The 57,671-nt window shown below is 36.6% G+C and carries 30 protein-coding genes and 1 CRISPR repeat array (2 of these 31 only partly in view); of the genes, 15 read left to right on the forward strand and 15 right to left on the reverse strand.

The annotated features are described in order from the left end of the window. Positions 1-420, reverse strand: partial view of a type IX secretion system protein PorD gene (gene porD / locus ACY2LT_RS08905; protein ID WP_491815232.1) — the beginning only. The gene continues 474 nt to the left of window position 1, outside the view; 420 of the gene's 894 nt are visible here — the first part of the coding sequence; the start codon lies at positions 418-420; its stop codon lies off the left edge, out of view. A 244-nt stretch (positions 421-664) separates the two neighbouring features. On the opposite strand from porD, the gene ACY2LT_RS08910 reads away from it, so the two are divergent. Further along, the gene (locus ACY2LT_RS08910; protein ID WP_491815233.1) at positions 665-1,039 is read left to right on the forward strand and encodes a hypothetical protein; all 375 of its coding nucleotides are present in this window, start codon (positions 665-667) and stop codon (positions 1,037-1,039) included. 33 nt (positions 1,040-1,072) lie between these two features. Then, the gene (locus ACY2LT_RS08915) at positions 1,073-3,061 is read left to right on the forward strand and encodes a hypothetical protein (RefSeq protein ID WP_491815234.1); all 1,989 of its coding nucleotides are present in this window, start codon (positions 1,073-1,075) and stop codon (positions 3,059-3,061) included. A gap of 22 nt (positions 3,062-3,083) precedes the next feature. Here ACY2LT_RS08915 and ACY2LT_RS08920 read toward each other — a convergent pair whose 3' ends face one another. From ACY2LT_RS08920 to ACY2LT_RS08930, 3 genes are all read right to left on the reverse strand, one after another. Continuing rightward, positions 3,084-3,665, reverse strand: coding sequence for a transposase (locus ACY2LT_RS08920; protein WP_491815235.1), 582 nt, complete (start codon positions 3,663-3,665; stop codon positions 3,084-3,086). A 313-nt stretch (positions 3,666-3,978) separates the two neighbouring features. After that, positions 3,979-7,464 carry an Eco57I restriction-modification methylase domain-containing protein gene (locus tag ACY2LT_RS08925; RefSeq protein ID WP_491815237.1) on the reverse strand — a complete coding sequence of 1,162 codons (3,486 nt, stop codon included), beginning with the start codon at positions 7,462-7,464 and terminating at the stop codon, positions 3,979-3,981. Between the two features lie 3 nt (positions 7,465-7,467). Beyond that, positions 7,468-10,845 carry a helicase-related protein gene (locus tag ACY2LT_RS08930; protein WP_491815238.1) on the reverse strand — a complete coding sequence of 1,126 codons (3,378 nt, stop codon included), beginning with the start codon at positions 10,843-10,845 and terminating at the stop codon, positions 7,468-7,470. Positions 10,846-11,100: 255 nt separating this feature from the next. Between ACY2LT_RS08930 and cas9 the strand changes: the two genes are divergently transcribed. The 4 genes from cas9 to ACY2LT_RS08950 all read left to right on the forward strand — a co-directional run bounded on the left by cas9 (position 11,101) and on the right by ACY2LT_RS08950 (position 20,577). Continuing rightward, positions 11,101-14,526, forward strand: a complete 3,426-nt coding sequence (gene cas9, locus ACY2LT_RS08935; RefSeq protein WP_491815239.1) for a type II CRISPR RNA-guided endonuclease Cas9 — start codon at positions 11,101-11,103, stop codon at positions 14,524-14,526. A gap of 60 nt (positions 14,527-14,586) precedes the next feature. After that, positions 14,587-15,480, forward strand: a complete 894-nt coding sequence (gene cas1, locus ACY2LT_RS08940) for a type II CRISPR-associated endonuclease Cas1 (protein WP_491815240.1) — start codon at positions 14,587-14,589, stop codon at positions 15,478-15,480. 2 nt (positions 15,481-15,482) lie between these two features. After that, complete coding sequence (cas2, locus tag ACY2LT_RS08945) at positions 15,483-15,827, forward strand: CRISPR-associated endonuclease Cas2 (RefSeq protein ID WP_491815241.1); 345 nt, start codon at positions 15,483-15,485, stop codon at positions 15,825-15,827. Positions 15,828-15,868: 41 nt separating this feature from the next. Beyond that, positions 15,869-18,216: a CRISPR direct-repeat array (repeat unit 36 nt; unit sequence CCTATCAAACTTACGAAAATTTTGCCAATCTACAAC). A gap of 297 nt (positions 18,217-18,513) precedes the next feature. Next, the gene (locus tag ACY2LT_RS08950; RefSeq protein WP_491815243.1) at positions 18,514-20,577 is read left to right on the forward strand and encodes an OPT family oligopeptide transporter; all 2,064 of its coding nucleotides are present in this window, start codon (positions 18,514-18,516) and stop codon (positions 20,575-20,577) included. Between the two features lie 286 nt (positions 20,578-20,863). Here the strand turns inward: ACY2LT_RS08950 and ACY2LT_RS08955 are convergent, their stop codons facing one another. The 5 genes from ACY2LT_RS08955 to ACY2LT_RS08975 form a co-directional block, all read right to left on the reverse strand. After that, positions 20,864-21,541 carry a FlgD immunoglobulin-like domain containing protein gene (locus ACY2LT_RS08955; protein WP_491815244.1) on the reverse strand — a complete coding sequence of 226 codons (678 nt, stop codon included), beginning with the start codon at positions 21,539-21,541 and terminating at the stop codon, positions 20,864-20,866. Positions 21,542-21,608: 67 nt separating this feature from the next. After that, positions 21,609-22,208: a pseudouridine synthase gene (locus ACY2LT_RS08960; protein ID WP_491815245.1), complete on the reverse strand. Its 600-nt coding sequence runs from the start codon at positions 22,206-22,208 to the stop codon at positions 21,609-21,611. Beyond that, positions 22,193-22,810: a uracil phosphoribosyltransferase gene (upp, locus tag ACY2LT_RS08965; protein ID WP_491815246.1), complete on the reverse strand. Its 618-nt coding sequence runs from the start codon at positions 22,808-22,810 to the stop codon at positions 22,193-22,195. Before upp ends, ACY2LT_RS08960 begins: the two co-directional genes overlap by 16 nt. 2 nt (positions 22,811-22,812) lie before the next feature. After that, positions 22,813-23,313 (reverse strand): chemotaxis protein CheW, encoded by a 501-nt coding sequence (locus ACY2LT_RS08970; RefSeq protein ID WP_491815248.1) that lies wholly within the window; start codon positions 23,311-23,313, stop codon positions 22,813-22,815. A 14-nt stretch (positions 23,314-23,327) separates the two neighbouring features. Then, a complete protein-coding gene (locus tag ACY2LT_RS08975) occupies positions 23,328-25,787 on the reverse strand; it encodes a cache domain-containing protein (RefSeq protein ID WP_491815249.1) in 2,460 nt (819 codons plus the stop codon). Between the two features lie 97 nt (positions 25,788-25,884). On the opposite strand from ACY2LT_RS08975, the gene ACY2LT_RS08980 reads away from it, so the two are divergent. The 4 genes from ACY2LT_RS08980 to ACY2LT_RS08995 all read left to right on the forward strand — a co-directional run bounded on the left by ACY2LT_RS08980 (position 25,885) and on the right by ACY2LT_RS08995 (position 43,195). Further along, on the forward strand, positions 25,885-26,328 hold the full coding sequence (locus ACY2LT_RS08980; protein ID WP_491815250.1) for a DUF1810 domain-containing protein: 444 nt from the start codon (positions 25,885-25,887) through the stop codon (positions 26,326-26,328). 25 nt (positions 26,329-26,353) lie between these two features. Then, positions 26,354-29,605: a S41 family peptidase gene (locus ACY2LT_RS08985; protein WP_491815251.1), complete on the forward strand. Its 3,252-nt coding sequence runs from the start codon at positions 26,354-26,356 to the stop codon at positions 29,603-29,605. Between the two features lie 279 nt (positions 29,606-29,884). Continuing rightward, positions 29,885-41,458 (forward strand): right-handed parallel beta-helix repeat-containing protein, encoded by an 11,574-nt coding sequence (locus ACY2LT_RS08990; protein WP_491815252.1) that lies wholly within the window; start codon positions 29,885-29,887, stop codon positions 41,456-41,458. A 225-nt stretch (positions 41,459-41,683) separates the two neighbouring features. Further along, positions 41,684-43,195, forward strand: a complete 1,512-nt coding sequence (locus tag ACY2LT_RS08995) for a butyryl-CoA:acetate CoA transferase (protein WP_491815254.1) — start codon at positions 41,684-41,686, stop codon at positions 43,193-43,195. Between the two features lie 77 nt (positions 43,196-43,272). Here the strand turns inward: ACY2LT_RS08995 and ACY2LT_RS09000 are convergent, their stop codons facing one another. Both ACY2LT_RS09000 and ACY2LT_RS09005 read right to left on the reverse strand, forming a co-directional pair. Then, on the reverse strand, positions 43,273-46,080 hold the full coding sequence (locus tag ACY2LT_RS09000) for a M16 family metallopeptidase (RefSeq protein WP_491815255.1): 2,808 nt from the start codon (positions 46,078-46,080) through the stop codon (positions 43,273-43,275). Positions 46,081-46,146: 66 nt separating this feature from the next. Further along, positions 46,147-47,238, reverse strand: a complete 1,092-nt coding sequence (locus ACY2LT_RS09005; protein ID WP_491815257.1) for a 4-phosphoerythronate dehydrogenase — start codon at positions 47,236-47,238, stop codon at positions 46,147-46,149. A gap of 100 nt (positions 47,239-47,338) precedes the next feature. Here ACY2LT_RS09005 and ACY2LT_RS09010 point away from each other — a divergent pair, with 100 nt between their 5' ends. Continuing rightward, positions 47,339-48,217: a 3-hydroxybutyryl-CoA dehydrogenase gene (locus tag ACY2LT_RS09010; protein ID WP_491815258.1), complete on the forward strand. Its 879-nt coding sequence runs from the start codon at positions 47,339-47,341 to the stop codon at positions 48,215-48,217. A gap of 136 nt (positions 48,218-48,353) precedes the next feature. Here ACY2LT_RS09010 and ACY2LT_RS09015 read toward each other — a convergent pair whose 3' ends face one another. From ACY2LT_RS09015 to ACY2LT_RS09030, 4 genes are all read right to left on the reverse strand, one after another. Next, on the reverse strand, positions 48,354-48,884 hold the full coding sequence (locus tag ACY2LT_RS09015) for a hypothetical protein (protein ID WP_491815259.1): 531 nt from the start codon (positions 48,882-48,884) through the stop codon (positions 48,354-48,356). Positions 48,885-48,955: 71 nt separating this feature from the next. Beyond that, entirely contained in the window at positions 48,956-49,627 is a 672-nt protein-coding gene (gene deoC, locus ACY2LT_RS09020) for a deoxyribose-phosphate aldolase (RefSeq protein WP_491815260.1), read from the reverse strand. Positions 49,628-49,631: 4 nt separating this feature from the next. Next, positions 49,632-50,525, reverse strand: a complete 894-nt coding sequence (locus tag ACY2LT_RS09025; RefSeq protein WP_491815261.1) for a 4-hydroxy-3-methylbut-2-enyl diphosphate reductase — start codon at positions 50,523-50,525, stop codon at positions 49,632-49,634. Then, on the reverse strand, positions 50,522-51,760 hold the full coding sequence (locus tag ACY2LT_RS09030; protein WP_491815262.1) for a C1 family peptidase: 1,239 nt from the start codon (positions 51,758-51,760) through the stop codon (positions 50,522-50,524). The genes ACY2LT_RS09025 and ACY2LT_RS09030 overlap by 4 nt, the downstream gene beginning before the upstream one ends. A 145-nt stretch (positions 51,761-51,905) precedes the next feature. Between ACY2LT_RS09030 and ACY2LT_RS09035 the strand changes: the two genes are divergently transcribed. From ACY2LT_RS09035 to ACY2LT_RS09050, 4 genes are all read left to right on the forward strand, one after another. Then, positions 51,906-52,625, forward strand: coding sequence for a segregation and condensation protein A (locus ACY2LT_RS09035; protein ID WP_491815263.1), 720 nt, complete (start codon positions 51,906-51,908; stop codon positions 52,623-52,625). 18 nt (positions 52,626-52,643) lie between these two features. Beyond that, positions 52,644-53,408 carry an SMC-Scp complex subunit ScpB gene (gene scpB, locus ACY2LT_RS09040; protein WP_491815264.1) on the forward strand — a complete coding sequence of 255 codons (765 nt, stop codon included), beginning with the start codon at positions 52,644-52,646 and terminating at the stop codon, positions 53,406-53,408. Continuing rightward, positions 53,408-54,505 carry a WG repeat-containing protein gene (locus tag ACY2LT_RS09045; RefSeq protein WP_491815265.1) on the forward strand — a complete coding sequence of 366 codons (1,098 nt, stop codon included), beginning with the start codon at positions 53,408-53,410 and terminating at the stop codon, positions 54,503-54,505. Before scpB ends, ACY2LT_RS09045 begins: the two co-directional genes overlap by 1 nt. Positions 54,506-54,826: 321 nt before the next feature. Beyond that, on the forward strand, positions 54,827-57,671 hold the start of the coding sequence (locus ACY2LT_RS09050; RefSeq protein ID WP_491815266.1) for a T9SS type A sorting domain-containing protein. It continues 6,113 nt past the right edge of the window; 2,845 of the gene's 8,958 nt are visible here — the first part of the coding sequence; its start codon is at positions 54,827-54,829; its stop codon lies beyond the right edge, outside the window.

The raw sequence follows: 57,671 nt of genomic DNA on the forward strand, positions 1-57,671 counted from the left end.
AAAATCAATAATGCTTGTTATTTCATCAAATCTATTGATATTGAAGGTTAAATTTGCTCCCTGCGAATACGAAAATGCCCATTTGTTTTCGAGCAATCTCACAGCAACGGAAGTTGCTTCGGCATCGTCCAGCAGTGGTCGCCGGGACACAATATACATCCGCGCTGAAAATCTGTTTCTATTGCCACCCGATAATACTATGTTTATATCCACTGGAATGCGTTCGCCTTCCCATTCAATATTTACGAACTGTTGATTGTTAATATAATTCTGCAAGTCATTTTCGAGAGATGAAACAAATATTCGTTTATCTGGATCTATTTGCTCCATATTGACGCTTACTGTTGCCCTTATCTCCTGCGAAATCAGGTTGTTAAATAAAAAAAATGGGAGTATAAAAGTTAAAAGTAATTTTTTCATTGCATCACCGTTATTACTTATATAATTAACGAAATATAACTAATTATGTTAATCTATGCAAATTATTATGAAACAAGAAATAATAGCAAAATCAAAATATTTTGTTTATTTATTAGTGTTTAATTAATAATCTGAAAAATGTATGTTTTTTCTAAAAATATTTTGTTTGAATTGTTTATTTCTGCGATATTTGTATGTTTATGAAATTTGATAATAATTATTGTTGTAATATATAGGTTTTTTTATGTTAAATGTAAATCAATTAATTAAGTTTTTTATCATTTCATTGCAGAATGAGAATAAGCAACATTTCTTCGCTTATTTCCCGGAAATTTCTTTAATTGCACCTATCAGTCTGAGCAAAGAAGACGATGATTTTGACGAAGACGAAGATGACGATGACGACGAAGAAGACCAAGATTACTACGAAGATAATGAATACGAAGGTGATGAATTCGATTTTGGCGATGATGATGACGATGAAGACTTTGATGATGAAGAGTTCGACTTTGACGACGAAGAATTCGATTTCGACGAAGAAGATTTAGAATTCGACGAAGACGACCTTGATTTCGACGAAGAAGACGATTTATTCGAGGACGACGAAGATTTAGCATAAGTTTCTGTTACATATATTTGCTTTTTAGTTGAAATGAAGAACTTTCAGGTTCTTCATTTCTCGTTTATGAGCAAAAATAGCTTTATATTGAATGTCCTCTTACTATTTTCAAATTGTCTGTATTCTCAGAATATAGATGATTTCGAATTGGAAAGATACCTTATTCAATTTTCCTCAGAAGAAGAACTAACCGATGTTATTGAAACTCTCGAATATTATTTCGCAAATCCTATCAAGCTCTACAAAGCCCGCCCGGACGCCCTGACTGTTCTGCCAAACATTAATTATTATGTTTCTTCTACAATAATTGAACGGTTCAACAATAATCCGGGTTCGTCCTATTGGTCGCTTTTCGATGGTTTAGAGCTTTCCGACATCCAGCAAAAAATAATAATTAAAGCAACCGATAGGGACACAATATCGCACCGTCTGTTTTCTTCCGACTACAAAGTTCGTAGCATCGAGCGTTTCGAAACTGTACGGGGATTGAAAGAGAAAAAATACCTTGGCGATAAATACGACATTTATCAGAGATTTCAGGCAAATTACTCCCAATTCCAAATTCAAGCTATCGGAAATAAAAATTTAGGTGAGATTTATCTTTATGATTTTTTTTCTGTCGGTTCAAAATATCAGACTGATAATTTAAAAATATTAGTTGGGGATTTCGCTGCTGCTTTCGGCTGCGGGAATACGCTCTGGCAAACATATTCTCTGGGCAAAGGTGGCGATGCGGTTCGTTCGGCTGCACCCTATCGAAACTCGATAAATCTAAACACATCATCAATGAGAACAAACTTTATGCGTGGAGCCGCCATCGAATACAAATTCAATCACCTGTGGCATATCTTTACTCTAACCGCTTTCGTCTCGAATGCTAAACGACCCGCAAATATTGATACAGCAAAAAATGTTGCTACCTCTATTTACACTGCAAATTATTTCCGCACCAAAACAGAAATCAACAAAAAAGATGCCCTTGGTGAAAAATCCGTTGCAGTTAATTTTGCATATCATTACAAAAAAATCACACTTGGCGCTACCTGTTTCTCGTTAAAATACGATTATCCTCTAAAAAGCTCTTCCAGCCGTGCCTTCGAAGGCTCGAGTTCAACTATTATTTCCGTATATTCGCTTTATTCCGCTCCAAATATTAGCTTGGGCGGTGAATATTCTCTCTATTCAGAAGAATTTCCAGCGGTGAAGCTATATTCTTTATTCAAACTCAATAATGTTGATTTTGCAGTTCATTATAGAAACTACCATTCAAATTACCGAAGCTTTTGGGGATACAACTTTGGCGAAAGCTCTATCCCTGCAAACGAAGAAGGGCTTTATACAGCCTTTTATGCAAAAATAAGCAAAAATCTTAGAACCGAAGGATATTTGGATTTATATCGCACTCATTGTCGCACCTATTCCGTCGAAAAGCCAATCAAAGGCTTTGATTATTCTATCAAACATCTATATGATAATAAATTGCTCGGTTCATTCTTTCTATTGATAAGAGCCGAAGCTAAAACTGATGGCTTTAAACCCAAAGGAGCCCAAAACCAGGTAATTTACACTCTTCGCCGTAATCAGGTTCGTTTTGAATTCGAACGAAGAATTATAAAAAATTTAACATTCAAAACCCGATTTGATGCGACTGATATTGACTTTGAACACAAAAAGCCTAATGAAAATGGTTATGCCTCTTATTTGCAAATAAGTTACGATGTGCTGAAAAATCTCTCAATTACAGGCAGAGTTTCTGTTTTTAATACTGATAGTTATTCATCTGCAATCTGGCATTATGAATATAGAATGCCAACTTCTGTTTACACAAACCCGCTATATGATGAAGGCAGTCGAGTGTTGCTTCGGATTAATTATTCACCATTGAAATATATCAATCTGCATTTTGCTTATACGAGATTAGAAAAACCGAAACTCGAAAATTTAGGCAGTTCATACGATTTAATCAAGGGCAACAAAGACAATCGGCTTTATCTGCAAATAAACATTAGCTACGCGGAATAATTGTGTTTAGTAATATTCCGGACTACGAGTGAATATAATATTCGTCGTGTTCCCAGTTTAATGGGTTATTTTGTATGTAATTTCGTATTTCGGATAGCGATTTTTCGTTTCGGATTATATGTTCGTAATAATTGCGTTGCCAGATTGGTGGGATTGTGGCGGGTCGCAGGATGTTGATTTGTTTGGTGCAGGCAGATTTGAAACCACGAACGATTGAACCGAGATTTTTTGATTGACGTCCAAATTGATTTGTAGAGACACAATTTGTTGTAGAGACGCAATTTGTAGAGGCACAATGCATTGTGCCTCTACGGGTGTTAATTTCATTTTCATTGATAATGATGATCGAATGAAAATGATTGGGCATAATAATATATTCATCTAAAATTAAATTCATATCGGGTCGTATCATTGGTGTTTTTAACCATTCTTCCTCCACAATTTTTCCGAATTTATTCAATTGCATTTTGCCGTTTGTGATTTCGCCGAAATAATGTATTTTGTTGTGTGTGCATATTGTAATGAAATATGCACCGGGTTGCGAATAATCGTAATTTGGGAGCCGTATCGATTCAATTCGATATTTGTTTTGGTATTTGGTCATTATTCATTTCCAATTTTGTGTATTTTCATTTTTTTGTTGAAACGCAATTTGTTGAAACGTATTTTGTAGAGGTACGATTATTTTTGTTTTGTTGGTTTTGTAGAGACGCAATGCATTGCGTCTCTACGGGGTTCACAATCCCCCGGGGTTTGTAATATGTTTTTGGTGTTGTAGAGGCACAATGCATTGTGCCTCTACGAAATATATTATTTTTTTTGGGTTTGTAGAGACATAGCATCCTGTGTCTCTACATTAGGATACATTTTTTTGGGGTTTTGTAGAGACGCAATGCATTGCGTCTCTACGGGGGTGGTTATTTGTTTTTTTCTATTATGGCTATTTCTTCGTCGGTTAAATTGTATAATTTATAAACGAGGTGGTCGATTTCGTGCTCTAAGGCGGTGGTGTCCTCGTTGCGTTCCTTTTTGGCAAGTATTTTTTCTACTAATTCTATGAATGGCTGCTGCTGTTCGAGGGGAATTTTGGGAATTGGGAGCAATTGAACTGCTTCTTTTGTTAAACTCATACCTTTTTTACCTAAATTAGGTGCAATATTTCTCACCATACATTGAATTATATTTGAATTTAAAATAGCATTTAAATATTTGATTGTATATACTTCACCAACTATCATAAAACAAGTTTTTTGTAAATAAATTCCCTTCTCAACAAAAACTAAATTTAAGTTTTGATCTGTTTCAGCCCATGCTATCTTCTCCTTTTCAAATTCTTCGAGATAGGCACAGTTTCTTAAATTAGTCCAGTGGTCTCCTTTATCTTGCCGTTTAATCAATTCTTTTTCATATTGCTTTAAATGATTGTAAATTGCGGGGTAATCATTTACTACATCAATTCTTTTTATTCCTTTATCCTTTATTCCATTATGGGAATTAATCAACCACAAGTCGGCAAATTCTGCTTTATAACGTTTAATGTCCCTTCCGCGAAGAATTGGCTTTATAATCTCGGCGCTGCGGGGGTCTTGGGCAATTAATTCGTCCTTTTTCTTCCCGTTAATAACAAATGCTTCATTTAAACCGGTCAAAACACCACGATAAATATTAATATCCCAATCTTTAAGGGGTGTGCCGATAGCTTCAATCTTTTCTTTAATTTTGGTTTCGATATCGGAGGAAATAATCCAAGCCGATTTATTCATACGAGGCATTAATTGTTTATGTTGTTCAAAATAATCGGCAATGGAGGTATCGGAATTGAAATCGCTGCCAACGGTGCAGGCATAGAATTGATGTGTATTTTGTAGAGGCACAATGCATTGTGCCTCTGCAGGGGATATATTGTTTTGGGTTGTAGATACGCAATGCATTGCGTCTCTACGTGGGGTATTTTTGTTTGGGGTTGGGTTTTGTGGAGACACAGCGTGCTGTGTCTCTACGTGGGATTTTTTTGTAATTAAAATATTTGTGTCCACAGTGGCGGATTCGAAAACTTTGTAGCCACCGAAATCGATTAATTGGATAGGTGCTGTATTTGTTGCCAAAAATTTACGTAATGCTTCGCCATAACCTGCGCGCATCCATTTATTGGAAGTGATGAAAGATAAAATTCCATTAACTTTTAACAAATTAATGCTGCGCTCGATGAAAAGGGTATAAATATCACCAGTTCGGGCAAAAGTTACATAATTATGATTTTGGTATAATTTAGCCAGACGCCCACCATCTTTTTGCAATTGAATATACGGCGGATTGCCAATAACGATGTCGAAGCCATCACGGACGCCGAACATAAATTCGGGGTCGAACCAGTCGGTAGGTTTGCTTTCGAATGGGTTCCATTGTGTGAGTTTTAAACCTTCCAATTTTAAATCAGGCTTAATCTTTCTACCGCTTATCAAAAGATCTTTTAATTTATTCATTAATTCAAAATATCTCTCTTTCAATTCAATTTTTTTATTTTGGTCAGCATCGAAAAATACGTCTTTTAAATTAAATAATTCATCGACAATACTCTTGAAATCTTTTTCAACGGTGTCAGAATAAAATCCAGATTTTGAATAAATAAAATTAAGACCAACCAGGCTATCTGCGGCGATAAATTTAAAATCGAGATTAGGCAGTGGAAGTATGTTGCGATTGGGCTTGCTGTCGTCAATTTTTTCATCAACGATGAGAGTAAGGAAGCATCTAAGGCGTGCGATTTCTATGGCAATTTCCTGGATATCGACACCGTAGATAGTTCTTCTAATGATACCGAGCTTGCGAGAGTAATCGATTAAATCTTTTTCGCCTTGTAGTTTGTTTTCTAAAGTTTTTCTGAAAGTAGCATCATTTATATTTTTCAATAGATGAACGAGCCATTTTTTTCCATTAGGATCAATTTTTTCCAGAATAATATGCATTTTATGAACAAAACTCATAGTAAAAGCACCCGAACCACAAGCGGGGTCGAGCACTTTGAGATCGAGCAAAGCAGAAAAAATAGTATCAGAAGCCGAAGGAATATCAGCGAAGGGATTTTCTGTTGAAAACGGGTTAAAGAGATCTTTAAGTTTTTCGTCAAGTATTTGTTGGTCAATATTAGGATTGCCTGCAAGCTTGTCTTTGAGATATCCAGTAAGGCTTTGCTCAACCATAAAATCGACAATTTCGCGTGGAGTGTAGAAGCTACCAGTTGCTTTTCGTGCGGTTTCGCCTGTTTCGGGGTTAATTTCGGCAAGCAAATTTTCGAAAATCATACCCAGCATTTCGGGGTCAATGCTTAATTCCACATCATAAGGCGAAGACTCGTCGATAGTAAAATTATATCGCTCGAACAATTCTAGTATTTTCAAAAGCCATTTATCAGGCACAACAAGTGTGTTAATGTATTCAGAATTTTGGGTAATTTCGTTGATTTTGTAATAATCTTTATCTTGTGGTTCGAACAGTCCACCATTCAGGTATGGGACAATATTAAACGGCTCAGTTTTGAACTTTTCTTTTCTTTCAGAATTTTCAGTATTAAGAACTTCAAAAAACAGTGGCTCTAATACATTATGGTAATAATTTTGAGTTTCATTAACTTTTTTTGAAGACAGAATATCGTTACTAATCAATGGTATATTGTTAGAAGATTTTTTATTTTTCAGGAACCAGCAAAAGAGCAAACGACCAATAAGCCTAACAGTAAAATCTTTGATTTCGGTTTCGTTTTCACCTGGATACTTGATTATTTTTTTAAAATGATCTTTTTTGCCTTTGTTGGCTCTCTCACCACCAACTAATTTAGTAAAGAGCAAAGCAATCTCATCATAAAATTCTTTTGTAACTTTGGCAAGCGAGAAAGCTTCTTTGATGGAGTCGAAGTCGTCGAAATTGGCTTTAATGATTTGTTGTTTGAATGTGTTATTAGGTTTGCCAATTTCGACAAAGTAGGTGTAGCGGCGGAAGCTGCTAAATTCAGTTTTAATTTTGTTGTTTTCGATTTTGTATTCCGTAAACACAAGCGAGAAGCGGAAATTGCCAGAATTGTCGTAGAAAACAAAGAAGCCACCTTGATAGATAATCTCATTTTTCAAAATATTGCGAGCTAATTCGAATTGCTTGCGTTTGCTGGAGCGCTCCGATAGCGTTTTTTTTACTTTGATAGCGAACACGCATAATTTGGGGCGGGTTTGCTGGTCGTGGATAATTGAACCAAGGTGAAAAGGTGTGTGGAAATAGTCATTATCGAGTTTATCGATAGAATACTCTTCTTCGATAACTGAAAAATAATCGGATTTTGAGTGAAAAAATGAAATTAAATTATCGACAGAAAAATTCTGAATTAAATTCTGAATTATATCATCAATATTCATACTCTAATCCTTTTTGTTCATAATAGAGATAACAATTTCTTTTTCTGTATTATCATCATCTTGCGACTTTAATTTAGAGAAATAATCGTTACCCAGTCTATTTCGAAGTTCAGTAAGTTCCTGAATTAATTTTTCAATGTTTTCGATGTTAATTTTTGCAATATACGAAATAGTGTAGGAAGAAAGTGAACCAATATTATCGAAATCGTCGAGCAAATCCTGAACAAATAAATATAAATCATTGGGTAAAGCGGTAAAAGATCTTAATATATGAATGAGTTTATTTCGGGCTTGTTTTCCATCCTTAGACAGGATATTGGCGAGAGGTATTTTTTTATGGAAATTAATTGCTTTTTCGTATTTATCCCAGAAGTTAGAATCAACTTTTAGAGGTTTGACATCGGGAGTGGAGCGGATTTTGTCGAGCAGTTCTTCGAAGAGCATTTCTTTCAATTGTAATTCATTATTGTTGTCGTCTAAATCGAAGTGTTGCACAAAAAGTCGGTTGCGGCGATAGACGACAGTTAAGTCGTTATTATTGGAAGCTTTAACGACTTTGGAGCGGTTTGGCAGAGAATAGATGCGATCAAGGATATCGGGATAAAGCGATTTGAATTTTTCGAATTCGTTATAGACTTTGGTGTAGAGGCTTTCCTCGACAGCATCTTCGGGGTTTTGGTTCAAAATTTCGAAAAGTCGTGATGGGGACGGTTCTTCTTCGGGGTCGAAAATCTTAACATCTTCGCCTAAGATATTGTGAATCATAAACATTTTAGTTGCAGCAACAGTTTTGGCATCGGCATGGTCTTTGCCTTTTTCGGTAGGGAAGAAGTTGAAAATCTCGAGTTCGTCGAAAACTTTTTTCCCGATACGATTGATACGTCCAACTCTTTGAATAACACGGACGGGGTTCCATGGGATGTCGTAGTTTACAACAATACCGGCGCGGTTAAGGTTGTAGCCTTCGGATAGCTTATCGGTGGTAATTATTAGGTCGTAATCGTTATTCTGCACTTTGTAGGAAGCGTCGAAATTGGTAATGATTTCGTTTTTCAAGGTAGCACTAATATTACCAGCTACAAATAGAGTGCGATTAAAAAGTTCGGGATTGAGTTTTCCCAATTTATCTTTCAAAAAGTAAACAGTATCGGCAAATTCGGTAAAGACAAGGATTTTGCGGTTTGGATTTTCTTTGAATTTTGTTGTAATAAATTTATTGAGAGCAAAGCTTTTGGGGTCGTTGTCGATTAGGTGCAGATTGTTGAAGTCTTTTAATATCATTTCAATCAGCAGAATATCTTTTTTGATGTCTTGAATAAATTTTCCCTTCATTTTGAAACTATCATCCAAATAGTAAACTCTGTGGCGTTTATCATCATACTTCTGTTCATATTCCATAATAAGTTTTTTGATTTCATAATCGATTTGCTCAGGGGATTTATCTTCGTTTTCGTCGTCGAGCAAATCTAAAATTTTCTGTATAGTATTGATATCGAACAAGTAAGTATTTGTTTTTTCGATAAGCTCAAGAATTTTTTTGAAAAGCCCCGAAATTGCATAAAGCGATTTACTGAAAGCACCAAAAGAGCTCTCTAAGCGGCGCACCAACAAGCGACGGATTAAGGCGTACAAGTTGGTTTGAGTAACTTCATCTTGGGTGAGAGCCTCTTGGTTGTCGCTATCATAGTCATCGATATTTTTAAAAATTCCTTGTTGATAGAAGATTGGTCTATAAACTGCACCGGTGAAATTGCCACCTTCGTCTGGGTCTTTGAAATGATTAAGAACATCGTTGTAAAATTTATCTTGGTCGTTATCTAATTCGAAGAAAGCAGCTTCGGGATCTTTGAGTTTGGATAGAGTTTGAATTTCTTTTTGGTAAACGGGGTGGGTTTGCAAATCTTTTCTATTACGGCGAATAGTAACTGGTTCGATAATTTCTCTAACTTGATTAGCTAATCTTTTAATTCTTGCATTAATTTCTTTATCATCAACATCTGTTCTTTGAAACAGAATTTTTAAGTAAGTTTCAGCTCTGTTTCTTTTTTCAGAATCTTTATGATCTCTGTATTTTTTAATATAATGTAATTTTCTAAACTCTGCGTCAATTTTATTGAAAACAAATTCTAAATCATCTTCGAGAGTAAGAGTGGACCTTCGGGTATTAACGAAAAGTTTGAGAATAGCAAGTAAATCGTGCGGTTTGTTGTTAAAAGGAGTAGCAGTAAGAGCAATTACTTTTTTACCATTACAAATTCGTTTCAGTTGTTCATAACTTTGAGTATTTTGATTGCGAAAGCGATGGACTTCGTCGATAATAACGCATTCAATAGTATCATCGCCTTCGATTGCATTAATCACAGTATCCAATTTGCCGGTTGAAAATACGCTCCAGTCGTGCAGGCTGAAATCTTTCAGATAACCGCGCCACCCTGTAGTAGCAGCTTCATCACCTATTAAACCGGGAGGACACAAAACAATCCCTCTACGACCAGTTAGCCGGGCAATTACAGAAGCAACAACAGATTTTCCTAAACCTACTACGTCGGCAATCAAGACACCATTATGAGCATTCAGTATTGGTATAGCTTGTTTGATAGCATCTAACTGATACCTAAAAGGTTTGTAGTTCTTATCAATAAATATTTTTTCAATTTCTAATTTAGCATCGCCGAATTGATAGCTATCCAAATAGCTTTTTAGAATATAAGCATATGCTTCGAAAGGAGTAACCTCCCTTAGGTGTGTTCGTTTTTCCAGAGTATGAATAAATTTTTGTTTTCGTTCTTCCGATTCTGTAATTGGGAGTGCTTCTTGCCATCGTTCTTCGAAATACCTGCTTGCTTCTTCGTAGCCATAGTCTTTAATTTCAACATTAAATTCCTCTTGACCAACCAGCCCGGAACGCGTTAGATTACTGCTTCCGGTAATGAATGTATTACGGGCTGCAATTTGGGATTTGTCTAAATCAAAGAGATAGATTTTCGAATGGTTTGGCTTTTTGGTTTTTCGAATGATAAGTCTATTATGCTTAATCAGTTCTATTAACAGTTTAGCATTATCATAAACGAATTGTTTATCCGACATTGGATGACGGAAATAAGCAACAAATCCTTCAAGAAAGTTATCTAACTGTTTATTATAATTATCTTTGTAATTCTGCTCTACTTCTACAACCAATTTATCTAAAAGTTTAATGTCCAAGCCTATAAGTAATTTGAATATGATTTGATTATTGTTTCGAAGTGCATTATACAGCGGGAGGAAGCCATCGAAATAGCAAAATCCGACAAGCGCTCGAATTTGCTGAGAAACAGATAGAATTTTTTCCAGTCGTTCAGCTAACGACTTTTCATTTTCATTAGTAATGAAATTTGACATAGGGAAAACACGGTTGTTTTTGATAACAAAATAATCTCAAAAATAGAATTTTTTGGTAAATAATGAAAAACAATATTTAAATATAAAGAAATAAAAAACCTTCCCGCAGGAAGGTTAAGCTTACAAAAGCTACGGCATAAAGCCTTGTTGTAGAAAGGCAACACAAAAATAAAAAATATTTTTAAAAAACAAAAATATTTTATTATTTTCTGTTAAATAATTTAATCATACAAAAATAATTCACAGAGGTGTCTAATGTCGTTTATTCTTTCTTTAGATTTAGGTGCCAATAGTATTGGTTGGGCTCTTTTTGATGATGAGGAAAATAAGTACTTGAAAACGGGTGTCAGGATATTTCAGGACATCAATACTGATAATGATAACACTCAGGGAAACACTAATCAGGACAGAAGGGAGCAGCGCCAAAGACGCAGATTAATATTTCGTAAGAAATACAAAAAACTCTTGTTATATAAAAAACTTAAGAAAATTGGTCTTATTAATTCAGATATTCAAAATTATAGTGAATTTATTCAATCAATCTTTTATTTAAATCCATATCAATTAAGATACGAAGCTTTAACTCGTAAGCTAACAGAGCAAGAACTTTGCAGAGTATTATTTCATATCGCACAAAGGCGAGGCTTTTTAAGTAATCGAAAATCATCTCGTGAGAAAATTGGTGAAGTTAAGCAGCAAATAAAAGAATTAGAAGAAAAAATACAAAACAAAACACTTGGTCAATTTCTTTTCGAACTATATCCTCTCGAATATCAGCCTTATGAGTATAAAGAGAGAATCAGACAAAGATATACATCGAGATATATGTATTACGATGAATTAATAAAAATTTGGGAGTTTCAATCTAAATTCTACCCTGAAATTTTAAACGAAGACAATAAAAAGGCAATTTGTGATTTTAAAAAAGGCATTATTTTTTACCAAAGACCATTAAAATCTCAAAAAAATCTTGTTGGAAAATGTATATTTGAAAAAAATAAAACAAGATGTCCAAAATCAAGATACGAATATCAGGAATTTGCTTTTTATCAGTTTATTAACAATATTGAAATTCTAGATCATAATGGAGAAATACGTCAACTAAACAAATCAGAAATTGGTAATATTCTTGAAGGCATTATAGCAACAAAAAAAACTTCTAAAAATTTTACAATAGAGTATTTACAAAAAAAACATAAACTAAATATCATATCTCAGCATAGTAAAAATCTTGAGCAGGAATTACCACCAATTTCATTTGTACATTTCGTCCATAATTTGTTTCCGCAATCTTACATAGAGAAGCATTTTGCAAATGATTTTTATGGTAAAATTGAAGATCTTTGGGAACTTCTGAATTTTATTAATGATACAGATTTCCTTGTTGAAAAGATGAAATTAGATAAACATTTTCCGGAAGATCCGCAGTTAGGCTTTATTTATGACCAAAAAAGAATAGAATTAATCGATAACTATTATCATACAGATGGTTACGGAAGTTTAAGTTTAAAAGCAATAAAAAATATATTGCCATTTTTAAAAATGGGGTTCAAATATCATATCGCAACTATTCTTGGTGGCATTAAAAAAGCTTTCGGAAATGAATATGAAAAATTATCAAATGAGCAAAAAAGCTATATTATAAGCAAAGTTCAAGAAATTTATTGCGCACAACAAACATCAACAAGTAAACCAGATTTGGTGAAAGATTTTTTAAGTAAAGAATTCAATCTTTCAGATGATGCTCTAAATAAGATTTACATTCATAGTCAGGTTGATGGTGAACACGAAATCTTAGATATGTTGCCTAAATTCAATTTAAACATAAGAAATCCGAAAGTAACCCGGGCTATTGATGAAACCAGAAAAATCATCAATGAATTACTTGATAGGGACTATAAAATTGACAAGATTGTCGTTGAAATAGCCACAGAATTGAAGAAATCATCTGAAGATTTGAAGAAATTTAAAAATGAGCAGTTTAAAAATAGAAAAGCAAATATCGCTGCTTACGAATATTTAACAAATGTGTTGAAAATTGTTAATCCAACCCGAGAGATGATCCAGAAATTCAGACTCTATACAGAAATGCTAAATGTATCAGAACGAGATAAATCAAGTTATTACAAACCTATGTGTCCATACACAGGAAAAGAGATTACTATAGATAATCTTTTCGAGGACGGTAAATTTGATGTTGATCATATTATTCCATTCTCAAGAAGTTTTAATGATAGTCTTGGAAACAAAGTATTATGCGATGCACATTTTAATCGTCATATAAAAGGTAATCAAACTCCTTACGAATATTTCCAAAAAAAAGATCCAACGGAATGGAAATTTATCAAACAACGTGCTGAAAAAATATTGCCAAAAGAAAAATATAAAAGATTTATTGCAGAAACCGTGCCTGATGAAGAAGATTTTGCAAGTAATAAACTTAACGATACAAGATATATTGCCAAAGTTGCTGTGGACTATTTAAAACAAATAGGTGCCAAGGTTCAGGTTGTCTCGGGTAGTGTTACCGGAATTGTGAGAAGATACTGGGGATTGAATTCCATTTTAAATGAACTTAACAAACATATAAATATTGAGAAAGAAAATATGCTCGATTATGATATAAAAAACAGGATTGATCACAGACATCACGCAATAGACGCAATGGTATTATGCTTAATTAGCCCGAAGATTATCAAAGACATTTCTACCTTAAAAACAAGAAAACTATATGAGACCGGAATTAAAACACTTCCTTATCCCTGGCAAAGTTTCAAAAACGATGTAGAAAATATTATTTCTGAATTAATTGTTTCGCACAAGAGACGCAATCCGGTTGCTTCCATTGCTTCAAAATATATACTTGTGAAAGGAAAGAAAATTAAGATCAAAACTTTTGCACCACGTGGTCCTCTTCATAATGAAACATTTTATGGTTTAAGAACAAACCCCGATACAAAAAAAGAAGTATTTGTTCATAGGGTCTCTTTGAGTAATTTAGATAATGAAAATAAAATAAACAAGATTATGGACAATAATGTTAGAGAAATTGTCTTGAAACACTTTAAGAATAAAGCTTCAAATAAAAATGTCTTTTTTACATTGGATGAAAACAAAAGGTCTGTGCCACTTGTATATCTTCCAAATAAAATCGGCAATCCGGTACCAATTAAAAAAGTCAGAGTTTTCGAAGAAAAGAAGAATATCAGACAAATTGGTGATTACAACAAGTGGGTGGAACCATCTAATAATCACCACGCAGAAATATATCAAAAACCTAATGGCAAGATTTATCAAAAATTAGTAACCTTGTGGGAAGCTGTTGAGAGAGTCAAAAATAAACAGCCTGTTTACAAAGATATTAATAATAACGACAAATTAATCGCTACTATTGAAAGAAATGAAATTTTCGCTCTCGGGCTACCTAATAATTTAGATTTAGCCAAATTTAAAGAAATAAAACATATAAATAAATATTTATATCGTGTACAAAAGGTTTCATTTATTAGTAATCTTGAAATACCACGCTATACATTTAGAAATATACTTGCTGCTACCTTGAAATATAAAGAACAAGAAATTGAGATAGATAGTTTTAAAAAATTAAAAGATATAAATCTTTATAAAATTATTGTAAATAATTTAGGTGAAATAGTAAATGTAATTGAAGTGTTAAAATAGTAAAACAAATAAATAGAGTGGCACATTATTTGATTAATTATCGAATAATGTGCTTTTTTTATGCTTAAAAAAACATTATTTATAGAAACCCCCAGCCATTTGCAAATAGAAAATGAGTTAATCAAACTAACAAATAAGATAACTCAGGAATCCAATACTTTTGTTCCAGATGAATTAGGTTATATTATATTAGAAAACTATCAAATAACTGCATCAATACAATTTTTTCAGATTGCTGCAACGAACAATATACTGATAATCGTATGCGACAAAACGCATAATCCTGTATCATATACAATTCCATTGTATTATAATACTACACAAACACAAACATTAAACAATCAAATAAAACTTAAAACAGAACATAAGAGAATGATTTGGAAACAAATAATTATTTCAAAAATTCAAAACCAAGCCAATCTGTTAAAAAAAATGAATAAAGATTACTTAAAATTAATGAAGCTATTGGAGAAGGCAACGTTGGATAATATCGAAACTTGCGAATCGACAGCTTCAAGATTCTATTGGAAAGAATTATTTGAAATAAAAAAATTCAAAAGAGATTCGGAAGGCGAACCGCCAAATAATTTATTAAATTATGGATATTCTATTTTGAGAGCAGCAACAGCTCGTGCACTGATTGGTTCCGGACTAATGCCCCAAATTAGTTTGCATCATCACAATAAATATGATCCATTACCATTAGCTGATGATGTGATGGAACCATACAGACCATTTGTAGATCAAATAGTTGTGGAACTAGTAAAAAAAGATGATTATATGTTTTTGCATAAGGGAAATAAGCAAGAATTATTAAAAATTTTGGCTTGCGATACAATCATTAACGAGGTTAGAAGACCACTTATGATAGCTTTGACATATACAACATCTTCGCTCGCCAACATAATCAATAATAAGAACAAAAAAATCTCGGTTCCCATAATGGACGTATAAATATGAGATTTCAAAGAATAAGTAGTTATAGAGTTATGATGATTATGGTTCTATTTGATCTGCCAACATTAACAAAAACAGAAAGGAAGAAAGCAAACAGATTCAGGATAAACTTAAAAAAACTAGGCTATAGAATGATGCAACTATCTGTTTACATTAAGAGTTGCTACGGGATCGAAGATATGGAAAGTGAAATAAAAAAAGTGGAAAGAATTTTGGAGGATACTGGTGAAGTGTGCGTTTTAACGATAACCGAGAAACAATATAATAATATGAAATATTACTTTCAGAAGCATTTAGGAAATGTCAAAATAAAAAGCGAAACAGAACAATTAATACTGTTTTAAAAATCGTAAGTTTCAGATAGGTATGCACTTAGAAGTGCATACCTATCAAACTTACGAAAATTTTGCCAATCTACAACCCCTTCCCTGTTCCAACCAGCGGAACAAACCCTATCAAACTTACGAAAATTTTGCCAATCTACAACATAATATGCCTATCTTTGCATCAATAAAATCCTATCAAACTTACGAAAATTTTGCCAATCTACAACGCACCATATCGATACAATACTTCATCGCTTCCTATCAAACTTACGAAAATTTTGCCAATCTACAACTGCAATTGCTCGTCTCCATTTGCGTATTTCCTATCAAACTTACGAAAATTTTGCCAATCTACAACATCGCAGTCGTCGTGCCGTCGCCTCGGTCACCTATCAAACTTACGAAAATTTTGCCAATCTACAACATGGTAGGACTTTATAACGAGGTCTCCGGCCCTATCAAACTTACGAAAATTTTGCCAATCTACAACCGGCATCCCCAGCTGCAATTGGATTATTCGCCTATCAAACTTACGAAAATTTTGCCAATCTACAACATCCGTAATTGCGGATGAAATACGCTTTTGCCTATCAAACTTACGAAAATTTTGCCAATCTACAACGGAAAGGGCTGGATAGGGATGGAGGGAAATCCTATCAAACTTACGAAAATTTTGCCAATCTACAACTAGACTTCCATACCTAAAAACGTTCCTAAACCTATCAAACTTACGAAAATTTTGCCAATCTACAACGAAGCCGTCTTTGGTTTTGATATTGTTACTCCTATCAAACTTACGAAAATTTTGCCAATCTACAACGGTTGTTTTTAGCATTTGCTAGCTCTTTTTCCTATCAAACTTACGAAAATTTTGCCAATCTACAACGGAATTCGTTGTTCATAGTCGCAACTCTATCCTATCAAACTTACGAAAATTTTGCCAATCTACAACATGTCTTCAAATAATTCTATGTCTTCAATTCCTATCAAACTTACGAAAATTTTGCCAATCTACAACACAAATTATATTCGTATTCGACAGCAATATCCTATCAAACTTACGAAAATTTTGCCAATCTACAACTTTGGGTTTAAACCTTTGGAGATTAACTGGCCTATCAAACTTACGAAAATTTTGCCAATCTACAACGAAAGGTTGGTGCAGCCGAATTTGACAAGACCTATCAAACTTACGAAAATTTTGCCAATCTACAACCCGTCTGGCGAACAAATAAATAAATAAACACCTATCAAACTTACGAAAATTTTGCCAATCTACAACTATTTATTGCATTCCAAAAAACAATAAGCACCTATCAAACTTACGAAAATTTTGCCAATCTACAACGGGTGATGTGCGTTAAAGTCGAATAATTCACCTATCAAACTTACGAAAATTTTGCCAATCTACAACGAGTAAATGAGCAATTGATAAAAATTTTTACCTATCAAACTTACGAAAATTTTGCCAATCTACAACGATGTAAACGTGTGGCGACTTGTCTGGAGTCCTATCAAACTTACGAAAATTTTGCCAATCTACAACCAGTGCCAGCTTCGGCACGGTTGAGCGAGTACCTATCAAACTTACGAAAATTTTGCCAATCTACAACATATGACGGAATTGTTGTGTATTCAGCAAACCTATCAAACTTACGAAAATTTTGCCAATCTACAACAGACCATATTGGGATACCTCGCTGTGTTCGCCTATCAAACTTACGAAAATTTTGCCAATCTACAACGCTAACAACTTAGCTTTTGCTCTTTCTTTACCTATCAAACTTACGAAAATTTTGCCAATCTACAACGCAACGACGTCGTTTGCTAAAATGCCGAAACCTATCAAACTTACGAAAATTTTGCCAATCTACAACTTAAAATATTCGCTAAACTTTTTATTTAATTCCTATCAAACTTACGAAAATTTTGCCAATCTACAACCATTGAGTGGTCCAGAGAATTCTAAAAAGTCCTATCAAACTTACGAAAATTTTGCCAATCTACAACGTCTTCACGGTTTTCGCCGACAGATTGCCGCCTATCAAACTTACGAAAATTTTGCCAATCTACAACTGCCATTCAGATGTAAAAAAAGAGCACATACCTATCAAACTTACGAAAATTTTGCCAATCTACAACGGAAAAACAGTGCTAATTTAGATTTAGTTACCTATCAAACTTACGAAAATTTTGCCAATCTACAACTTCTCTAACTGCGTTCCATTTGCTACTTTTCCTATCAAACTTACGAAAATTTTGCCAATCTACAACTAGAGGAGGTCTATAACAAAATTGGCAATTCCTATCAAACTTACGAAAATTTTGCCAATCTACAACGTATCGCAGCGATTGCCGCAGCATTGCTTGCCCTATCAAACTTACGAAATTTTTGCCAATCTACAACAGATTTCGGATTTCTATTCAAAATAGAAAATAACTTCCGCAGTCTCCTCGCCTTCGGAAGTTTCCCATTCCAAATGGACTCCACCTATGAGGTGGAGCCCATTTTAATATTCATCCGATGACTCCAAGTCATCCGATGAATTTTCACCCAAACCTTCCGAAGGTTTTAAACCTTCGGAAGGTTCTTTGTAATTTTATTCTATTTAACAAAATATTTGTATTGTAATTTATTTTTCCTTTTATATCTTTGTATTTTATGGGAAATTGTATTTACTTTATTAACAAATCGGAGACTTAAATGGCAGAAGAAAAGAAATTTGTACCCTTTGTTCCTTCCGATAGCAATATGGCAGAGATGACAGTCCGCGCACTTATCCTTGGCTTGATTATGGCTGTTATTCTTGGAGCGGCGAATGCTTATCTCGGTCTAAAAGCAGGTATGACTATCGCTGCTACTTATCCGGCTGCTGTCATCGGAATGGCATTGCTGAAAGCAATGCGTGGCTCGATTTTAGAAGAAAACTTTGCCAGAACGGTTGGTTCTATTGGTGAGTCTGTCGCTGCTGGTGCTATTTTTACTCTCCCTGCATTCTTTATTGCTGGCATCTGGAAGCCGTTTTTTACTACTTCAAATTATATTACAGCTTCGCTTATTTTAGTTTTCGGCGGTATCCTGGGTATTATGTTCGTTGCCCTGCTCCGCCGTGTAATGGTCGAAGACAAAGAATTGCCTTATCCTGAGTCTGTTGCCGCTGCAGAAATCCATAAATCTGGACAAAATGCCGGCGGAAACAGTAAGTTCCTCTTCGGCGCTATGGGACTTGGTGGATTAATTAAACTTTTAGGCGAATTTAAAGTGTTCCCGACTATTTGGGAAAAATTCGTTTCATTCAGCAAACAAACTGTTACCGGAACAAATTTTACTGGTCAGGGTGGGCTTTTGCTCAGTAGCCCCGGTGTTTCTCCTGCCTATATGGGCGTGGGATATATTATCGGTCCTAAACTTGCTGCTTTGAACTTTAGTGGTGGGCTTATGGCTTGGGGATTGCTTACCCCAATTATTTACTACTTCATTGCTCCTTATCTGGACTTGCAGCAATGGGCTGTGCTTCTTACTCAAACTCGCGGTTGGGATTTATCTGTTGCCACTGAAAGAGTAAATAATCCAATGTTCCAGATGACTGAAGTATGGAAATACATAGTTCGCCCAATCGCTATCGGTGGAATGCTTGTTGGTGCTGGCTATACTCTGTTCCGTATGAGAAAAAGCCTTTCTGCTGGTATTGCTCGCTCAGTTTCTGATGTTAAGAAAGCAGCCACTGGCGGTTCAGTTTCAACTGACAGAATAGACAGAGACATTCCGTTCAACTGGATTATGGTTGGCATCGCTATTGTTGCTATCGCTACTTTTTCGATTACTTTCTTTATTTTCAATACGTCTGTTTTGGTCGCAATTGTTTCTGCCACTTTGCTTATTATTTTAGCTTTCTTCTTTGCTGCCGTTTCAGGATACCTTGTCGGTATTATGGGGTCGAGCAATAACCCGATTTCCGGGCTCACTCTTACCGCTCTTGTGCTTACTGCTGTTATCTTGGTTGCTCTCGGTGTTACAGCTGATACCGGCGGTGTTGCAGCTGTCCTTGGTGTTGCTGCAATAGTTTGCGTTTCTGCTGCAGTTGCTGGAGAAATGTTGCAAGATTTGAAAGCTGGACATATTCTTGGTGGTACTCCTTGGAAAATGCAGCTTGGCGATATTGTCGGCGTTCTCCTTTCGGGTGTTGTTATGTTTATGGTGCTTTCCTTCCTTAATGATGGTGATATTGCCAAAGGTCTGAAGGAAGGTTACGAAGGTGGTTTCGGTAGTAAATCACTTGCTGCTCCTCAGGCAAGCCTTATGGCAATTCTCTCGAAAGGTATTGTCGGCGGACAAATGGCTTGGCCTCTGATTATCGTCGGTATGCTTATGGGATTTGCCTTTATCTTTATGCAAGTTCGTAGCCCTATGCTCGTTGCTGTTGGTATGTATCTGCCGCTCGAAACAACTTTCGCTATTTTCGTCGGCGGTTTGATTAAAGGTATTGTCGAAATGATTAATGAAAAACGTGGATATAACGACTATCAAAAAGCACGAGTTGAAAATGTCGGAGTTCTCCTCGCATCCGGACTGATTGCTGGCGAAGCTCTGATGGGACTTGTTTTTGCAGGATTCGCTGTGTTTGATATATTTGCTCCTGCTATCTTCCCGGGCTCTTCATTTATTATTAGCTTGCTTGTAATTATCTTCGTCGCTTACGTTCTTGTTGGAATTCCTGTTCGTAAAGCTGGCGACCCTAACGAACCTGCATCACCATCCGGCATGTAATACGATTTACATACCAATATATCAGAGAGGCTGCCCCAAAAAGCAGCCTCTTTTGTTGATTTTATCATAATATTAAATTGATACCGAACGCTAATATTTCAAGCAATTATTTATAAGTTCTATTAAAAAATAATGGAGTTAATTATTTTTTCGTTCTTAATAGTATTGCTTTATCTACATTTAGAAACTATTCAGTTTAAAAAATAAATATGTATTACAAATATTTTTTTGTATTGTATGAAATATCAAAAAGTGAATTATCTAAGCAATTTTATAAAATCACAATTTACTTTAATACTATTCTCTTTCTTACATACTTTTCCTGTCCTATTCGAACTTCGGCAATATAGTCGCCGGGTGGCATCATTCGGCCGTTTTCATCTCGTCCGTTCCAAGAAATTGTGTAATTGCCGGGTGATTGCACACCTTTGAACAAAGTTGCAACCGCAATCGCTTGTATTGAGTAAATCACAATTTCAACATCGGCAGTAATGGCTAATGTGTATTTTATCGTTGGTGATACATCTTCTACTATTCCCAAAAACTTCCCGATTGTTTCAAAATCAATTTTTGCTCCATATGGCGAATATGTCCGTACCATCGGAACATACATTGAGTTCATTATATTAATTTCACGCAAAGTCTTTTCGACTTCGCTCGGAATATAAGCTTCTTCCGGCATTTGCTCCAAAGACCTGAGTGCTGAAACCCACGGATTTTTGCTGTGTTCGCTTACCAAATACCGCCAGAGTGGTTCCGATAGCTCCAAATCAAGTCTTGCCCGCAACGAAAAAGGCAACTGCATATCCAATGCCTTCTTAAAAGCACTGTCTTGCTCAGGCAGATACACCCTTCGGGCACTCCCCGGCAATGCCGCATCTGTTGTGTCTGTATAAAAGGCAAATATACTGCTATTCTCAAAGCAAATTATTAGCAAAGTTAGAAATATTAATTTTTTCAGCATTAGTATTTATATATTTAAGCAATACAAAATTTAAATTACTTCTTTTTTTTATATTATTAAAATTTTATTAAAGATTAAGCAATTTTATTATTGTATCTTTGTTAATCCGTCTTATCTCTCCAGAATTAAATCCATCAATGTTTAATTTTTCAATCGAATAACGCACTAATCGCAATGTTGGATAGCCAATTTTGGCAGTCATCTTCCTTACCTGACGGTTTTTCCCTTCCATAAGCGTTATCGAAAGCCACGTTGTTGGAATGTTCTTCCTAAACCTGATCGGTGGAATTCTTTCCGGCAAATTCGGTTCTTTTTCTAAAACCTCAACGACCGCTGGCAACGTTCTATATATTTTCCCATCTATATTAATTTCAACTCCATTCGACAATTGTTCTAAATCAGTGCCTGATGGTATGCCCTCAACTTGAACGTAATATGTTCTCCTATGCCTAAACTTCGGGTTCAGAAGCTTTCTGTTTAGGGATTTATCATTCGTGATTATCAGCAATCCTTCGCTATCGTAATCTAACCGACCTACCGGATAGCAATCTTTTGGAAAATTAAAAAGCGACAGGCTTGCACGTCCGTCGCTCGAGGTAAATTGTGTAAGAACCTGATAAGGCTTATAAAAAATGAAATATTTATGTTCAGCTACACTCCGCACCATCTATCGCCAGCATCTCCAAGACCAGGTAAAATATACTTCTTATCGTTTAGCTCTCTGTCAAGTGCAGCTGTGATTATTTTTATATTCGGATAATTTGTTAGTATATTCTCCACGCCTTCAGGGGCTGCAATTATACTACACACAGTGAAATTGCCGGCTCCTTCCAACTGCAACCGGTTTATTGCCGAAACAACTGAACTGCCCGTTGCTATCATCATTTCAAGTATTATAAATCTTGTTTGCTCAACAAAATTTGGTGCAGAAAAATAATACTCGTTTATTGAAAAATCTTTTTCGTTTCGTGATAGTCCAACAAATGAAATCTTTGCAGAAGGCATAATAAAAGTAAATGCTTCCAGCAACGCAAGTCCAGCCCGAAGCACCGGCACCAACACTATATCACTGATTATTTCTTTGCCTTGATATTTCTCGAGCGGTGTCTCAACATTTTTTTCAACTAATGGCAAGTCAGAAAATGCCTCTAATGCTAAAAAATGAGCAATTACATTTGCTGAATGCCTGAAATCTGCATTTCCCGTGTTTTTATTTCTCAACACTGTTAAATTATGCTCAACTACCGGATGTTTTATTAGTTGTATCATAGCTATTCTTTGCTTTCCTGTTCTTCAACTTCTTCATTCATTAAGACTTTTTCTAAATCAAGTAATATCAATAATCTACCATCTAATTTAGCAATAGAACTGATAAAATCTGAACTAATCCCACTCACCATCGGTGGTGGTGGTTCAGTAATGCTATTGCTGATTCTTAATACTTCGCTTACGCTATCGACAATGAATCCAACTACTTTCCCTTCTTCTTCGATTACAACTATTCTTGTTTCCTTTGTATATGGGGCTTCTACTAAATTCAACCTACGTCGCATATCAATAATTGGAATAACCTTACCTCTTAAATTAATCACACCAATTACATAATCCGGGGTGTTTGGAACACGCGTAATATCTACCATTCTAATGATTTCTTGAACCCGGATAATATCGATTCCAAATTCTTCATTGGCAATTCGAAAACTTACCACCTGAATTAATTCTTCAGATACTTCATTCGATTGCAAGTTAATATTTTGTATTTCATCACTCATTACAACACCTTTTATTAATATGTAACATTTTTCGGAATAGTGAAACTTATAGTTGTCCCTTCGTTCATCTTGCTTTCTATGAACAGCCTGCCGCCCATTTTCTCAATATATTCTTTGCACAGCAATAATCCTAATGCGCTTCCTTTCTCGCCTTTTGTACCGGCTGTTGACGAAGATACCCCATTGCTCATTATTTTCGCTATTGTTTCCTCTTGCATCCCAACACCTTGATCCTGTACCGAAAGAATGTAACAACTTTCCTGCATTTCGCAATCTTTTAGCGATACTTTTATCTGACTGCCTTCATACGAAAACTTAATCGCATTCATCAGCAAGTTCCTGATTATTGTCTGTATTACAAACTCATCGAAGTATCCTTTTGCATCAGGATTTACTTCGTTGATAATCTTAATTCCTTTATTATCGGCATTTGGCTTTACAATATTAATACATTTATCCACAAAAAAGAAAATATTATTCTGATCAGGTGAATAGTCGAAACCTTTTCTTTGTAAATTTGCCCAATTCAATAAATTTTCAAGTAGTTCGAAAGTCTGATTTGTTGCTGAACGTGCCAATTGAACTTGCTTTTTCAACATCTCCACTGTTCCCGCCTCATCAATTTCCTTGCTTTGCAGGATTTGATGTATAGTATCTAATAGCAATCTCACACCCGCTATTGGATTTCGCAAATCGTGTGCAAGAATAGAAATAAACTTGTCTTTTGCAGCATTTGATTTTAGTAATTCTTCTTCGGAACGAATAAGCTTTTCGTTCAGTTCAGCAAGCTTTTGCGATTCCTCCGCCATCTGTTCGTTCAGTGATTTTAATTCATAGTTGGCATCTTCTAAATATTTCAGTGCCTTATTCAATTCTTCAGTCCGTTCTTCTACTTTTTTCTCTAAGTTTTCATTTAATTCAATAAGTTCTTTTTGGTATTTCTTTTCATTTGTAATATCCACGATGAATAATACAAATTGCGGATTTCCCTCTTCACTAAACAATTTTGCCTGAACAAATGCAATCACTACATTACCTTCGCTCGACACAAATTCCCACTCAAACGAAGAAACCTTTTTATTTTCTGCTGCGGTTTTTAGATGCTTGGTGAAAACCTCAAATAAGCCTTCCCCGCTATTATCCTTGATATTGAAGAAACTCCTGATATTTTTATTAATAAGTTGCTCCTTTTCGAGATAAAAAATATTCGAACAAGCAAGGTTACATTCAGTAATGATACAATTTTCTAATATCAAAACTCCAACCGGGCTTGTCTCAAATAAATCAGTGTATTTCTTCTTTTGGCTTATTATCTCATTCTTTTGATGCTCAATTTCTTTCAAATATCTGTTTATCTCATCTACAAGGAAACGAATTTCGTCTTCTGTATTGATAATGATTTCTTTTGCAACTCCCTTGCCCAAATTATCTTGAATTTGACTGACTACACTAACAATTGGATTCGATAACCTTTTGCTAAAAATGTTTGATAGAATAAAGCCAATAATAATAATTAATATTGCTGTTAAATATGCAGAAATTCTCATTATCTCTATGTTCTCATAAGCATCTTTTGAATATCCGGATGCCACTACAATCCAGTTGAATATAGGCACTCTCTCGAAAAAAGCAATCTTCAGGTAGGGCTTCTCTTCGTTCGGATTTTTCCACCTGTATTCAACTAATCCACTTGGGTGACTGATCATATACTTTACAAATCCGTTTTCTTTGTCAGTTTCAGAAAAAATATCATAATATTTCGGCATAAATGGATGAATAAGTGCTTTCCCGGTCGAATCCAAAATATACACATAACCGGTTTTTATCACTTTAAGCGACAACACCATCTCACGAAAATCATCAATATTCAATAAATCATTAAATTCTTCTCTGTAACTTGATATTGATATTATCCAATCCAAAGGTTCAAAGTAAACCATATATAATGCTTTTGGTCTTTCCGTCTTTTCTCCGGGGTTCTTCCACTCATATTCTAAATAGCCTTCTTTTTCGTCCATTTGCTTGCGGACAAATTCATATTCAGATACATTCTTGCCAACCAGTTCCTTGTATGGGTGCATTTGCAATACACCTTTTGAGTTCAGCACGTATGGGTAGCCAGATATTCCAATCTTCTGAGTTAATAAATAATTATATACTTTGTTGTTAAATTCTGAAAAAGAAATACTGCCACTTTTGTATAAATTGTAATAATGCGATATAATTTCTTTGTTTTTATCAGCAATAGACTTTAGATGATTTTTTATCGCAACAGTAGCAGAGTTGTAAATCATTCCGGTAATGATTTTTGTTGTGTTACTAAGCTCTCTTGTATTTTTCTCCTTTGCAGATGGAATTGCAATCAGATTTACAATAAGTATTATTACTGCAGCTACTGGCAATGTTGCAATTAAATAACTAAATAGTAGTCTTTTATATATTGGTTTTTTGATATGTTTTATTGTTTTCTGCATTCGATTTAATGCTGTTTTCTTAATATTAATTTTGATGTATTTATAAGATAATTATTTTATTCCGATAATAAAAATTTACAAAAAATTATCAAAAAATATGAACAAGTATGACTTAAACAGATTTATCCAAGCTCAGGCAACTTCCTACGAAATCGCTCTTTCCGAAATAAAATCGGGCAAGAAACAATCTCACTGGATGTGGTTTGTTTTCCCTCAAATGCGCGGACTTGGAGAAAGCCAAATGTCCTATTACTACGGAATAGAAAGCATTGACGAAGCAAAAGCCTATTTGGAACATAATATATTGGGCACAAGATTAATCGAAATATCCGGAGAACTTCTCAATCTTAATACAAACGATCCGGTGGCAATTTTTGGTTCCATTGATGCAATGAAGCTGCGCTCTTCGATGACACTTTTCTCGTTTGTCGAAGGTGCTCCGAGTGTTTTCAAACAAGTTCTCGAAAAATTCTTTGCTGGCAAAGTTTGTATGAAGACCGTTGAGTTGATTAATTTGCAAAAACATAATATCCACAAATAATTGTTCAATTTTTTGGTAGTAAATTATGAAAAAACTGCTGCTGTCGCTGTTCCTAATCTCTATATTTCAGTATTTTGCATTTTCCCAGACTGAAAGCAAGCTTCTTCGTTATCCTAATACCTCCAAAAATGAGGTCGTATTCTGCTATGCTGGGAATATCTGGATTGCCCCAATAACAGGTGGGGTAGCTCGAAAACTTACAAGTTCTCCGGGACTTGAGCTTTATCCGCGTTTTTCGCCTGACGGCAGGCAAATCGCCTTTGTCGGTGAATATGATGGAAATCCTGATATTTATGTTATGCCTTCAACTGGTGGCGAACCACGCCGCGTTACTTATTCCCTTGATATGCCTGATATTGCAGAACGTCAGGGTCCAGCCAAAATCATTATGCAATGGACAAACGATAGCAAGCATATCCTTTACCGTAGCCGTGAGAAAAGCTGGAATGTACTTACCGGACAGCTTTTCCTTGCTCCTGTTGATGGTGGCTTGCCTACTGAATTACCGCTCGCCAGAGCTGGTTTTGCAAGCTTTGCTCCCGATGGGGAACGCATTGCTATGAACCGAATATTCCGCGAATATCGCACCTGGAAACGTTATCGCGGTGGTCAGGCAGACGACATCTGGATATACAACTTCAAAACAAAATCCCTCGAAAATATTTCGAACAATCCTGCGCAAGACATTATTCCTATGTGGGTTGGCAATAAAATCTATTACCTTTCGGACCGTGATAAAGTGATGAACTTGTTCTGTTACGATTTAAACACTAAGCAAACAAAAAAAATCACAAATTTCACAGAATATGATGTTAAATTCCCTTCTCTCGGTGCTGACCATATCGCTTTCGAAAATGGGGGAGATATTTATATTTTAAAAACTGAAAACGACTATTTGCAAAAGCTAAATATTTACGTCTATGACGATAATAACGACTTCCGCCCGAGTTCTGTGGATGTCCGTAAATATATTACTAATTCTTCAATTTCTCCTGATGGCAAATCTGCTCTGTTCGTTGCTCGCGGCGATATATTCGTCGTTCCCGCTAAAAACGGTTATCCTAAAAATCTTACCAATTCCAACGGAATTCACGAACGCAACGCTAAATGGTCTCCTGATGGTCGCTGGATTGCTTTCATCAGCGACGAAAGTGGCGAAGACGAAATCTATATTATGCATCCCGATGGCTCGGACAAAACTCGCCTTACAACCGATGGCACTTCTTACCGCTGGGAACTCGAATGGTCGCCCGATAGCAAAAAAATTCTCAACTCAGATAAATTAATGCGATTATTTTATGTTGATATAGAAACAAAGAAAGTTACTCAAATTACTAAATCAAAAATCTGGGAAATTCGCGATTTTAGTTGGTCGCCCGATAGCCGTTGGGTTGTCTATACAGACTTAGTTAATAACTCTACTCCTGTCGTAAATTTGTTTTCTCTTGATCAAGGAAAATCTTATCAAATCACAACTGAATTTTTCGAATCAAATGGTGCTGTGTTCTCGCCTGACGGAAAATATTTATATTTTGTCTCCAAAAGAACATTCAATCCTACAACCGGTTCATTTGAATACAACTTTGTCTATAACAATCTTGAAAAAATTTATGGTATTGCGTTGAGTGCTAATACTCCAAATCCATTAATTAAATTCGAAGATTACGTCAAAGCAAATGAAGATACTACTGCAAAGCCTAAAAAATCAACCAAAAAATCTAAAAATGTTAGCGAAGATGATAACTCTATTTCTATAGATTTGAACGGTATTTCTAACAGAATTTTCGAATTTCCTGTGCCTGCTGCTTCGTATTCGTCTATTTTTGCAGATAAAAATTGTTTGTATTATGTCAGATTCAACAATTCGCAGTCCGGACTTTACAAATTCGATTTAGAAAAATGCGAAGAAGCAAAAATCGGAGATTTTACACAATTCGATATATCAAAGGATTTTAAATCGATTTTGATAAAAAGCAAAGATGATTATTATATTGAAAAATTGAAAGAGAATCTTATTCCAAAAGATGGAAAACTCGATTTGTCCGATTTGAAAATCTTTATTGACAGAAAAAAAGAATGGAAACAAATCTATGACGAAACCTGGCGTCAGATGCGAGACTTCTTCTATGCTCCTAATATGCACGGAGTAGACTGGACTGCCATAAGGAAAAAATATGAGCTTCTTCTTCCTTATGTTTCTCATCGAGCCGATTTAACTTATTTGCTCGGCGAAATGATTGGCGAACTCAATGCCGGGCACGCTTATGTCGGCGGTGGCGATGCCCCGAAAGTCGAATCTATTGGTATTGGATATTTAGGAGCCGATTTTGAATTCGACGAAAAATCTGGTTTATACAAAATTAAAAAGATTTTAGAAGGTCAAAACTGGGATGAAAATCGTCGCTCTCCTCTCACCGAACCCGGAATTAACATTAAAGAAGGCGATTATTTGCTTGAAATTGACGGTATTCGCTTGTCAAGAGACATTACTCCGCATTGTGTATTAGTTGGCAAAGATAATAAATTTGTTACTATTCGCTACAATTTCCGTCCTGCAATCGAGAATTCTCAAACAGCAGTCGTCAAAACCCTTTCTCGCGAAACATCTCTTCGCTACTATAATTGGGTCGAACGAAACCGCCGATTTGTCGATAGTGCCACCGGTGGTCGTGTCGGTTATGTGCATATCCCCGATATGATGCCTGATAACGGACTGAATGAATTCGTCAAATACTTCTATCCGCAAGTTCGCAAGGAAGCCTTAATCATTGATGACCGTTTCAATGGAGGTGGTAATGTTTCCTCGCTTATTATTGAACGCCTTCGCCGAATTCTTGCTGTTGCACGCAACGCCAGAAATCAAGAAATGGTCTTCACCACACCAAGTGCAGTTATGACTGGTCCTATGGTTATGCTTATTAACGAACAATCTATGAGCGATGGCGACTTGTTCCCTTACCAATTCAAACTAATGGGTTTGGGAAAACTCATTGGTAAACGCACTTGGGGCGGAGTAATTGGCATTCGCGGTAGCCTGCCTTTCCTCGATGGTGGCTATCTCAACAAACCCGAATTTGCAAATTTCGGACGTGATGGTTCCTGGATTTTGGAAGGTGTGGGAATGGAACCCGATATTGAAATCGACAACAATCCGGGTCTTGAGTTCGAGGGCATCGATGCACAGCTGCTAAAAGCAATCGAAATTATTTTAGATGAAATAAAAACTAATACCAAACCAAAAATTCCCGGCGTTCCGGACTATCCAATAAAGAATTAATAGGTTAGTCGTAACTATATTCTGTATATTTATTAATTGTTTCCAGACTAAAAAGTCCCTAAAATAAATGAAATTAACACGCTCACTTTTGTGAGCGTGTTCTTTTTGGTAATGCTAAATATTTGAATTATCAAAAAATAGAAAAAAAGGTTTTATAATTTCAAAATATTTTTTAATTTAATTAATGAAATGAACTTAATTGAGAAAAAACAGTATATAAAAAGTTCATTTCGTAATTACGACAATGGTTAAGTTTTTATAAATTTTATAGGGGATGACATGATTAAATCCTTCACGCGATTTATTCTAATCGCTATTCTTTTTGTTGTTGCGCACTCCCTCAGTGCTCAGGTTATTGTCCGTTCCACCCAAGACACAGCAACTTATGCTTCATTAAAATTAGCCTTTGATGCTATCAACTCCGGAGCCTTCACTGGTAGTATCGAGGTGCTGATTGATGATAATCTGGTAGAAACGGATCCACCGGTGCTTAAAGCTTCTGGCGTAGGTAGTGCAAATTACACATCTGTTGTAATTTTCCCTACGAGCGAATATACCATTTCTGGCAATCTTGGCAACTACAAAGCTGTGATTATTTTAGAAGATGCTGATAACGTTACAATTGATGGACGTGTAAACCGTACAGGCAATTCTAATGGGTTAACTATTCAAAACACAGCTGCAGCAACTGCAGCCGGTATTTGGATTGCTCGGGCAAGCTCCGGCAACGGTGCCAACAATGTTACCATCAGAAATGTAAATGTAATCGGTACTTCTGCCTCTACAAGTACCATTTTTGGTATTGTTGGTGGTGCTTATTCTACTTCTTCCTTTACCGGTGGCGGAACTAATAATGGTGTAAAAATTCTTAATTGTAATGTATATAGGGCTTATTATGCTATACGTCTTTATGCCACTTCTTCACCTCGAGCAACAGGTGTAGAAATCAGAAATAACAATATCGGCAACAACGGCGCCCCCGGCGATGGTTGCTACTACGGTTACTACACCTACTATACTGATGGCTTAATAATGGACAACAATAAATTGTCAATCAATTCAAGTAGTGCTTGTTACTCATATTATATTTATTATAGCGATAATGGCACAATTACTAATAACACGGTTGAAAATACTTCAACAGGCTCTACTTTATATGGTTTCTATATGCCATATGCAACAAACAATTATTTTGAAAACAACTCAGTCAAAAATTCAAACTGTACTGCACTTTATGGTGTCTATCTTACTTCTACATCTACCGGTAATACTTTTAATAACTGCGAAATTTCTAATATCTCTGGCTCCTCCACAATGTATTGTATGTACGTCCTAAGTTCGAGTGCAAACAACACATTCAACAACATTTCAGTTAAAAATATCACTAACAGTTCTACTTCCACTCTTGCAGCAGTTTATAATTCTTCTGGCTCAAACAATGACTACAATGGATTGAAAATCAGCAACTTACAAGGTAACGGAAACAACTATGGTATTTATCTTGCAAGTGCAGCCAACTCAACAGTTCGTAATTGTGAAATTACTAATATTTCTACTGGTTCAACAAGTACCACCACATCAGCCTATGGTATTTACGTTTCTTCCTCTTGCAACCAATCGAAATTCTATAACAACTCCATTTCAGGTATTTTCGATGCTGTAAATAAAACTTCACTCCAGTATATACCATCTGGTATTATGCTATTTGGCAGTATTGGTCATCAAGTTTATAATAACTCAATTAATCTTTACGGTACCAAAACAGTTAGCGGAACCACACAAGGATTTTCTGCCGGTATTGCGTTAAATACCTCCGTTACAGGTTGCGATATTCGTAATAACTCAATCGTTAATACTCAGGAAAATTCTGTTGCTTCTGCTAAATCGTTTGCTATATATTTCGGTGCGGATGCTGCTTTCAACTCTGCAACAATTAATTACAACAACTACTTGGTTTCAGGTGCAAACGCTGTTTTGGCAGGTATTGGAACCAACGATTTTGTTGACTTAGCTGCACTCAAAAACAGAGATACACTCAAAAATATTAATTCTATCAGCGTAAATCCTCTATACAACTCTAATTCTAATCTTCGTCCTTATTATAATTCACCTCTTGTTGGTGCAGGCACCCCTATTGGTATTGTTACAACAGACCTCGATGGTGCTACTCGTTCGGCAACTGCTCCAACTCTCGGTGCTTTCGAGAACGAAGGCGATTTTATTGCTCCTGAAATCGTTTTCCAACCAATTCAAAATACTACAAGTACTACAAACATTACACTTTTGGTTGGTATTTCAGACAATACTGCTGTCGATACTGTCAATAAGCCTCGTCTCTATTTCCGCAAAAAGACAAATCTTAATACTTTCATCGACAATACCAATCAGACAAACGGATGGAAATACGTAGAGCCGATTTCTATTTCCGGTAATTCTTTTACTTTCGAAATAGACTACTCAAAGATTTATGGTGGGGTTTATCAAGGAACAGCTATTGAGTATTTCGTCATTGCTCAGGACATCAACAATCCTAAAAATGTAGCAGTTAGCGATGGTAGATTTACTGTTGCTCCAACATCTGTCAATTTAACCATTGCTAATTTCCCGGTTTCTGTTACTTCAAACTATGTAATCGCTGCTCCACTTTCCGGTGTTATTCAAGTCGGGCAAGGGCAAACATACACATCTCTTACTAAGCCCGGTGGTGTATTCGAACTACTTCAGCTCAGTGTTTTGACAGGCGATTTAGATATACAAATAACATCCGATTTGGAAGAAACCGGCCAAATTCCTCTCGAAGCTGTTACTTCCCAAGGTGGAAGCTACTTTATCAGAATTTATCCTACTGGTAATTATACTATCAGTGGCACAGGATTAGCAATTATTCCTATCGAAGATGCAGACAGAGTTATCATCGACGGTCGCATTAATGCTACTGGCAACACTCCCGCTCTGACTATCGTTAATAACGGTGGCGGTGCTGCAATATGGTTCTACCGAGGCGATAAATTTAACTCCAACGGTGCAAGAAATAATACTGTTCGCTACTGCAATATCGTTGGTGGCAATCCTTCAACTGCGGGACATTTTGGCATCGCTATCAGTGGCAAAGCTTCTTTGACTGTTGCTGCTGCTGGCAATAACGACATTACTATTGAATACAACAATATTTATAGAGCCTACTTCGGTATTCGGGCTTATGGTGCTTCGGATGGCTATCTTACGGGTCTGAAAATTCGAAATAATAATTTCGGGAAAGACCTTACCGAAGGATTAGGGCACTATTACGCTATTTATGCTTACTATTGTGAAGCCCCGGAAATTACTGATAACGTTATTAAATCTGCTACCTCATCTGTTCATTACGGGATGTATGTTTATTATTGCAATAATGCTCTTATTCAGGGCAATAGTATTCAATCTACTTCCACCTCTACTTTTTATGGATATTATGTGGGTTACAACAACAACTCAATAGTTAACGATAACGAATTAATTAATACTACTTCAACTACACTCTACGGCAACTATTTATACTACTGTAATAACACAACTTCGAGCAATAATCTTATCCAGAATAATATTTCTTCCTCAGCTCAATACATTGTTTATTGTTATTATGGTTCAGCAAACACTATTTCAAACAATAAGATTTTAGACAACCAAGGCGGTTCTTCCGTTGGTTATGGTATTTATGTTTATTACCATTCGAATGGAATTGTTAGAAGCAATCAAATCAAAAATCTCTCATCTGGCTCAACTACTATCGGTATTTACCTATACAATTCCTCCTCCAACGTTACTAACGCACTTGTCGAGAAAAATATCATACAAGGTGTTTCTTCCTCTGGTGCATCTTCATATACCGCAGGAATTGCTTCTTACTATGGTCATCAATCAAAAATTTACAATAATTCTATCAGCGGTATTTCCAAATCAGTCGCAACTACAAATGCTCTCTATATACCCGCCGGTATTCAAATTATTTATGGCACAAACATAGATATTTACCATAATACCGTCCATATTTCAGGTGATTTTGCTTCAAATGTTTCTGGTGATTTGAATTCCTCTGCTTTCTTAGTTAACTATTCCAGTGTTAATAATTTAAATATTCGTAACAACACTTTCACAAATGTTGCTACTGGAACTCAAAATTCAATGCACTATGCTGTGCTTATCTCATATTCTACAAGCCTGAACGGCTCTACTTTTAATTATAACAATTATTACACAACTGGTGCTAATTCCCTAATCGGAAAAATTGGTGCAAACGACATCTATACATTAGCTAACTGGCAAACAGCTACCGGGCAGGACGCTAATTCAGTTAGCTTGATGCCGGCGTTCAATAGCGATTTAGATCCAATTCCATTTACAAACTCTCTTATGGGGCTTGGCACTCCGATTGCCGCTGTTACAACAGATTTGTACGATAATGCCAGATCCACTACTGCTCCTGCTATTGGTGCTTTTGAAGTATTTGGTGATTACGTTGCTCCGACTATTCAGCTTTCATTGCTCGGACATACAACAACTACTGCAAACAGAACAACAACTGCTACCATCCAGGACTTAAGTGGTATTGCGACTGGTGCCGATGCTCCCCGCATCTATTTCAAGAAAAAGACTAATGCTAATACTTATGTTGATAATACTCCTGCTACTAACGGTTGGAAATACACTGTTGCAACAGGCACTGCTCCGAATTATACCTTTACTATTAATACTGCTCTTCTTTTTGGTGGAGCTTCTATCGGTGATGAAATTGAATATTTCGTCGTTGCTCAGGATAATTCAGCAGCCCACAAAGTCGCAATTTCTCACGGTGAATTCACTACCGAACCTTCAAGTGTTCAACTTGTTGCCGCAAACTTCCCAATAAAACGATTGAATATATCCTATAAAATTAAACCTCAAATCGCGGGCATAATAGAAGTTGGTTCAGGCAAACAATTCGAAAACCTAACTGGTTCTAACGGTGCTTTTGCCTATATCAACGATAGAGTTCTTTCTGGCAATCTGCATATTAAGCTTACTTCTGACCTCACTGAACCCGGAACTATTCGTTTGCAGGATATTCCATCAGATGCTACTACTCCTTATACAATATACATATATCCAACAACTGAAATTGAAATTTCCGGTCCTGCTCAAAACGCTCTCATTACATTCGAAGATGTCGATAATGTCGTGTTCGACGGTAGGATAAATATGACTGGTTCTTCCAATGCTATCACACTCGAAAATACTGAAAGTTCTCAATCAGTTATCTGGGTCAAAAAAGGAACTACTCCAACAAGCAATGGTGCTAATAACGTAACATTACGCAATCTTAATATTATCGGTCCATCGGCCACTTCTACTTCGTATGGCATTGTTGTTGGCGGCGGAACCTCTTTGACTTCTGCAGGTGCTTGCAGAAATGTTCAGATTCTATACAATGACATTTATAGATGTTACTATGGTGTTCGTGTTTATGGTTCCTCATCTGATAAATCTGTCGCGACTAAAATAAAGTTTAATAGCTTCGGAAACAATTCTACTCCTGGCGATGGACATTATTATACAATTTATATTTATTATGCAGATAGCACTGAAATCACTAATAATTCTATAAAAGTAAACACTACCTCTTCAATATATAATATATACAGCTATTACTCTAATAATACATTTGTTTATTCCAACTCGTTATCAAATAGCATTGTTTCTTCTACCTATTATGGTATTTACCTCTCATATTCTCATTATAGCTCTGCAATTAACAACATTTTTGAAAATAATAATTTTTCATCTACAGTTTATGCTATTTATCCGTACTATTCTGACTACGTAAGTGTCAATAACAACATAATTCGTAATAATACTTCATCAAGTTCATCATACTTTATTTATCCATACTATGGTAACTACAATTCAGTTGTTGGCAACGTAATTGAAAACAATAGCAGTTCTTATCATTATGGTATTTACAATTATTACGCTACAAACACAAACATTGAAAACAATAGTACAAAAAACAATGTTTCAACGAACTCCTTCTATGGCTTGTATCTGTCTTCACCGGGAGCTGGCAACTTTAATAATAACGAAATAATCGACAACACAGCTAATTCTACTACATACGGAATTTATCTGTCTTCTGGCGGCAATAGCAACATCATTGGCAACACAATTAAAAACTTGCAGGGTGGTTCAAGTATGTATGGTATTTATCTCACTTCATCTGCAAATGTTAAAATAGTTGCCAATAAAATTAACTATATCCGCCAAACTGCTGGCACTTCTACTTCGTATTGCGATGGTATCTACATCGGCTCTTCTTGCAACAATGCTGAAATCGTTAATAACGAAATTGCCGGCATCTACGACTACACAAATAAAACATCAAATGTTTATATGCCGTCTGGAATTAGAATTCACTCGAGCGTCGGTCATAAGGTTTACTACAATTCTGTAAATATGTATGGCAATACATATTCTACAAGCACTGCTGCCGGTGCATCTACTGCTCTTATGGTTTATACAAGCTCAACTAACAATATCGACGTTCGCAACAACGTATTCGTCAATACAATGACAGGGCTTTCGAATTACGTAAGTTATGCTGTATATATTACAAGTGCGTCAAGTCTTACTAATTCAACATTCAATTACAACGATTATTATGTTTCCGGTCCAAATGCCAAATTAGCATTTATTGCACAGGACATCGACACATTCCCTGTCCTCCAAGCTTCTACCGGACAAGATGTTAATTCTATAAATCTAAATCCATTATTTAATAATAATGAAGTACTTGTACCAGTTGATGGTAGCCCGCTCGAAGGTGCAGCTACGCCAATAGCAGGATATACAACAGACTTGCTGGGTAATCCTCGTTCAGCTACCATTCCTAACATCGGTGCATACGAAATTTCCGGCGACCTTGTTCCTCCGTCTATTACCTTTATTCCTTTGCTTAATACATCCGAAGTTTCTAATAGAACACTTTCAGCTACAGTTTTTGATTATAACGGTGTAAACAACACTTCAGATCCACCAAGAATTTACTTCCGCAAAACTTCAAACGCTAATACTTTTGTAGATAATACTCCTTCTACTGATGGATGGAAATATACAACTGGTGCCGGTTCTGGCTATTCATTCAATTTCACAATCGATTACAACCTGATTTATGGTGGTGTTACTCCGGGCGATGAAATTGAATATTTTATTGTTGCTCAGGACATCTCACCAAACCATCTTACTGGTGCTTCCAGCGGAACATTCCCGGTTCCTCTTACTTCCACACTTTTAAATATTAACAATTTCCCGGTTGAAAATGTTAAACATAGCTACTTCATTTCTATTCCTTTTGCGGGTATTATTGAAGTAGGTCAGGGCAAGCCATTCACAAGTTTAACTAATTCTGATGGTCTTTTTGCTGCACTTAACAATGGTATTTTGGTTGGTAACCTTCAGGTTCGTATCACCTCTAATCTTACTGAATCCGGTATTGTTCCATTAAAGAAAATTATTTGTGAAAATAATAATCCATACACTATTAGCATTTATCCAACCGGTAACTACACTATTAGTGGCGCTGCTCCTACTTCTATGATTACATTTGATGGGGCAGAGCGGGTTACAATCGATGGTCGTATTAACCGCACAGGTTCAACTAACGCTCTGACTATTCAAAACAGCCAAAGCTCTGCTACTGTAATTAGAATGATGAATAGCGTTAAAGATATTACAATCAGAAATTGCAATATTATTAGTGCTGCTGCTACAAGTACCTGCTATGGTATTGTTGCAAGTGCACCGTCAAGTCTGACTACCGGTTCTGGTGGAAATGATAATATCTCTATCCTCTACAACAACATTTATCGTGCATACTATGGTATTCGTATTTCCGGTGTATCTGGCGAAGAAATTCTATCACCAAAAGTAATTGGTAACAATTTCGGCAATAATGGAACATCTGGTGATGGTCATTACTATGCATTGTACGTCTCTTACTCAAATAATGCTGTTATTGATAGTAACAGCATTTTCAACAACACTACTTCTGCTTGCTATGCTATTTACAACTATCGTAACTATTATAGTTCAGTCAAATACAATACAATTAGGTACCAGGGCACAAGCTCACTCTATGCGATTTATAACTACTATTCTGATTTCTCCGATGTTAGCTACAACCGCATTGAAAATTGTAATTCCTCATTAATTTATGGTCTGTACTCTTACTATCCAAAAGGTGCAACGTACACTGGAAACGTTATCCGTAATAACTCATCTACTTCTACAACTTACTATATTTATTCATACTACACTCAAAGCAGCACTTTCTCCGATAATATTGTCGAGAATAATCTTTCTACATCTACTCAGTATCTTGGATATCTATACTACGGCAGTGGTTCCACTTTCACAAACAATATCTTCCGCAACAACAACAATACCGGAACAAGCAACGTTTACGGCATCTATATTTATTATCATCCTGATGCTGTAATTTCTGGCAATACAATCAGTGGTATTACTGCAAATTCAACGTTAGCGGGTATTTACATTTATTCTGGTTCCACTTCAACAACCTCGAACAATGCTCAGATTAGAAATAACCTGATTGAAAACATCTATAGACTTTCTAATTCCACTACTTCTTATGTTGCCGGAATTGCAATTGGCGCTAATGCAAACAATGCTCGCATTACTAACAATATTATCAGAAATATTCAGGATATTACGCCTCAGACTACCGCTACCTACATCCCTTCCGGTATCAGAATCAACGGTAGCACTGGGCATACCATTGCTTATAATACCGTCGACTTATCCGGCGAATATACTGCAAATGGTGCAACTATGTCCTCCGCATTTGTTATTGCTGTTACTGATTTGACAGGTTGCACAATCAAAAACAATGTATTTAGCAATTCTATGTATGGCGTCACCGGAAGCAAGTCTTACGCTGTATTCCACGATGGCACCGGCTTTACCGGTGGAACCCTCGACAATAACAACTACTTTGTAAGTGGTCCACAAGGTATAGTTGCCTACTTCAGTGGTGATTTGCCAAATCTTGCTACCTGGCGCACCCTGACTAATGTTGATGGTAACTCTATTTCAGCAGATCCACAATTTGCTAATACAGCTTATGGCGACTATCGTCCTCTGGTAGGTTCGCCACTTGTAGGAGCAGGCTCACCCGTAGCCGGTGTTACTACTGACCGTCTCGGAGTAACACGTTCGGCTACAACTCCAACCATAGGTGCATTCGAAGAAGCAATCCTAATCGGTGTTCCTACGCTTCTTTCCCCGGCAAATGCACAAGAGAATATCTCAATTCAACCAACTTTAGAATGGGGCTTAGTCTTTACTGCAACTGGTTATAATTTGCAAGTATCCACATCCCCAACATTCACATCTTTTGTCTATAATGATACAGTTACAACATTGCAAAAGCAACTGACCGGATTATCCTACAATACGATTTACTATTGGAGAGCACGTGCCGTGCGTCCGGGTGTAATCGGTGGCTGGTCCGAAGTGTACAGCTTCCGCACGCAATTGCCACCATTAGGTGTTCCGAACTTGTCTCAACCATTCGACAACGCAACAAGTGTTGCTATTAACCCGACATTTAGCTGGTCAAGTGTTTCTACCGCTACCGGCTACCAATTGCAAGTAGCAAGTGATGCAACATTTACTACAATTGTAAAAGACGAAACTGCTACCGGTACATCGAAATCAGTTACAGGATTAAGTTACAATACGCAGTACTGGTGGCGAGTCCGTGCATTGCGCGGTACCGAACAAGGTGCTTGGAGTAGCGTACGTTCGTTTACAACTATTGTGCAGCTGTTTGCTCCAACACTTCAAACACCTGCAAATTTAGCTACGAATATCACGATAAATCCGACATTAACTTGGGATGCTTACCCAACTGCTACTGGCTATAAGATTCAGGTATCCACCAGCAGCACATTTGCAACAACGATAGTGAACGAAACAGTAACAGGCACAAGCCGGGCATTAAGCAACTTACAATATCTGACAACCTACTACTGGCGTGTAAAATCGGTACGTGGGAGCGAAGAGAGCGATTGGTCTGCTGTCTGGTCGTTTACAACGGTAAACCAGCCACTTGTAGCACCAGTATTGAGTTTACCGGCAAACAATGCAACAAATGTTGCAATATCTCCAACATTACAATGGAATGCTGCAGCAACAGTCACAGGCTACATTATTCAGGTATCCACCAGCAGCACATTTGCCACAACGATAGTGAACGAGACAGTAACAGGCACAAGCCGGGCATTAAGCAACCTACAATATCTGACAACATACTATTGGCGTGTAAAATCAGTACGCGGAAGCGAAGAGAGTGATTGGTCTGCTGTCTGGTCGTTCACAACAGTAAACCAGCCACTTGTAGCACCAGTATTGAGTTCACCAGCAAACAATTCAACAAATGTTGCAATATCCCCAACATTACAATGGAACGCAGCAGCAACAGCCACAGGTTACATTGTTCAGGTATCCACCAGCAGCACATTTGCAACAACGATAGTAAATGAAACAGTAACAGGCACAAGCCGGGCATTAAGCAACCTACAATATCTGACAACATACTATTGGCGTGTAAAATCAGTACGTGGAAGCGAAGAGAGCGATTGGTCTGCTGTCTGGTCGTTCACAACAGAAAGCGGAGTAATCACGCAAACCTTCCCGTTAGTAAATGGCTGGAATATGATAAGTGCGAACGTAGAACCAATGAACGGCTCAATTCCGACGTTGATGGCACCGCTATCAGGCAACTTACAGATATTGCGAAACTATGTAGGACAATCATATGTACCACCATTCACAAATACACTATCGAACTGGAACAAATATCACGCATATCAGTTGAGATTAACAACATCACAACAATATGAAATACAAGGTTCACAAATAGCACCGGAAACTACGCCGATTACATTGAACACAATAGGCTGGTATTGGTTGCCATACTACCGCACAACATCAGCGGCAGTAGCAACAGCATTGGCAAGCATCAGCGGCAAATACCTGCAAGTGAAGACAATCACCGGTGAAGTATATATGCCACCATTTGCCAATACGCTCACACAGTTAGAACCTGGCAAGGGTTATATGATCCGCTTGACAGCAGACGACGGAGTGCTGACCTATCCTGCAAACGGACCGATCAAAGCAACAGGAGCAAGCAATAGCATAGCAGAACCAAAAGTATTTGTAAGAGAGAACGTATCGACAGGCAAGAATGCGTTTGTAGCATTAGACCTTGATTTACGAGATGGCGACGAAGTAGGCGTATTCACACGGGATGGATTGTTGGTAGGTTCGAGTGTATGGCAGTCAGCACTGAGAGGCGTAGTAGTATGGGGCGACGATGAATACACGAACGAGAAGGACGGAGCATACGAAGGCGAAGAATTGATTGTAAAAGTATGGAGCCGTTCGGATGAGACGATAGGAAGCGTGCGTGTCGTAGAGAGCAAAGATATGACAAACGGCGTTCGTGGACACTCGTTGCGATACGAAACAGATGCGATAATGATGTTGAAGGGTGGCGTAGAGTACGATCAGGTAGGATTGACGATAACACCACAGCCTGCATCGAGCGAGTTGATAATAACGTTAGGCAAAGTATCGAACGATGGGGTAGAGGTTGAACTCTACAACCAGAGCGGGCGAATAATGCTACGAGCAAACGAGAAAGCATCAAACGGTGTGATAAAACTCAACGTTAGCGACTTGCCAAGCGGAGTATATTCAGTCATTATCCGCAATGGTGCAGTCATTACGAAAGAACGTGCTGTAATTGTTCGTTAAGTGAAATAAACATAGACAAATACACATAGCCCCGAGCCAATTCAGCTCGGGGCTTGTTTTTTATGTTATTGGGTTAAGTTATTATTTACGATGATTAACAAATGTATATAAAAAGAAAAATATATCGATAAAAATAAAACAAAATGATATAACATATTCACATATTTTGTATTTTTGTTAATTAATTATGGGGCAATCCCAATTAGTAAAATATTTGAGGGTATTATGGGACTACGTTTCATAACGGCTGACGAAGCCGCAAGCTATGTAAATAACGGCGATACTGTTGGTTTTAGTGGATTTACTCCCGCTGGTGCTGTCAAAGCAGTTCCGCAAGCAATTGCAAATAGAGCAATAGCCGAACATAATGCTGGACGCCCTTTCAAAATCGGAATGATTACTGGTGCCTCTACTGGCGATTCGCTCGACGGTTCTCTTGCTCGTGCCGAAGCTGTGCTTTTCCGCACTCCATATCAATCGAATGCTGATTTAAGAAAGTTGATTAACGAAGGCAAAGCTGATTATTTTGATTCTCACTTATCTACAGTTGCCCAAAACCTACGCTATGGATTTCTTGGTAAAATGCAGGTCGCTATCATCGAAGCTTGTGATGTTTCTGCCGATGGCGAAATTGTTCTTACAACCGGTGTAGGAATTTCTCCTTCTATATGCAAGGTTGCCGAAAAAATCATTATCGAACTTAATCATTACCATCCTAAATCATTACGCGGTATGCACGATATTCATATTGTTGCCGACCCGCCAAACCGTCGCGAAATTCCAATCTACAAGCCTTCAGATAGAGCAGGAGAAACTGTTATTAAAGTAAATCCTGATAAAATTGTTGGCATTGTTGAAACTAATCTTCCGGACGAAGTCGGCGAATTCTCAAAAACTGACGAAATCACCGAAAAAATTGGTGAAAATGTTGCTGAATTCCTTTCCTCTGAACTCAAAAAAGGCAAAATCCCATCTTGTTTTCTTCCAATTCAATCAGGGGTAGGGAATATTGCTAACGCAGTGCTTGGTGCATTGGGCAGAAACAAAAGTATTCCTGATTTTGAAATGTATACCGAAGTTATTCAGGATTCAGTTATAGAATTAATGAAAGAAGGTCGCGTTCGCTTTGCAAGTGGTTGCTCGCTTACTGTTTCCCAAAACAAATTAAAAGAAATTTACGATAATCTTAATTACTTCCATCCACGTATATTACTCAGACCACAAGAAATTACAAATAATCCCGAAGTTGCTCGCCGAATTGGCATAATTTCAATTAATACTGCTCTCGAAGCGGACTTGTGCGGAAATGTGAACTCCACAAACGTTATGGGACAAAAAATGATGAACGGAATTGGTGGTTCCGGCGACTTCACACGCAATGCTTATATCTCTATTTTCACCTGCCCGTCTGTTGCTAAAAATGGCAAAATCAGCACAATCGTTCCTATGGTTTCGCACGTTGACCACAACGAACATTCAGTTCAGGTTATCATTACTGAATATGGAGTTGCTGATTTACGTGCAAAATCACCACAAAAAAAGGCTGAAGAAATCATTAACAACTGTGTCCATCCTGACTACCGCCAGCAACTTCGCGATTATCTCAGAATTTGCGATACTGCCCACACTCCACAATCTCTTTCGGCTGCTTTTGCTATGCATCTTCATTTCTTGCAAACTGGCGATATGCGCGGCATAGATTGGAATAAATACCTTCTTAATGGCAAATGCTGTTAATAAACATATCATTTAATAGATATATAAAAAAAGAGGCTGCTTTTCGGGACAGCCTCTTTTCTTTTATAGCCTAACGATTATTTCTCTGGATTTAGCACAAATTGCATAACCTTATCTTTCTTTAGATATTGCTTTGCTGCTTCTTTAATATCATTTTTCGTAAGCTTATCTACGTTTTCTACATATTTTGCTAAACGAGCAACATCTAATCTGTTATAATCGGAATTATAGATGTAATTCAACCAGAAACTGTTTTCTTTTTGATTGGTTTCAAATTCGCGTTTCAGAATTTCTTTAACTTTTGTAAAGTTTTCGTCGCTTACATCTTTTGTTTGCACTTCATCAATTACGTCAAACGCACTGTTGATAAGTTCCTGAACACGTGTCGGACCTGTTCCGAAAACAATGTTGATGCTGTATCTTGGTGCCGGATACTGATTTACTCTGTGAATTGCACGTATGCCATACACTCCGCCTTTGTCCTCACGAATTACTTCACGCAAACGAATGTTAAATACTTCCATCAATGCATTAAGCTTCAAAATATTGTCAGGGTTATAATTGAAATTATCAGCAAACACAAGTCTTACTGAGCTCTTCGGTTCAATTCCTTTCACAACTTCTTTTGTCAAAGGTCCTTTCGCATAATTTACTCCTAAATCACGCCATTTTTCATTACGTTTTTTGTTTGGAAGGCTTGCTATGTATGTTTCAATATATTTTTTCAAATCCTTCATATCAAAATTGCCGACGAAAATAAATGTGAAATCGCTTGCATCTGCAAATCTGTCTTTAAAAAATTCAACAGCTTTATCTAAATTAACTTTGTCCATATCTTTTGCATTTAGTGGCATATATCTTGGATGGTATCCAAAAAGTATTGCTGTTACTGTATCCTGGAAAACTGTTTCAGGGCGGCGTTTCGAATTGCGAATAGATTCTTTCTGACGGCTTACAAACGCTTTGAATGTTTCTTCATCTTTTCTTGGTGCAGTGAAATACAAATGTAGCAATTGGAAGAATGTTTCAGCATCAGTTGGAGCGTAGCTGCCGCTAAATCCTTCTGTTAGTTCATCAATGCTCGGACTTATGCTAATAAGCTTGCCTGTAAGCATTTTTTGCAATTGTGTTGCTGAAAATTCTGATATTCCACCATCATCAACTACATCAGCTGCAAACATTGCAGATAGATAGTCCTCATCTTTTGCAAGTGATGTTCCACCTGGGCTCCAGGCACGGAAAAGAACTTCATCGTTTTTAAATTCTGTTTTCTTTGCAAGTACTCTCGCTCCGTTCGAAAGCTTCATTTCAATAATATCAAATTTTCCGGTTTTCTTTTCTTCAACAATTTTTCCGGGTTTTGGCAATTTTGCCATTAATGGTTTATCTGTTGCATCATCTTTATATGGTTCCAATTTTGCAGTCGAAACTTTTGTATATAAAGAACGGATTTCTTGTTCAGTTGGAACCTTAATTTCAGGTTTATCCGGAACACTTACCAATACAACTTTGTTGTCTTCCGAAACCAATGATTGTGCATATTTATTCACTTCTTCTAATGTAATTGTCGGAATGTATTCCTGGTACAACTGGTATTCGAACTCTATTCCAGGCATACCTTCATTTTCGTAAAAGTTTCTGTAATATTCATCGGCATAGTCAGCAGATTTAGTTTTGTCTTTTTCTTTTAAAGCACTTTCCATATTCTTTAATGTTGCTTCTTTTACTCGTTCTAACTCAGATTTTGTAAACCCAAATTGTTTCATTCTGTAAGCTTCAGTCAGAACTGCTTCTAAACCTTTCAAAATATCATCAGTTTTTGATACAGAAACTAAATTGAATGCAGCAAGTCCTGCCATAAAATCACCAACTCCTGCGCCTGCATACAAAAATGGCGGGTTTGGCTTACGCATAATTTCCTGTATTCTCAGATTAATCATCTGGTTGATTAAATTATCAATAATTCCTTGGCGATAACCTCCAAATGTAGACTGGTTTCTTCCCGGAAACTTATATATTACTGAGATATTTGGCATCGGAAGTTCAGGGTCTTTTGCTATCGATACAAGCATATCCTTGTGTGGTGGTATCGGATATTCAACTCGTGGACGGAAATTTTCCGGCATCTGAATACGCGAAAATTTTTCACGTATCATTTTCTCAACTTGATCAATATCAAATTCACCAACTGCTACTACTGCCATCAAATCCGGGCGATACCATTCTTTGTAGAAACGAAGAAATGTTTCGCGTGGTGCGTGCAGAATTACTGCTGTATCACCAATTGGCAATCTTTCAGCATATTTTGAATTTTTGAAAAGATATGGATAATGTTGCTTCATCACTCTTTCCTGAGCACCGCGATATAGTCTCCATTCTTCCAAGATTACACCACGTTCTTTTTCCAATTCTGCCGGGTCAAATGTAACATTGTGAGCCCAGTCTTCCAGCACTTGAAATCCACGTTCCAGGAGCCCTGGCTTGTCAAGTGGTATTGTTAGCAGATAGTATGTTCTGTCAAATCCGGTATTCGCATTTAAATCTGCTCCAAACCTTAAACCTGTTTCTTCAAGAAAATTAATCAAATCGTTCTTCGGAAAATTCTTTGTTCCGTTGAAACACATATGCTCAATAAAATGTGCGAGTCCTTGCTGGTCGTCATCTTCTTGCACCGAGCCTGCCTTTATTACTAAACGTAATTCGGCTCGATTTTCAGGTAATTTGTTGTGGCGTATGTAATACTTCAACCCATTGTTCAATACTCCAATCTTTACATTCGGGTCGAAGGGGAGTAATTCATCCATACTCCTTTGCTTAATAGGCTGAGAAAATGCACTTGTTATACTTATTGCAAACAAGGCAAAAACAAAAAACAATTTTTTCATAAATAAACCCATTTTTTTAAGAATGAAACAATAAATATATTTTATACGTATTCATTAACCGTTTTGTTACAATTTAAATTCAAAATCGTAAAAACATTCCCTGATTTTCGGATATCCTTTTCTCATTTTTTCAAAGTTGTTCGATATCTCTTCATCAGAAGCTAATTTTTTGAACTCACTGCTTGTCGCGTCTATTCTTTTATTTTTCAATAAACTAAAAATTTCATCTTTGCTCAGTTTGCTTACATCTTTTTTGTTTGAATTGCATTCAATTTCAAGCTGTGATGTATCTAATTTCACCTGCAATATTCTCTCGAGTGATTTGGCTAACATTAAGCTCCCCCGCAACTTGGCATCATAAGAATGTCCTGCTATGTGTGGTGTCGCAATTTTCGCAGCCGAAACTGATTTGCTCCTGACATTTGGCTCATTCATCCACACATCTGCATCAACTACTATTCGACCACTGTTAGCCAATCGAACCCAACTTTCCTCACACACTACACCACCACGCGACGTATGCAGAAGCAAAGCTCCGTTTTTAACTTTCTCAAGCAATCTGTTATCTATCAAATTATGCGTTTTATGCTTACCACTCATTGTAAGTGGAACGTGATTAGTTACAATATCTGCAACCTGAACAATCTCATTAATATCTAAATGTGTTTCGTTCATTAATAATTCGGGGTTGCTTTCTAATAATGGCGGGTCATTTATTACAACTGAAATTCCTATGTGCTTGGCTATCGTAGCCAAACGTTTCCCTACATTCCCATAGCCAATTATTCCCAACACCTTGCTTTTCAAATCAATGTTGTTTTCTTCCGCATAACTGAGAATACAAAACATACAGTATTCTGCAACCGACAATGCATTCGAACCAATTGCATCAAAATACAATATTCCTTTCGCTTCAAGATATTTCTTATCTAAATGTTCCGAACCCGAAGTAGCCGTTCCAACAATTTTTATGTCTGTACCTTGTAGCAGTTCTTCATTTACCTTCGTAGTCGAGCGAACCAAAAGTATAGTGGCTTTGGATTGCTTAATGATTCCGTTTGTTAATTGCCTGCCTTCGAACTTATGCACTTCGCCAATATTCTCTAATATTTCAGGCAATTGCGGTATATTATTATCAACTAAAAAGCAATATCTCATATAGTTATCATCTTTTTTTACAAAAATATAAAATATCTGATTAATGATTATCGTTTAATGTTTAGTTTTAACAAAATTATTTTCAACATATCAGAATTTTATGGAAATTTCAAAAATTTTAGTTGTTGGTGCCGGCACAATGGGCAACGGAATTGCTCACGTTTTTGCCCAACACTGCTTCGATGTCGTATTGTGCGATATTTCCGAAGAACAATTGAAAAATGCACTTATTACTATCGGGAAAAACTTATCTCGCCAAATTGCAAAAGGTATGCTTACAGAAGACCAAAAAGCATTGGCACTTTCAAAAATTTCAACTTCCACTGATTTGTCGTCTGCTCGCGATGTTCAATTGGTTATCGAGGCTGCTACCGAAAACAAAGCACTGAAATTCAATCTGTTCAGGCAAATCGACGATTTAATAAATAATGACGCAATTTTGGCTTCCAACACTTCAACTATTTCTATTACTGAAATTGCCTCCAAGACTTCCCGCCCCGAAAAAGTTATCGGTATGCACTTTATGAACCCTGTCCCGATGATGAAACTCGTTGAAATTATCCGTGGGCTTGCAACAAGCGATGATGTCTTTGATTCAATTTATGAATTAAGTAAAAAGATAGATAAAATCCCTGTTCATTCAAACGACTACCCCGGTTTTATTGCAAATAGAATACTTATGCCTTTTATTAATGAAGCAATTTTTGCTCTTATGGAAAGTGTTGGTTCAGTTCAGGCAATCGATGAAGTTGCAAAACTCGGTTTTTCTCACCCTATGGGACCGCTTATGCTTGCGGACTTAATTGGTTTGGATACTACTTTGTCGATTCTTGAAGTACTGCATAATGATTTAGGCGACCCACGCTTCCGACCTGCTCCATTATTACGCAAGTTAGTTGCTGCTGGCTATCTTGGTCGAAAATCCGGCAACGGCTTCTACAACTATTCCGGTGATAAGCCACACCCAAATAATTTCTGATTTGAAGAAATATCTAAAGCTGAGCCTGATAGCGAATAATAGCATATTTAATTTAAAATTTCAATTATCAAAAGAAAACTGTTAATAAAAAAGGCTGCAACAGAATGCAGCCTTTGAATTTCAAAAAAAATCACGTTTATTGTTCTTTGGGTTTCTTTCCAATATTTTGCTTTACTTTTTCGAGCAAGGCAAGCTCTAAAATTCCGTTTGAACGCCAGAAATGCACTTTACCTGTTACATAAGATTCAAATCCGCTCATTTCGCTTGTCAATATTAGATGAACGTTTTTTTCTCCCTTTTCCTGAACAATAAACTTATATTGCATACGCCCGTTCTCCCATTTCCCGGCACGAATAAAAGGCATATCTAAACTGTATTTCTTCAGTACGTTAAACGTTGTATCGCCCTGAGCAAAAACGCAGAAATCAGACTGAGCCACACCGCGATAAAGCCCTTCGTCGTTCATTCTTGTGTTCTTGTTCATTAAATTGCAGCCCATCTCTTCGAGCGAATAAATTACTGCATTCCATATCTCTTCAAAACTGTTTTGAAAATCTTCTTCGTATTTTTCCTTGTAGAACTCATATCCTTTCGGCACTTTCTGTTCTTGGGCAAAAGTAGGTGCAAAAATTACAAGAAAAACAAGTATTATCAACAACTTTTTCATATAAACTCCCAAGGGATTATTTAAATATTTTAACGATAAATTAACACAATGGTTACAATTTTGCAAATCAATTAAGCAAAGTTATTCATTAATTCAACTCCCGAGCTTGTTCCAATTCTTTCAGCACCTGCCTCTATCAATTTCAATGCGAAATCAACTGTTTTGATTCCTCCCGATGCCTTTATTTTTACGCTTGGGTCGCAATACTTTCTCATCAGTTCAACATCTTCTGTTGTTGCACCCGTTTTGGCAAAACCAGTTGATGTTTTAATAAAATCAGCACCGGCATTCGAAACTATCTTACAAGCCTCAATTTTTTCTGTTTCTGTTAGCAATGCAGTCTCGATAATCACTTTTACTATTGCTTTTGCTTCGTTGCTGAGCCGGACAATTTCAGAAATTTCTTTCTCAACGTAGCTGTAATTTCTGTCTTTCAGTTTTGCAATATTTATCACCATATCGAGTTCCGTAGCACCTGCAAGCAATGCCATCCCCGCTTCGTAGAACTTTACATTCGAAATGTTTGCCCCGAGTGGAAATCCGACAACCGTTGCAATATTAATCTTATTGTTTTGAAGCAAATTTTTGCAAAGCTCAATATTGCAAGGATTTACGCACACCGCTGCAAAGTTGTATTTGATAGCATCCTGGCAAAGCATATTAATTTCGTGTTCTGTTGCATCTGCTCGTAATATAGTGCTGTCAATGTATTTCGCAAATTCTTCTTTTGTTTTTGGTAACATAAAATTATCCTTTATTATTAAATTTAGTTTCTAATATTCTTTTCAGTTTTTCCATATACCATTGCGGTGTGCTTGTTGCACCGGTAATTCCGATGGAATTGTATTTCGAAAGTTCATCTATGGCTAATTCTTTAATGTCCTCAATAAAAATTGTATTTGGATTTGCTTTTTTTGCTATTTCAAACAAAATTTTCCCATTTGATGAGTTCTTGCCAGCAACGAAAATCACAAATTCGTGCTCTTTTGCAAATTCTATTAATTTTTGCTCCCGCTTCGAAACAAATTTACAGATGGTATTTTTTGAAACAAAATAATTATTAGCATCGTCGCCGTATTTTTCTTTGAATAGCTCAAAAATTTCTTCAGATAGCTTACAAAAAGTTGGTTTATCCATTGTTGTTTGAGAAAATAGCACTGTTTTTTTCGATACATCAAGATTCGCTTTCACTTCATCGAAATTCTTTACCACAAGACACTCATCATTGCACACGCCTCGCAAACCTATCACTTCCGCGTGGTCTCGCTTCCCGAATATTATTATTTGCCAGCCTTCATCATAAAACTTTTTGACCGACCTTTGTAATGCTCTCACAAGCGGACAAGTAGCATCGATTAAATCAATTTTTAGCGACGCAGCTCTGTCATAGGTGCTTGGTGGTTCGCCGTGAGCACGTATTACAACAACTGAATTATCCTTGTCTATTCTTTCGAAGTCTTTATGTTCAATAGTTTTAAGTCCAATGCCTTCGAGCCGTTCCGATTCTTTGGGGTTGTGTATTATTTGCCCAAGCACATACACCTGCTTGCCTATGCATTCGCCCAAAGCAGTTTCCACTTTATCTATTGTCTGGACAACTCCCCAGCAAAATCCAGCTGAACTGTCGATATTGATTATCATTTTTGCGTCTGATTTTTCTCAAACTTCTCTATTAATTTTTTTGCTGCATCTTTGTGCATCATACAATTAATCATCTTCAATTTTACATAATCATTATGATAGAAATAATATCCTTTGTTTTCTCCGTTTCTTGCTCCACTTCCGGAATCTTTTATTAAAAACCATACATCTTTTGGCGTTTCTTTTATTCCAACTATATGTATTCCGTGGTCATCGCCGGTAGTTCCATTGGAGAATCTGAATTGGCGCGCGTAATCATCTATATAACTTGAAGGAATATCGTATGTTGGCACCATAGCCACATCTTTGAAAGAATAATAGCCACTCTCAGATACATCTCCACCTATTGCTACTGAATAACCACTCCGAACTGCCTCTTTAATTGTCCCTATAAAGTCTTCCACTGGTACATTCAAATATGTATTGCATCTCCACCAGTTATCAGGAACATCATACAAAGCTTTCTTCCAAAATCCTTCTTGCAACAAGGACATAATATCTACATAATCATTTGTATTTATTTTGCATACATTTTTCAAGAAATCTTGCGGTGTGTATTCTTTTCCTTCATAAGCAAATTTTGTTGGTGGCTCGCCCATATACGAATTTAATATACTCTTTATAGTTGTTAGCACTACTTCCTCGTTCCAAAAACAATTCTTCTTTACATAATTTAAATAAGTGTTCATTTCTTCAAACATTTTCTCGTGATTGTAAAATTTTTGCCCAACCTTCATCCCTGTATAAACATTTGCAGGCACACAACCATAATTTTCGAAAATGTGTTTCAAAGCATTTGCTTGCGAACCTTCGCTGAAATGCGATGCCCCCTTCTGCTGGACAAACCGACGAGCTTTTTCAACATATTCCCAATATACAGAATACATTTCCGATAACTTTATTTTTCTGTTCGTTATCCTGAATATTTCGCTTTCGAAAAATGAGGTTGCGGCAAAGCTCCAGCAGGTTCCTGTCGCACCTTGCGATATCGGTTCATTATGCCATATTTGTTTAAATTCATCAGTCTTTTTGGGCAGTTCTATTCCGGTAAAATCCATTTTAAAATCTAATTTTTTTGGCTTTTCTTTGGTCTCGAATTCGGAGATGCCTTTTTTTATTTCGTCCCAAAATGGGTTTGTATAATCAGTCATAATCCCTTTGTCCCGGCGGTCCTGTGCAATTGCCATTGACGACAGGATAACCAAAGCAACTAAAAGCTTAATCAAAGATTTCATTATTCCACCTATAATTTTTGTAATTAATTAGTTTCTCCAAAAATAAATAAAAAATTGAAAAAATGATTTGATTAATTTTGGATGAACGACCTGATAGATTGAATTTTTTTCTGTAATTTTGTAATAAATTAATTCGCGGCATTATATGTATAAAATTAAACTGCCAGATTTCGAGGGACCTTTCGACCTGCTTCTGTATTTTATTAAGCGGGATGAAATAAATATTTACGACATCCCTATTTCTAAAATAACCGAAGAGTTTCTTAACTACATCCGCTTGATGAAGTATTTCGATTTAGAGCTTGCTGGTGAATTTATCTTGATGGCATCCAATCTTATGTATATTAAGTCTCAAATGCTTCTTCCCCGAAATATTGACGATGAAGGTGTGGAACTCGACGACCCGCGTAAAGAACTTGTTCAAAAAATTCTCGAATATAAACAATTCAAAGATGTTTCCGCTGAACTTGCCCAAAGAGCAGAATCTACGCGATACCACTACTACCGGGAGCTTTTCGATGCCGAGTATTCACAAGTTGAAGGCGAAAGTATTTATAAAAATGCCACACTTTTCGATTTAATGCGGGCTTTTCAGAACGTTCTTGCTCGCGCTAAACAATCTGATGTTCACTATGTCGTTGAAGTTTTCAACGTTACAGTCGAAGAAAAAGTTGCATACCTGCAGGAACTGCTTAAAACAAAGCCAAGATTGAGTTTCTACGAAACTGTCCGAAACCAGTCTCGACCGCATATAATTGTTACTTTCCTTGCTATTCTTGAAATGCTGAAATTGCAGCTTATTTTCATATATCAGGAAACTCATTTTGACGATATTTCTATTTCTTTGCGTTCAGGTAATAACTAATTCTTGTGTTGGTGCGATATGGAGAAAAACAACAATTTATTCCTTCAACTTCCTCGTGAAGAACAAAAAGCAATTATCGAAGCAATTATCTTTGCAAGCGATGAAATCGTTACTTTCAAAACATTATATAAATTGTTAATTACACACGAAAGTCTTCCTCCTGTTGAAGTTACCGAAAATAACTCTGGCGAACTTACCATTGATGATGAAATTGCTCAAAGCATAAACTTTACTCCAGAAATCCTCGATGAGATGATTCGCGATATTAATCAGGATTTAATAAACACCGGACGACCTTATCAGATTGTCAATTACGCAAACGGCTATCAATTTGCTACTCTCGGTCATTACGGACAGTATATATATAATTTTTTGAAATCCAAAACCAAGCGGCGACTTTCTCAGGCTGCCCTCGAAACGCTTTCAATCATTGCCTATCGTCAGCCAATTACTAAAGCCGAAGTCGAACAAATACGCGGCGTTAATTCCGGCGAAATTATCAACTCGCTTGTCGAGAAAAACCTTGTCCGTATTGTTGGTCGCAAGGAAGTGCTCGGAAAACCTCTGCTTTTCGGCACTACCCAGGATTTCCTGAAAATTTTTGGGCTTCGCTCTCTCGAAGATTTACCCAAGCTTCGCGAAATTGATGAAATTGCTGAAGAACTTGCTCAACCATCAAAAGACGAACAAGATACCGTTACTTTCTCAATTTCTAAGGAAGAAGCAGATAAAATCCTGCGTTCCTCTACTAAAATTGAGTTGGATAATCAGGACGAACTGTAATGAAAAAGTTCCTGTTTTTGCTTGTTTTTATGTATTATCCCGCTTTTGCTTATCCTCCTGTGCCTTTCGTTCAGGATAACAAAGTTGGCTATATCGATTCATCTGGCAAAATTATTATAGAACCTAAATTCGATACACCATTTCATAAATTATTTTTAGTTTTTGAGCAGAATTCTTTCCCATCGTTTGAATTCCCGGATTGGGCATATTTTTCCGAGGGCAAAGCAACTGTCCGCATTGCAAAAAAATTCTGGTTCATTACGTATGGTTATAAATACGCTGTGATAAACGAAAAAGGAGAATTCTTGTTTGAGCCAACAGAAGATATTATTGGAAAATTCCAGGATGGTGTTGCTCCATATCAAAATTTGATGAAAACCGCAGAATACGTGCACGGCGAAAAATTCGGTATGATTAACTCCTCTGCAGAAATATTTATCGAACCCAAATACGATTATATCAGCCATTTCAGCAATAATCGTGCATTGGTTCGTAGAGGCGACAAATACGGCTATATCAATAATTCTGGCGAACTTGCAATTCCTTTTCTTTTCATCGATGCCGGAAAATTCAATAACGGAATTGCTTTTGCAAAAAGAGATAAATTATATGGTTATATTGATACTACCGGCAATTTCATTATCCCCGAAAAATTCGACAGAGCTTGGGATGTCGTTCAAGGTATTGCTCGGTACTACGATGGGAATTTGTTCTCTTTTCTGAAATTCGAAAGTAAAGGTGAATATATTAATATTTCGCAGCTTACTGCTAATAAATTTACTGATGCAAGCGATTTCTCCGAAGGTTTGGCTTGTGTCAGAGATGTCAGTAACCTGTATGGCTTTATCGACAATCAAGGCAAATACATAATTGAGCCTCAATTCCTTTATGCTGCCCCTTTCCAGGAAGGCTTAGCCGTTGCCAAAAAAGACAAATACTTCGGCTTTATCGACAAATCCGGTAATTTCGTTATCCCGCCCGAATTCGATTATGCCCGGAATTTTTACAACGGTATTGCCAAAGTTTGGAAAAACAACAAATTGATTTTAATCAATAAAAATAATCTTCAGATTTACTCGTTCACAAATAAGTTCTGACTATTTTAGGTGTTTGTTAAATTTATTGATAATTAACATAAAATTAACAATTAGTAAATCAACATTTCTTGTTTTTTTTATAATTTTTATTTAATTTTACAGTGATTTTCTTTTTGGGGATGTATTAGTTTCGCTGATTCAAGCAGTTTTCTTTGTATATGTTATTGGATTCGTTAATAAAACTTTGTTTTTATTATAAAAATTAGTATTATAATAATCATTTTTTGAACACTGTTAAGTTATGTTAATTGTTCTGTTAAACTTAGAAAAAAGAGAATTGTTATAGTAATTGTTTTTGTTCTACTATTTTTGGAGTTTTAAATGAAAAACCTTTTGCAACGCTTATTCTTATTCAGCGTTGTGGCTCTCCTGGCAAGCGTAGCTTTGAACGCACAGGTTCAAATCGGACCTATCAACTATACAACGCTCAAAGCTGCGTTCGATGCTATCAATAGCGGTGTCCATACCGGTAATATTACGATTAATATTACCGGCAATACCGTTGAAACTGCCACTGCCGTTCTGAACCGTTCTGGTTCAGGTGGCGCAAGCTACACTGCTGTAAACATCTACACTACTGGTGTGGATACTGTTTATGGCAATGCTTCTATTTCTCCTGTTGTTCGTTTTGCAGATGCCGACAATATTACAATTGACGGTCGTATCGGGCAAGCAGGCTCTGCAAACTCTCTTACTTTTGCTTCTTTAAACAGTTCGGCAACTGTAATCTGGATCGACTCTACCGCAGGCGGTAACGGTGCAAAGAACATATTAATTAGAAATGTCAATATTCTTGGTGCTTCTGGTACTACCATAAGCTACGGTATTAACGTTTCGTCGTCTTCCTCACAATCAACCGGTGCTCCAGGTTTCGATAATATTCAAATTCTGTACTGTAATTTTGCACGCACTTACTATGGTATTAGTATCCGTGGTGGTTCCACTGCTGCTCGGTACGCAACAAACATTAATGTTCGATTCAACAAATTTGGGCAAAATGCTGCCTCTGGAATGATGCATTACTACTCAATTTATATGTATTATGTTCAGGCTCCCGTAATAAAAAATAATTATTTCTCATATAATACTACCCAAACATTATATGCGATGTCTATAAACTATACCAATCTGCCAGATGTTTCTGATAATATTATGGAGAATGTAACTTCTACTACTACCGTATATTTCCTTTACATGTATTATGGTAGTGGTTTATTTGCTAATAATAATATTATAAGAAACATCTCTGGCGGCACTTTTTATGGCGTGTATAATTATTATTCACCTGCTCCAACTATCACAAACAATAGAATTGAAGATATTAATATTACTAGTACTTTTTATGGTTATTATATATATCATAACTCATCTGCTATCAGCACTGCTGTTTTGCAATCTAATATAATCAAAAATGCAGTTACTTCTGGTGGCACAGTATATGGTGTTTATGGTTACTATATTAATAATGGCTTGTTCGATAACAATAACTTTAGAAATATTACCGGCTACTATACTGTCGCAGGTATGTATTTCGGTTCTGTTACCAATTCTCGTTTTACAAACAACGTTATTGCAGATTTAAATCAAACCTATGCTTCGACAAGCTACTACCAGGTTGGTATGGCATTTCTGAGCACATGTAATAATGATACAATTGCTAATAATGCTATTTCAAGAATTCGTGGAAGTGTTACTAGCGCAAATAGTGCTCAATACAGCCCATCTGGTATTCAAATCCAAGGTGGTGCAAACTGGGCAATCTGGCATAATTCTGTTTACTTAAATGGAACTCATCAAAATGCAACTCAAATATTGCCATCTGCTTTGACTGTAACCTCAACATCAGCAACTAACCTTGATATTCGCAACAATGTGTTTGTTAATTCATACGTTAGCCCTAATACGACATCTAAGTCATACGCTATTTATCTTGCAGGAACTGCAAATATTAGCACTATCAACTACAATGATTACTACGTTTCTGGTCCTAACGCTATGCTCGGCTTTCTTGGTGCTGATGCAGCCGATATTGTTTCCTGGCGCGGTCTTAGTACTCAGGACGCAAACTCTATTTCTGCAGATCCAATATTCAATGGCTTAACTAACTTAATGCCATATACCGGTTCGCCTCTTGTGGCTGCAGGAACCCCAATTGCATTTGTTTCTTCGGATATTCTTGGTATTACTCGTAGCACTTCTGCACCAACTATCGGTGCATACGAAGAAGCTGGTGATATCGATGCTCCTGAAGTATCCTTCACTAACTTACCAAATGTTGGTAATGGTACTACATCACAGACACTTATAGCAACAATCACAGATGTAAGTGGCATCGATACAGTTAATCTGCCACGCCTCTATTTCAAGAAGACTTCAAACGCAAACACTTATATTGACAATACTAACGCTTCAAATGGTTGGAAGTTTGCTGTTGCAACTCCACTTGGTGGCGATCAATATCAGTTTGTCATAGACCATAGTATGTTATTCGGTGGTCTCACAACTGGCGACACTGTGCAATATTTCTTAATAGCACAGGATATGTTCACCAATCCTAATATAGGCGTGTATGGCGCGACTCTTGCAAGTCAGCCAACTTCAACTGCATTGGCTGCAGTACACTTCCCTGCAACAAATATTTCGAGATTCTATCGTGTTCTGCCATCGTTCTCTGGCACAGTTTCAGTTGGCGCTGGGCAAACATACACAACATTAACAGGCAGCAATGGTCTGTTTGCAACATTAAATAATGCAGTAATGACAGGTAATGTTACTGTTCAAATAGTTTCAGATATTACCGAACCAGGTGATGTAGCTCTTGGTGAAATATCTTCCAGCGGTGGCACATTTTCAATTACCATTCGTCCAACTGGAGCACCAAGAACACTTACATTTAATAAAACTGGTTCCTGCTTGCTCTTTAACACAACTGATAGAGTAACAATTGATGGCCGTATTGCTGGTATTCCAGGCAATTCGCTCACAATTGTTAATACTAACACTGGTGCTTCTCAGATAATCCACATTGCAGGCACTGCAACTAATGGTGCTACAAATATTACAATCCGCAATGTGAATATTAGAGGCAGCCATCCTGCTATTAACAACACAACTGCAACTTACGGTATCCTTGTTGCTACAACCGGTATTGCACAGGTTGCTACCA

The organism is Eximiradius proteiniborus, from assembly GCF_058546985.1.

What these genes read in the sequence shown, in the direction of transcription:
- ACY2LT_RS09005 (WP_491815257.1), bottom strand. Translation starts at nt 47,238, where the DNA reads ATGAGATATTGCTTTTTAGTTGATAATAATATACCGCAATTGCCTGAA.
- ACY2LT_RS08930 (WP_491815238.1), bottom strand. Translation starts at nt 10,845, where the DNA reads ATGTCAAATTTCATTACTAATGAAAATGAAAAGTCGTTAGCTGAACGA.
- ACY2LT_RS09035 (WP_491815263.1), top strand. Translation starts at nt 51,906, where the DNA reads ATGTATAAAATTAAACTGCCAGATTTCGAGGGACCTTTCGACCTGCTT.
- cas9 (WP_491815239.1), top strand. Translation starts at nt 11,101, where the DNA reads ATGTCGTTTATTCTTTCTTTAGATTTAGGTGCCAATAGTATTGGTTGG.
- ACY2LT_RS08995 (WP_491815254.1), top strand. Translation starts at nt 41,684, where the DNA reads ATGGGACTACGTTTCATAACGGCTGACGAAGCCGCAAGCTATGTAAAT.
- ACY2LT_RS08910 (WP_491815233.1), top strand. Translation starts at nt 665, where the DNA reads ATGTTAAATGTAAATCAATTAATTAAGTTTTTTATCATTTCATTGCAG.
- ACY2LT_RS08920 (WP_491815235.1), bottom strand. Translation starts at nt 3,665, where the DNA reads ATGACCAAATACCAAAACAAATATCGAATTGAATCGATACGGCTCCCA.
- ACY2LT_RS09045 (WP_491815265.1), top strand. Translation starts at nt 53,408, where the DNA reads ATGAAAAAGTTCCTGTTTTTGCTTGTTTTTATGTATTATCCCGCTTTT.
- ACY2LT_RS09000 (WP_491815255.1), bottom strand. Translation starts at nt 46,080, where the DNA reads ATGAAAAAATTGTTTTTTGTTTTTGCCTTGTTTGCAATAAGTATAACA.
- ACY2LT_RS08925 (WP_491815237.1), bottom strand. Translation starts at nt 7,464, where the DNA reads ATGAATATTGATGATATAATTCAGAATTTAATTCAGAATTTTTCTGTC.
- ACY2LT_RS09015 (WP_491815259.1), bottom strand. Translation starts at nt 48,884, where the DNA reads ATGAAAAAGTTGTTGATAATACTTGTTTTTCTTGTAATTTTTGCACCT.
- ACY2LT_RS08950 (WP_491815243.1), top strand. Translation starts at nt 18,514, where the DNA reads ATGGCAGAAGAAAAGAAATTTGTACCCTTTGTTCCTTCCGATAGCAAT.
- ACY2LT_RS08990 (WP_491815252.1), top strand. Translation starts at nt 29,885, where the DNA reads ATGATTAAATCCTTCACGCGATTTATTCTAATCGCTATTCTTTTTGTT.
- ACY2LT_RS08975 (WP_491815249.1), bottom strand. Translation starts at nt 25,787, where the DNA reads ATGCAGAAAACAATAAAACATATCAAAAAACCAATATATAAAAGACTA.
- ACY2LT_RS08970 (WP_491815248.1), bottom strand. Translation starts at nt 23,313, where the DNA reads ATGAGTGATGAAATACAAAATATTAACTTGCAATCGAATGAAGTATCT.
- deoC (WP_491815260.1), bottom strand. Translation starts at nt 49,627, where the DNA reads ATGTTACCAAAAACAAAAGAAGAATTTGCGAAATACATTGACAGCACT.
- ACY2LT_RS09030 (WP_491815262.1), bottom strand. Translation starts at nt 51,760, where the DNA reads ATGAAATCTTTGATTAAGCTTTTAGTTGCTTTGGTTATCCTGTCGTCA.
- scpB (WP_491815264.1), top strand. Translation starts at nt 52,644, where the DNA reads ATGGAGAAAAACAACAATTTATTCCTTCAACTTCCTCGTGAAGAACAA.
- ACY2LT_RS09025 (WP_491815261.1), bottom strand. Translation starts at nt 50,525, where the DNA reads ATGATAATCAATATCGACAGTTCAGCTGGATTTTGCTGGGGAGTTGTC.
- ACY2LT_RS08985 (WP_491815251.1), top strand. Translation starts at nt 26,354, where the DNA reads ATGAAAAAACTGCTGCTGTCGCTGTTCCTAATCTCTATATTTCAGTAT.
- ACY2LT_RS08980 (WP_491815250.1), top strand. Translation starts at nt 25,885, where the DNA reads ATGAACAAGTATGACTTAAACAGATTTATCCAAGCTCAGGCAACTTCC.
- ACY2LT_RS08955 (WP_491815244.1), bottom strand. Translation starts at nt 21,541, where the DNA reads ATGCTGAAAAAATTAATATTTCTAACTTTGCTAATAATTTGCTTTGAG.
- ACY2LT_RS09010 (WP_491815258.1), top strand. Translation starts at nt 47,339, where the DNA reads ATGGAAATTTCAAAAATTTTAGTTGTTGGTGCCGGCACAATGGGCAAC.
- cas2 (WP_491815241.1), top strand. Translation starts at nt 15,483, where the DNA reads ATGAGATTTCAAAGAATAAGTAGTTATAGAGTTATGATGATTATGGTT.
- ACY2LT_RS08960 (WP_491815245.1), bottom strand. Translation starts at nt 22,208, where the DNA reads ATGGTGCGGAGTGTAGCTGAACATAAATATTTCATTTTTTATAAGCCT.
- cas1 (WP_491815240.1), top strand. Translation starts at nt 14,587, where the DNA reads ATGCTTAAAAAAACATTATTTATAGAAACCCCCAGCCATTTGCAAATA.
- ACY2LT_RS08915 (WP_491815234.1), top strand. Translation starts at nt 1,073, where the DNA reads ATGAAGAACTTTCAGGTTCTTCATTTCTCGTTTATGAGCAAAAATAGC.
- upp (WP_491815246.1), bottom strand. Translation starts at nt 22,810, where the DNA reads ATGATACAACTAATAAAACATCCGGTAGTTGAGCATAATTTAACAGTG.